49 protein-coding genes and 1 tRNA gene are annotated in these 57,671 nt (G+C 72.1%); 31 read left to right on the top strand and 19 right to left on the bottom strand.

Annotated elements, in window-relative coordinates:
* The first annotated feature begins 425 nt into the window (after window positions 1–425).
* The 4 genes from ACQP2P_RS44680 (at window position 426) to ACQP2P_RS44665 (ending at window position 5,738) form a co-directional block, all read left to right on the top strand.
* A complete protein-coding gene (locus tag ACQP2P_RS44680) occupies window positions 426–974 on the top strand; it encodes a hypothetical protein (RefSeq protein WP_433611576.1) in 549 nt (182 codons plus the stop codon).
* Between the two features lie 34 nt (window positions 975–1,008).
* A complete protein-coding gene (locus ACQP2P_RS44675) occupies window positions 1,009–1,443 on the top strand; it encodes a T3SS (YopN, CesT) and YbjN peptide-binding chaperone 1 (protein WP_433611574.1) in 435 nt (144 codons plus the stop codon).
* Between the two features lie 75 nt (window positions 1,444–1,518).
* Window positions 1,519–3,078 carry an aldehyde dehydrogenase family protein gene (locus tag ACQP2P_RS44670; protein WP_433611572.1) on the top strand — a complete coding sequence of 520 codons (1,560 nt, stop codon included), beginning with the start codon at window positions 1,519–1,521 and terminating at the stop codon, window positions 3,076–3,078.
* 77 nt (window positions 3,079–3,155) lie between these two features.
* Window positions 3,156–5,738 (top strand): hypothetical protein, encoded by a 2,583-nt coding sequence (locus ACQP2P_RS44665; RefSeq protein WP_433611570.1) that lies wholly within the window; start codon window positions 3,156–3,158, stop codon window positions 5,736–5,738.
* 59 nt (window positions 5,739–5,797) lie between these two features.
* Here ACQP2P_RS44665 and ACQP2P_RS44660 read toward each other — a convergent pair whose 3' ends face one another.
* A complete protein-coding gene (locus tag ACQP2P_RS44660) occupies window positions 5,798–7,123 on the bottom strand; it encodes an MFS transporter (RefSeq protein WP_433619537.1) in 1,326 nt (441 codons plus the stop codon).
* A 19-nt stretch (window positions 7,124–7,142) separates the two neighbouring features.
* Between ACQP2P_RS44660 and ACQP2P_RS44655 the strand changes: the two genes are divergently transcribed.
* Together ACQP2P_RS44655 and ggt are read left to right on the top strand one after the other, a co-directional pair.
* Window positions 7,143–8,129, top strand: coding sequence for a GlxA family transcriptional regulator (locus tag ACQP2P_RS44655; RefSeq protein WP_433611568.1), 987 nt, complete (start codon window positions 7,143–7,145; stop codon window positions 8,127–8,129).
* A 6-nt stretch (window positions 8,130–8,135) separates the two neighbouring features.
* Window positions 8,136–9,953: a gamma-glutamyltransferase gene (gene ggt, locus ACQP2P_RS44650; RefSeq protein WP_433611566.1), complete on the top strand. Its 1,818-nt coding sequence runs from the start codon at window positions 8,136–8,138 to the stop codon at window positions 9,951–9,953.
* Window positions 9,954–10,006: 53 nt separating this feature from the next.
* Here the strand turns inward: ggt and ACQP2P_RS44645 are convergent, their stop codons facing one another.
* A complete protein-coding gene (locus ACQP2P_RS44645; RefSeq protein ID WP_433611564.1) occupies window positions 10,007–10,381 on the bottom strand; it encodes an HAAS signaling domain-containing protein in 375 nt (124 codons plus the stop codon).
* Window positions 10,382–10,485: 104 nt separating this feature from the next.
* Between ACQP2P_RS44645 and ACQP2P_RS44640 the strand changes: the two genes are divergently transcribed.
* The 7 genes from ACQP2P_RS44640 (at window position 10,486) to ACQP2P_RS44610 (ending at window position 22,813) form a co-directional block, all read left to right on the top strand.
* Window positions 10,486–10,935, top strand: a complete 450-nt coding sequence (locus ACQP2P_RS44640; RefSeq protein ID WP_433611562.1) for a MarR family winged helix-turn-helix transcriptional regulator — start codon at window positions 10,486–10,488, stop codon at window positions 10,933–10,935.
* A 68-nt stretch (window positions 10,936–11,003) separates the two neighbouring features.
* Window positions 11,004–16,742: a pullulanase-type alpha-1,6-glucosidase gene (gene pulA / locus ACQP2P_RS44635; protein ID WP_433611560.1), complete on the top strand. Its 5,739-nt coding sequence runs from the start codon at window positions 11,004–11,006 to the stop codon at window positions 16,740–16,742.
* Between the two features lie 29 nt (window positions 16,743–16,771).
* Window positions 16,772–16,999 (top strand): hypothetical protein, encoded by a 228-nt coding sequence (locus ACQP2P_RS44630; protein WP_433081403.1) that lies wholly within the window; start codon window positions 16,772–16,774, stop codon window positions 16,997–16,999.
* Window positions 17,000–17,612: 613 nt separating this feature from the next.
* Window positions 17,613–20,378, top strand: a complete 2,766-nt coding sequence (locus ACQP2P_RS44625; protein ID WP_433611558.1) for a nitrate- and nitrite sensing domain-containing protein — start codon at window positions 17,613–17,615, stop codon at window positions 20,376–20,378.
* Entirely contained in the window at window positions 20,375–20,788 is a 414-nt protein-coding gene (locus ACQP2P_RS44620; protein WP_350620541.1) for a roadblock/LC7 domain-containing protein, read from the top strand. The genes ACQP2P_RS44625 and ACQP2P_RS44620 overlap by 4 nt, the downstream gene beginning before the upstream one ends.
* Window positions 20,789–20,806: 18 nt before the next feature.
* Window positions 20,807–21,778, top strand: a complete 972-nt coding sequence (locus ACQP2P_RS44615) for a TAXI family TRAP transporter solute-binding subunit (RefSeq protein ID WP_433611555.1) — start codon at window positions 20,807–20,809, stop codon at window positions 21,776–21,778.
* 78 nt (window positions 21,779–21,856) lie between these two features.
* Complete coding sequence (locus ACQP2P_RS44610; protein WP_433611553.1) at window positions 21,857–22,813, top strand: threonine ammonia-lyase; 957 nt, start codon at window positions 21,857–21,859, stop codon at window positions 22,811–22,813.
* A gap of 146 nt (window positions 22,814–22,959) precedes the next feature.
* On the opposite strand, the gene ACQP2P_RS44605 is transcribed toward ACQP2P_RS44610, so the two are convergent.
* A complete protein-coding gene (locus tag ACQP2P_RS44605; protein ID WP_433611551.1) occupies window positions 22,960–25,035 on the bottom strand; it encodes a S9 family peptidase in 2,076 nt (691 codons plus the stop codon).
* Between the two features lie 334 nt (window positions 25,036–25,369).
* Between ACQP2P_RS44605 and ACQP2P_RS44600 the strand changes: the two genes are divergently transcribed.
* A complete protein-coding gene (locus ACQP2P_RS44600) occupies window positions 25,370–26,176 on the top strand; it encodes a hypothetical protein (RefSeq protein ID WP_433611549.1) in 807 nt (268 codons plus the stop codon).
* A 191-nt stretch (window positions 26,177–26,367) separates the two neighbouring features.
* Entirely contained in the window at window positions 26,368–27,594 is a 1,227-nt protein-coding gene (locus ACQP2P_RS44595; protein ID WP_433611547.1) for an FAD-binding oxidoreductase, read from the top strand.
* A 3-nt stretch (window positions 27,595–27,597) separates the two neighbouring features.
* Here the strand turns inward: ACQP2P_RS44595 and ACQP2P_RS44590 are convergent, their stop codons facing one another.
* From ACQP2P_RS44590 to ACQP2P_RS44580, 3 genes are read right to left on the bottom strand one after another with little or no spacing between them, the layout of a single operon-like run.
* Complete coding sequence (locus tag ACQP2P_RS44590; RefSeq protein WP_433611545.1) at window positions 27,598–28,887, bottom strand: hypothetical protein; 1,290 nt, start codon at window positions 28,885–28,887, stop codon at window positions 27,598–27,600.
* 1 nt (window position 28,888) lies between these two features.
* Complete coding sequence (locus tag ACQP2P_RS44585) at window positions 28,889–29,383, bottom strand: SigE family RNA polymerase sigma factor (RefSeq protein ID WP_433611543.1); 495 nt, start codon at window positions 29,381–29,383, stop codon at window positions 28,889–28,891.
* Between the two features lie 48 nt (window positions 29,384–29,431).
* The gene (locus ACQP2P_RS44580) at window positions 29,432–29,932 is read right to left on the bottom strand and encodes a GNAT family N-acetyltransferase (RefSeq protein ID WP_433611541.1); all 501 of its coding nucleotides are present in this window, start codon (window positions 29,930–29,932) and stop codon (window positions 29,432–29,434) included.
* 90 nt (window positions 29,933–30,022) lie between these two features.
* Between ACQP2P_RS44580 and ACQP2P_RS44575 the strand changes: the two genes are divergently transcribed.
* Genes ACQP2P_RS44575 through ACQP2P_RS44550 form a run of 6 tightly spaced genes read left to right on the top strand, consistent with a single transcriptional unit; the run spans window position 30,023 to window position 35,568 of the window.
* A complete protein-coding gene (locus ACQP2P_RS44575) occupies window positions 30,023–30,268 on the top strand; it encodes an acyl carrier protein (protein WP_350620558.1) in 246 nt (81 codons plus the stop codon).
* Window positions 30,252–30,992, top strand: a complete 741-nt coding sequence (locus tag ACQP2P_RS44570) for an SDR family NAD(P)-dependent oxidoreductase (protein ID WP_433611539.1) — start codon at window positions 30,252–30,254, stop codon at window positions 30,990–30,992. The genes ACQP2P_RS44575 and ACQP2P_RS44570 overlap by 17 nt, the downstream gene beginning before the upstream one ends.
* The gene (locus tag ACQP2P_RS44565; RefSeq protein ID WP_433611537.1) at window positions 30,989–32,341 is read left to right on the top strand and encodes an AMP-binding protein; all 1,353 of its coding nucleotides are present in this window, start codon (window positions 30,989–30,991) and stop codon (window positions 32,339–32,341) included. The genes ACQP2P_RS44570 and ACQP2P_RS44565 overlap by 4 nt, the downstream gene beginning before the upstream one ends.
* On the top strand, window positions 32,338–33,387 hold the full coding sequence (locus tag ACQP2P_RS44560) for an acyl-protein synthetase (RefSeq protein ID WP_433611535.1): 1,050 nt from the start codon (window positions 32,338–32,340) through the stop codon (window positions 33,385–33,387). The genes ACQP2P_RS44565 and ACQP2P_RS44560 overlap by 4 nt, the downstream gene beginning before the upstream one ends.
* An 8-nt stretch (window positions 33,388–33,395) precedes the next feature.
* Window positions 33,396–34,619: an acyl-CoA reductase gene (locus tag ACQP2P_RS44555; RefSeq protein WP_433611533.1), complete on the top strand. Its 1,224-nt coding sequence runs from the start codon at window positions 33,396–33,398 to the stop codon at window positions 34,617–34,619.
* Between the two features lie 19 nt (window positions 34,620–34,638).
* Window positions 34,639–35,568 (top strand): glycosyltransferase family 2 protein, encoded by a 930-nt coding sequence (locus tag ACQP2P_RS44550; protein WP_433611531.1) that lies wholly within the window; start codon window positions 34,639–34,641, stop codon window positions 35,566–35,568.
* A 64-nt stretch (window positions 35,569–35,632) separates the two neighbouring features.
* On the opposite strand, the gene ACQP2P_RS44545 is transcribed toward ACQP2P_RS44550, so the two are convergent.
* From ACQP2P_RS44545 to ACQP2P_RS44515, 7 genes are all read right to left on the bottom strand, one after another.
* Entirely contained in the window at window positions 35,633–36,394 is a 762-nt protein-coding gene (locus tag ACQP2P_RS44545) for a 2-phosphosulfolactate phosphatase (protein WP_433611529.1), read from the bottom strand.
* Between the two features lie 6 nt (window positions 36,395–36,400).
* On the bottom strand, window positions 36,401–38,779 hold the full coding sequence (gene purL / locus ACQP2P_RS44540; RefSeq protein ID WP_433611527.1) for a phosphoribosylformylglycinamidine synthase subunit PurL: 2,379 nt from the start codon (window positions 38,777–38,779) through the stop codon (window positions 36,401–36,403).
* On the bottom strand, window positions 38,776–39,456 hold the full coding sequence (gene purQ, locus ACQP2P_RS44535) for a phosphoribosylformylglycinamidine synthase subunit PurQ (protein WP_433611525.1): 681 nt from the start codon (window positions 39,454–39,456) through the stop codon (window positions 38,776–38,778). Before purQ ends, purL begins: the two co-directional genes overlap by 4 nt.
* Window positions 39,453–39,719, bottom strand: a complete 267-nt coding sequence (gene purS, locus ACQP2P_RS44530) for a phosphoribosylformylglycinamidine synthase subunit PurS (protein ID WP_433611523.1) — start codon at window positions 39,717–39,719, stop codon at window positions 39,453–39,455. Before purS ends, purQ begins: the two co-directional genes overlap by 4 nt.
* A gap of 178 nt (window positions 39,720–39,897) precedes the next feature.
* Window positions 39,898–41,340 carry an adenylosuccinate lyase gene (gene purB, locus ACQP2P_RS44525; RefSeq protein ID WP_433611521.1) on the bottom strand — a complete coding sequence of 481 codons (1,443 nt, stop codon included), beginning with the start codon at window positions 41,338–41,340 and terminating at the stop codon, window positions 39,898–39,900.
* Window positions 41,341–41,353: 13 nt separating this feature from the next.
* Window positions 41,354–42,949, bottom strand: coding sequence for a hypothetical protein (locus ACQP2P_RS44520; RefSeq protein WP_433611519.1), 1,596 nt, complete (start codon window positions 42,947–42,949; stop codon window positions 41,354–41,356).
* Window positions 42,950–42,978: 29 nt separating this feature from the next.
* Entirely contained in the window at window positions 42,979–44,277 is a 1,299-nt protein-coding gene (locus ACQP2P_RS44515) for an acetyl-CoA C-acetyltransferase (RefSeq protein WP_433611517.1), read from the bottom strand.
* A 91-nt stretch (window positions 44,278–44,368) separates the two neighbouring features.
* Here ACQP2P_RS44515 and ACQP2P_RS44510 point away from each other — a divergent pair, with 91 nt between their 5' ends.
* Genes ACQP2P_RS44510 through ACQP2P_RS44490 form a run of 5 tightly spaced genes read left to right on the top strand, consistent with a single transcriptional unit; the run spans window position 44,369 to window position 50,358 of the window.
* On the top strand, window positions 44,369–45,682 hold the full coding sequence (locus tag ACQP2P_RS44510; protein ID WP_433611515.1) for a 3-oxoacyl-ACP reductase: 1,314 nt from the start codon (window positions 44,369–44,371) through the stop codon (window positions 45,680–45,682).
* The gene (locus ACQP2P_RS44505; protein WP_433611513.1) at window positions 45,682–46,539 is read left to right on the top strand and encodes a MaoC family dehydratase; all 858 of its coding nucleotides are present in this window, start codon (window positions 45,682–45,684) and stop codon (window positions 46,537–46,539) included. Before ACQP2P_RS44510 ends, ACQP2P_RS44505 begins: the two co-directional genes overlap by 1 nt.
* A gap of 4 nt (window positions 46,540–46,543) precedes the next feature.
* Window positions 46,544–48,760, top strand: a complete 2,217-nt coding sequence (locus ACQP2P_RS44500; RefSeq protein WP_433611511.1) for a hypothetical protein — start codon at window positions 46,544–46,546, stop codon at window positions 48,758–48,760.
* Window positions 48,761–48,775: 15 nt separating this feature from the next.
* A complete protein-coding gene (rffA, locus tag ACQP2P_RS44495) occupies window positions 48,776–49,960 on the top strand; it encodes a dTDP-4-amino-4,6-dideoxygalactose transaminase (RefSeq protein ID WP_433611509.1) in 1,185 nt (394 codons plus the stop codon).
* The gene (locus tag ACQP2P_RS44490; protein ID WP_433611507.1) at window positions 49,957–50,358 is read left to right on the top strand and encodes a GtrA family protein; all 402 of its coding nucleotides are present in this window, start codon (window positions 49,957–49,959) and stop codon (window positions 50,356–50,358) included. Before rffA ends, ACQP2P_RS44490 begins: the two co-directional genes overlap by 4 nt.
* Here ACQP2P_RS44490 and ACQP2P_RS44485 read toward each other — a convergent pair.
* Window positions 50,355–51,089, bottom strand: a complete 735-nt coding sequence (locus ACQP2P_RS44485; protein WP_433611505.1) for a hypothetical protein — start codon at window positions 51,087–51,089, stop codon at window positions 50,355–50,357. The two genes, ACQP2P_RS44490 and ACQP2P_RS44485, sit on opposite strands and share 4 nt — an antisense overlap.
* A 324-nt stretch (window positions 51,090–51,413) precedes the next feature.
* On the opposite strand from ACQP2P_RS44485, the gene ACQP2P_RS44480 reads away from it, so the two are divergent.
* Both ACQP2P_RS44480 and ACQP2P_RS44475 read left to right on the top strand, forming a co-directional pair.
* Complete coding sequence (locus tag ACQP2P_RS44480) at window positions 51,414–51,704, top strand: hypothetical protein (RefSeq protein ID WP_433611503.1); 291 nt, start codon at window positions 51,414–51,416, stop codon at window positions 51,702–51,704.
* Entirely contained in the window at window positions 51,701–51,997 is a 297-nt protein-coding gene (locus ACQP2P_RS44475) for a ribbon-helix-helix protein, CopG family (protein WP_433611501.1), read from the top strand. The genes ACQP2P_RS44480 and ACQP2P_RS44475 overlap by 4 nt, the downstream gene beginning before the upstream one ends.
* A gap of 342 nt (window positions 51,998–52,339) precedes the next feature.
* On the opposite strand, the gene ACQP2P_RS44470 is transcribed toward ACQP2P_RS44475, so the two are convergent.
* Window positions 52,340–52,430 (bottom strand) — tRNA-Ser (locus ACQP2P_RS44470).
* A gap of 181 nt (window positions 52,431–52,611) precedes the next feature.
* Between ACQP2P_RS44470 and ACQP2P_RS44465 the strand changes: the two genes are divergently transcribed.
* Both ACQP2P_RS44465 and ACQP2P_RS44460 read left to right on the top strand, forming a co-directional pair.
* Window positions 52,612–53,187, top strand: a complete 576-nt coding sequence (locus tag ACQP2P_RS44465; protein WP_433611499.1) for a hypothetical protein — start codon at window positions 52,612–52,614, stop codon at window positions 53,185–53,187.
* Window positions 53,188–53,194: 7 nt separating this feature from the next.
* Window positions 53,195–54,148 carry an NAD(P)H-quinone oxidoreductase gene (locus tag ACQP2P_RS44460; protein WP_433611497.1) on the top strand — a complete coding sequence of 318 codons (954 nt, stop codon included), beginning with the start codon at window positions 53,195–53,197 and terminating at the stop codon, window positions 54,146–54,148.
* Here ACQP2P_RS44460 and soxR read toward each other — a convergent pair.
* Both soxR and ACQP2P_RS44450 read right to left on the bottom strand, forming a co-directional pair.
* Window positions 54,145–54,537 (bottom strand): redox-sensitive transcriptional activator SoxR, encoded by a 393-nt coding sequence (gene soxR, locus ACQP2P_RS44455; protein ID WP_433611495.1) that lies wholly within the window; start codon window positions 54,535–54,537, stop codon window positions 54,145–54,147. The genes ACQP2P_RS44460 and soxR overlap by 4 nt on opposite strands.
* A gap of 29 nt (window positions 54,538–54,566) precedes the next feature.
* Complete coding sequence (locus ACQP2P_RS44450) at window positions 54,567–55,274, bottom strand: glycosyltransferase family 2 protein (protein ID WP_433611493.1); 708 nt, start codon at window positions 55,272–55,274, stop codon at window positions 54,567–54,569.
* Between the two features lie 102 nt (window positions 55,275–55,376).
* Here ACQP2P_RS44450 and ACQP2P_RS44445 point away from each other — a divergent pair, with 102 nt between their 5' ends.
* Window positions 55,377–55,754, top strand: a complete 378-nt coding sequence (locus ACQP2P_RS44445) for a PPOX class F420-dependent oxidoreductase (RefSeq protein ID WP_433611491.1) — start codon at window positions 55,377–55,379, stop codon at window positions 55,752–55,754.
* 108 nt (window positions 55,755–55,862) lie between these two features.
* Here ACQP2P_RS44445 and ACQP2P_RS44440 read toward each other — a convergent pair whose 3' ends face one another.
* Complete coding sequence (locus ACQP2P_RS44440) at window positions 55,863–56,072, bottom strand: BldC family transcriptional regulator (RefSeq protein WP_223099768.1); 210 nt, start codon at window positions 56,070–56,072, stop codon at window positions 55,863–55,865.
* 616 nt (window positions 56,073–56,688) lie between these two features.
* Window positions 56,689–57,528, bottom strand: a complete 840-nt coding sequence (locus tag ACQP2P_RS44435; protein ID WP_433611488.1) for a hypothetical protein — start codon at window positions 57,526–57,528, stop codon at window positions 56,689–56,691.
* Window positions 57,529–57,671 lie beyond the last annotated feature (143 nt).

The raw sequence follows: 57,671 nt of genomic DNA, 5'->3' as shown, positions 1-57,671 counted from the left end.
GTCGGGCCCGATGCCGTTGCCCGACGCGCGCCGGCACACCCTCGGCGAAGAGCGTCCCTCGCCGGCCTGCCCCCCTCGGCGCCGATGGCCGTCCCCCGCCCACGTCGGCGTCGATCGGCCGGGCCGATGAAGCGGTCGCGGGGCCCGGCGAGACCCCGCGACCGCGGCTCTGTGCCGACACCGCCGAGCGGAACGCGCCTGTACGCGTCCGCTCGGCGGCCACCGTCCGCATCGCCCCGTTCGTTCCCCCGTGATTTCGATGCGGACGAGCCACCGGCCTATCCAGCTGCGAGCTCAAGTGGTCCCAAGCACGCGACCGCCCCCCGGTTCTGAACGCCTTGTGGCAGGTGGGTCCGGATAAGCGTATCTAGACGTCTAGGTCAGCGCAATTGTTGATTTGCGGAATTGTGGACTAGCCTTGCGGCGTGCGGGGCCGCCTTTTTCCAGTCGCCGAGGACTGGTATGAATGGCGCCAGGACGAGCCGCCGCTGGCCGGGACGGTGCTGGTGCGCGTCGGGGTCGGCGAGGGCGGGCGGCTGGTGCTGACCGGCCTGCGCATCGACGGGACGCCGAGCGCGGAGCTGCTGCGCGCCATTCCGGTCGGGCGCATCGAGGCGGCGGCCAATGCGCAGTTGGCGGCGGAGGGGGCTGCTGGGAGTACGACTCCTGTGTTGAACCTTCGGGCTCGGCCGGCCGTCGCGCCGGTGGCCGAGGACGTCGGGTGGGAGATGGTCGAGCCGTCGCTCGCCGTCGTGCGCGCGGCCCCGGCTGAGTCCGTGCGGCTGCGCGGGCGGCCCGACATCTTCTATCGGGAGGTTGCCGACGTGTATCTCGAGTACGCGGCCGCGTCGCCCCGCCCCGCCTGTGACCTGGCCGATCGGCACGGGGTGCCGGTGAGCACCGCGCACCGCTGGGTGAAGGAGGCCCGCCGGCGCGGGTTCCTGCCGCCGGGGCGCCCGGGCAAGAGCGGCTGAAGGATCGCGTGCGCGTCACTTGTATCGTGAACGCGTGTCGATTGACGGCGCCTTGCGGGCGAGGGTGCACGGGCTCGTCACCGAGTATCTCGGGGGACAGGACATCCCGGCGGATCTCGTCGCCGAGCCGGTCGCGATCCGGTCCGGGACCGCGGTCGTGTACTTGCGCCTGATCGCCAGCGAGCCGCCGTTCGTGCGCGTGTTCTCGCCGTTGCTGCGGCGGCTGGAGTGCTCGCCGGAGCTGCTGGCCGAGCTCAACGAGCTCAACGGGCGGCTCAACTTCATCCGGCTGTTCTGGCGCGACGGGAGCGTGTTCGCGGCGGTCGAGACGCTGGCGTCCACGCTGGACCCGATCGAGCTCAGCAATGCCTGCGACTGGGTGGCCGACGCGGCGGACTACTACGACGAGCGGCTTCGCGACCAGTTCGGCGGGCAGCTGGCGTTCGACCCGACGGATTCGGAACGTTAGCGGTACGAAACCCGGAGTAATCACTCCCGAGGGCCTCTGGCGAAACTGTCACACCCCAGGTCCAAGATGAGACCCATGAAGCGCCTCATCGTCTCGACCGTCGGCGGCCAACCCGTCACCGCCACCGAGCACCGCGTCCCCTCCTTGAACCCCTCCCGGCTGGACGACGTCGTCGCCGAGGTCGCGCTCGCCGACGCCGACACCTTCGTCGCCGCGTGCCGCTCCGCGCGCCGGGCGCAGAAGGCCTGGGCCGACGTGCCGGCGCCGGTGCGCGGCCGGGTCGTGGCCAACCTCGGCCGCCTGGTCGAGGCCAACTTCGAGGCCCTTGCCGCGCTGGTCACCCGCGAGGTCGGCAAGACCCTGACCGAGGCCCGCGGCGAGGTGCAGGAGATCGTCGACACCTGCGACTTCTTCCTCGGCGAGGGGCGGCGGCTCTACGGGCAGACGGTGCCGAGCGAGATGCCCGACAAGCAGCTGTTCACGTTCCGGGTGCCGGTGGGTGTGGCGGCGATCGTGACGGCGGGCAACTTCCCGGTGGCGGTCCCGAGCTGGTATCTGGTGCCGGCCCTCCTGTGCGGCAACGCCGTCGTGTGGAAACCGGCCGAATACGCGGCCGCGTGTGCCGAGGCGTTCGCCGAGCTGATCCGGCGGGCTGGGGTGCCCGAGGGCGTGTTCGAGGTGGTGTATGCGGACGGCCCCACGACCTATGCCGGACTCGAGGCCGGGCTGCGCGAGCAGCTCATCGACAAGGTCGGGTTCACGGGCTCGTCCGAGGTCGGGGCGCGCATCGGCGAGCTGGCGGGGCGGCACCTGCAGAGCGCCTGCCTCGAGCTCGGCGGGAAGAACCCGATGGTCATCACCGAGGACGCCGACCTCGACCTGGCGGTGCACGGGGCGCTCTTCGCCGGCTTCGGCACCGCGGGGCAGCGCTGCACCTCGCTGGGGACGCTGATCGTCCACGACAGCGTGCTGGACGAGTTCACGCGGCGGCTCGAGGACGCGGTGCGAGGCGCGACCGTCGGCGACCCCGCGGACCCCTCGGTGCTCTACGGGCCGCTGATGAGCGAGCGGTTCGCGGAGCGGTACGAGGGCTATCTCGAGTGGATCGAGGACCATCACCGGGTCTCGGGCTCGTCCGGGGTCGGGCGGATCACGGCCGAGAATCCGCGGGACGGGTTCGTCGGTGATCCGGCGGCGGGGCTGTTCTACCACCCGGTGCTCGTGCACGGGGTGCGGCCCGAGGACAAGGTCTTCCAGCAGGAGACGTTCGGGCCGCTGGTGGGCGTGGCGCGGTATTCGGCGCTGGAGGAGGCGATCGAGCTCGCGGACGCGCCCGGCTACGGGTTGTCGGCCGCGATCTACACCACCGACCCGCGCAAGGCGTTCACGTTCCGGCGGGGCACCCGGGCGGGCATGGTCAGCGTCAACAACTCGACGTCGGGGGCGGAGGCGCACCTGCCGTTCGGGGGCAACGGGCGCTCGGGCAACGGCAGCCGGCAGTCGGGGGTGTGGGTGCTCGACCAGTTCACTCGCTGGCAGTCGATGAACTGGGACTACTCGGGGCGGCTCCAGCGCGCGCAGATGGACACGCTGACGATTTCGCCGGACCCGGATTATCGGCTCAGCACCGACTAAGTCGGACATTTGCCGTAAATTGCCCCTCGGGGTGGCTCGCGCTCGATTCGGCGCGGGCGCCCCGGACGGGGGGAGCAATGATGTTTCGGCAGAAGGGGGCACGGTCGACGCGCTGGGCCGCGGTGGCGGTGCTCGCCACGTGCGGCGCGCTGGCTGTGCCGCAGGCGGGCTTCGCGGCGGCGGCCGGGCCGGCTGGGAAGACGAGCGGCGCGCGGCCCGGGCTCGCCGACCGGGCCGACCAGACGGACCGCGCGGATCAGACGGACCGTGCGGACCAGACGGACCGGGCGGCTGGCATCGGCAAGGGCGGCAAGAGCGATCACGCCGTCGGTCTCGGCAAGGCCAGCAAGAGCGATCAGGCGGCCAACGCCGATCAGGCGGCCAACGCCGACCGGGCCGACAAGAGCGGCCAGGCTGGAAAGGGCAACCGGGCCGACAAGGACACCCGCACCAACAAGGACGACCGCCCCAGTAAGGACGACGGCACCAGCAAGGACAACGGCACCAGCAAGGGCGACCAGAGCGGCAAGGGCGTCCAGAGCGGCAAGGGCGTCCAGGGCGGCAAGAGCAATGCGGCCGGCCAGGGCGACCACGCCGGCCGGAAGGCGTCGGGCAAGAGCGCGGACGGGAAGACGGCCAGCAGCTCGGGGCAGGCGGGGGCGGCCGGGCTCGCGGGGGTCGTTGGTCGAGCGGCGGACGTCGCCGGCGGCAGCGGCGCGGACGCGGGAACCAGAGGCGTCGCGCGCCAGAACGCGGCCGGGGCGAGGCCGGGGACCGGGGCGCAGGTGTTCGCCTGTGCCGAGGCCAACGCCATCACGGTGGGGGCGGCCTGGGCCGATGCCACCGTCGAGGATCATCAGCCGACGCAGCTCGTCGTCACGATCAGTCGGCCGGATGGGTGTCTGGCGGCCACCGGGCTCGGGTTCACGATCACGCTGCCGGGCGGGGGAGCGCTCTGGCGGGCTCAGGGCAGCGACGTCTCGACCTGCAGCGGCTCCACCATCACGACCGACGTCGGCGATCCGGTGCTCGCCGTCTCCGACATCCAGATGGGCAACGGGATGGCGGACTGCACGGTCAAGTTCCCGGTCCTGGCGGACTCGTCCGGAAGCTACACGGTGGCGGCGGCGCAGTTCACGAGCGTCGCGGGGCTGTCGGTCGACCAGTCCGCGCAGACGCTGACCGTGACGACCGCCGAGCCGCGCGTCGGGGCCTACCTCTCGCCGTCGCACATCATGGTCATGGAGAGCAGCATGCTGCACGTGAGCCTGAGCCGTACCGATCAGCGGGCCGCGGCGGTCTCCAGCGGGCTCGGATTCCGGCTCAACCTGCCGAATGGCGTGACGATCGGCAGCGGCACCGCGGCGAACACGTGCGGGGGCACGGTCACGGCCGCGAGCGGGGCGGGGTTCTTCACGCTCGCCGGGGCGTCGCTCACCGGCTTCCCGGCCGACTGCGTGGTCTCGGTGCCGGTCACGAGCTCGGTCGGCGGCACGTACGACTTCGATGACACGTCCGTGGCCGACCCGGTCGGGGTGCGGTCCGCGATGACGAGCGGCTGCGCCGAGCGCGCGGGGGCCGCGTCGGGCCGTGGCGCGTCGGGCGGGCAAGCCGAGCGGACGCGGGCGGCGTCGGGCCGCGGTGCTTCGAGCGCGGGCAAGCGGACCGAGGGCGGGTGCCGGCCCTCGCTGCAGGTGAACCGCAAGCCGCAGGCGATCAGCTTCACGGCCCCGGCCGACTGGTCGGTCTCGAAGCACACCGTGCCGCTCGTGGCCACCGCCGAGTCGGGGCTCGTCGTCGCGTTCACGAGCTCGACGCCGGCGGTGTGCACCGTCTCCGGGAGCACCGCCACGCTGGTCGCGCCCGGGGCGTGCACCATCCTGGCGGACCAGGCGGGGAACACCACGTGGGACGCGGCGGAGCAGGTGTCGCGGACGTTCACGGTCGGTGCGCCGACGCCGGCCCCCACCGCCGTCACGGCCACCGGGGGCGTCTCGTCGCTCGCGGTCAGCTGGACCGCGCCGGGGGACGTGACGGGGGTGACCGGCTACACGGCGTACGCGAATCCGGGTCCGGCCACGTGCTCGACCGGCTCGGCGGCGGTGACGTCGTGCGTGATGGGCGGCACGGCGGGCGTGAACTACACGGTCACCGTCGTGGCCGGCAACGCGCTCGGCGACTCGGCGGCCTCGGGGCCGTCCAACCAGGCCACGCCGACCGCGCCGGTGGTTCCGGCCACGCCGCCCGACACCGATCTCACGCTCACGACCGACAAGGGGCTCATCAGCACGGCGGCGCCGGGGCAGGACATCGTGGTGATCGGGACGGGCTTCATGGCGTATTCGACCGCGACCATCGTCGTCTACTCGACGCCCGTCGAGCTCGGCACCGTCGTCACCGACGGGCAGGGCAACTTCAGCAAGCCGGTGCGGGTGCCGCCGGACCTCGCGGCCGGCGCGCATCAGCTCGTGGCCGCGGGGGTCGGGCCGAACGGGCAGCCGCACAGCCTGAAGATGGCGATCACCGTGCGGGCGGCCGGAGGCGGGCTCGCGGTGACCGGGGCGCCGATCGCGGCGATGCTGGAGCTGGGCCTGGCGACCATGTTCGGCGGCGGGGCGCTGCTGTTGGCGAGCCGCAGCCGTCGCCGGTGGCAGGCGTAGCGGCGGCAATGACGGAAGCGGCCGGTCCCGGGAAGGGGCCGGCCGCTTCCACGTGAGGATCAGGCGGGGGTGGCGGCCATGGCGGGAGCCGCGACCGGAGCGGCGCGACGGGTCTTGAACAGCAGCAGCGACAGCGCCGCGGCGCCGATCGACAGGCCGCCCGCGATGTACCACGCGAGGTCGTAGTTGCCCAGGCGGTCGCGGAGAAGGCCCGTGGCCGTGGCCGCGATCGCCGCGCCGAATTGGTGCGACGCGAAGACCCAGCCGAAGACCACCGGGCCGCTCGCGCCGAAGTGCTCGCGGCAGAGGGCCACGGTCGGCGGTACCGTCGCCACCCAGTCCAGGCCGTAGAACAGGATGAACACGAGCATGCTGGGGCGGACCGTGGCCGCGAACAGCATGGGCAGCACGAGCAGCGACAGCCCGCGCAGGGCGTAGTACCAGCCCAGGAGCACCCGGCTGTCCATGCGGTCGGTCAGCCAGCCCGAGGCGATCGTCCCCGCGATGTCGAACAGGCCGATGAGCGCCAGCAGCGAGGCCGCCGTCGGCTCGGCCATGCCGTGATCGTGCGCGGCGGGGATGAAGTGCGTGCCGATGAGCCCGTTCGTGGTCGCGCCGCAGATCGCGAAGCCGCCCGCCAGCAGCCAGAACGCGGGCTTTCCGGCGGCCGTGCGCAGGGCGCCGAGGGCGCGCCGGGCCGCGCCGCCGGTCGCGACGGGCGGCGGCACGACGTCGGCCGAACCGTAGGGCGCCACGTTCAGGTCGGCCGGGTGGTCCCGCAGGCGCCACATGACCAGCGGCACCACGGCCAGGGCCGCGCCCGCGACCGTCAGGGCGGCCGAGCGCCACCCGTGCGCCTCGGTCAGCAGCGCGAGCAGCGGCAGGAAGACGAGCTGGCCGGCCGCGCCGCCCGCGGTCAGCACGCCGGTGACCAGGCCGCGGCGCTTGACGAACCAGCGGCCGGTGACGGTCGCCACGAAGGCCAGCGCCATCGAGCCGGTGCCGAGGCCGACGAGCACGCCCCACAGCGCGATGAGCTCCCAGCTGTGCTTCATGAACACCGTCAGGCCGCTGCCGGCCGAGACGAGCAGCAGCGCGTACGCGACCACGCGCCGGATGCCGAAGCGCTCCATCAGCGCGGCGGCGAACGGGGCGGTCAGGCCGAAGAGCAGCAGGTTGATCGAGACCGCGAGGGAGATGGTCCCCAGCGACCAGCCGAACTCGTCGTGCAGCGGGTGGATCAGCACGCCCGGCGTCGCGCGGAAGCCCGCGGCGCCGACGAGGGCGACGAACGCGACGGCGGCGACGAGCCAGGCCGGGTGCAGTCTCTTCACGGGACCATTGCAGCCGATTCGGTACCGCCGGACGAGTGGCCCGACAGCCATCATGCGCAAGAATTGAGCCATGCACGAGCAGCACCTTGTGGCCATCGTCGTCATGGACGGCCTGGTCCCCTTCGACCTGGGCACACCGACCCAGATCTTCGGGGCCGCGCGGGACGAGAGCGGGCACCGGAAGTACAAAGTCCTCGTGTGCAGTCCCGACGCGCGCCCGGTGGAGGCCTCGGCAGGCTTCAAGGTCATGCCGGACCACGGCCTCGAACTGCTGGGGAGCGCCGACACCGTGGTCGTGGCCGGGGTCCACCGCGGCGATCCGGTCGAGCGGGGCACGGTTGATCCGCGAGTCAAGGACGCCCTGCAAGCGGCGCACAAGGCCGGGAAGCGTGTCATGTCCATCTGCACCGGGGCGTTCGTGCTCGCCGCGGCGGGGCTGCTGGACGAGCGGCCCGCGACCACGCACTGGTGGTGGGCCGAACGGTTCCGGGAGTTCTTCCCGCAGGTCAAGCTCGACGCCGACGTGCTGTTCGTGGACGACGGCGACGTGCTGACCAGCGCCGGCGTCGGGGCCGGGATCGACCTGTGCCTGCACGTCGTGCGCACCGACTTCGGCAGCGAGGTCGCCAACCGCGCGGCCCGGCGCAGCGTCGTGCCACCGTGGCGGGACGGCGGGCAGGCGCAGTACATCGAGCGTCCCCTGCCCCGCCCGGCCGACGCCACCCTCGCCGCCACCCGATCGTGGGCGGCCGAACGGCTGGATGCGCCGTTGTCCCTGCACGACCTGGCCGCGCACGCCAGCATGAGCGTGCGCACGTTCACCCGCCGGTTCCGCGAGGAGACCGGGGTGAGCCCGGCGCGCTGGCTGCTGCAGCGGCGCGTCGACCACGCCCGCGCCCTGCTGGAGAGCACCGACCTGCCGGTCGAGGTGGTGGCCCGCCGCTGCGGCCTGGGCACGGCCGCGGGGCTGCGTCAGCACCTGCAGAACACGATCGGGGTCGCCCCCAGTGCTTACCGCCGCACGTTCCGGGTTGTGCCCGAGGGCAGCGGCGGGTAGGCAGGTATGAGCGATCGCCGTCGATCTCTATGGGAGGCAACCGTGCGAAGGCTCATCCCCCTGCTGTTCGTCCCGATCCTGCTCGCTCCGGCCGCGCCCGCGTCCGCGTCCGTGGAGAGAACGAACGGCCCCACGGCGACCGGGTACGGCGGCGCGGTCGCGTCCGTCGACCCCACCGCCACCGCGGCCGGCCTCCGGGTCCTGCGCGACGGCGGCAACGCGGTCGACGCGGCGCTCGCGGTCGCGGCCACGCTGGGCGTGACCGAGCCGTTCTCGTCGGGCATCGGTGGCGGCGGATTCTTCGTCTACCACGACGCCCGCACCGGCCGCGTCTCGACCCTCGACGGCCGCGAGACCGCGCCGCGCTCGATGGGCGAGAACGCCTTCGTCGACCCGGCCACCGGCCAGCCGATGGCGTTCCAGGAGGCGCGCGTGAGCGGGCTCTCCGCGGGTGTGCCGGGATCCCTGGCGACCTGGCAGGAGGCGGCCCGGCGCTGGGGCACCCGCCCGCTGTCGTCCGCGCTGCGCCCCGCGGCCCAGGTCGCCCGCGACGGCTTCCTCGTCGACGCGACCTTCAACCAGCAGGTCAAGGACAACGCCGCCGCGTTCGCGCAGTTCGAGCCGACGGCGAAGCTGTTCCTGCCCGGTGGCGCGCCGCCGGCCGTCGGCACCACGCTGCGCAACCCGGACCTGGCCGCGACCTACGACCTCGTCGCGCGGCGCGGCACCGGCGTCTTCTACTCCGGCGAGGTGGGCCGGGACATCGTCTCCACCGTGCAGCACCCGCCGCTGGCCGCGAACCCGGGCCAGCCGTGGCAGTATCCGATCCGCCCCGGCGGCATGACGCTGAACGACCTGCGGGCCTACGACGTGCGCGACCCGGCGCCGACGAAGATCTCCTACCGCGGCTACGACGTCTACGGCATGGCCACCCCGTCGTCCGGCGGCTCCACCGTCGGCGAGGCGCTGAACATCCTCGAGCGCTCCGACCTGTCGAAACTCGACAAGACCCAGGCGCTGCACCGGTACCTCGAGGCAAGCGCCCTGGCCTTCGCCGACCGCAACCGCTACGTCGGCGACTACACGCCCCGGCCGCTGCTCGACGCGCTGCTGACCGACGGCTTCGCGGGCGAGCGCGCGTGCCGGATCGATCCGGCGAAGGCGCTCGCGAAGCCGGTCCCGCCGGGCGACCCCGACGGGCGCTACGACCGGCGCTGCGCCACGAGCACCGGCGGGGCGAGCCCGGACAAGGGCCAGTCCACGACCAACCTCACCGTCGCCGACAGGTGGGGCAACGTCGTGGAGTACACGCTGACCATCGAGCAGATCGGCGGCAACGCGATCGTCGTGCCGGGCCGCGGCTTCCTGCTCAACAACGAGCTGACCGACTTCAACTTCACCAACACGCAGGCCCCGGCGAAGGACCCGAACCTGCCCGGCCCCGGCAAGCGGCCGCGCAGCTCCATGGCCCCGACGATCGTCCTGCAGCACGGCAAGCCGTTGCTCGCGCTCGGCTCGCCGGGCGGCTCGACGATCATCACGACCGTCCTGCAGATCCTGGTCAACCGCCTCGACCTCGGCATGACGCTGCCGGAGGCGGTCGCGGCCCCGCGCGCGTCGCAGCGCAACACCGCGGCCGTCACCGCGGAGCCGGCGTTCATCGGCTCGGCCCAGGGCACGGCGCTGGGCGCGCTCGGCCACACGTACACGCCGACGGCCGAGATCGGCGCGGCCACGGCCATCGAGTTCCTGCCCCACGGCAAGCTCCTGGCCTGCGCCGAACCGGTACGGCGCGGGTCCGGATCCGCCGGCACCGTGCGGTAGGCGCAGTGCTCCCCGGCCGCCCCTCGCTGGAGGCGGCCGGGGAGCATCACCGCTCAGCGGTGGCCGACGACCAGCGCCAGGAAGCCGATGGCGATGCCGCCGAGGACGCACAGCGTGGCCACCGCGGCGATGGTGATCAGCACCCAGATGAGCGCGGCCGACTTCTTCTTCGGCTCGATCAGGATCGGTTCGTCGACCAGATCGTCGAGCCGGGCCTGCTCGGCCACCTCTTCGGGGTCGCCCAGCAGGTCGAGGATCGAGCGCACCTCGACCTCGGTCTCCTGGCCCGGGCGGATCTCGGCGCGCCTGGCCGAGATGTGCTGCGAAAGGCCGGCGAGCAGCTCGGCGCGCCGGTTCGCGGGAACGCCGTCCAAGGCCTGCTCGACGGCGCGGAGATAGTCGTTGACCAGGTCATCGTAGGTGTTCATGCGGCCCTCGTTCGCAGAATCCGGTCAACTGGTGAGCATCGGGGTCCAGCCTCCCCCGCCCGCGGTGAGCCGCAAAGCGTTTTCTGCCCGTGCAAAAATGAAGCATGACCCGCTGGCTCGACGAGGATGAGCAGGCCGCCTGGCGCGCCTTTTACAGCGCGACCACGCTGCTGATCGACCGGCTCGATCGCGAGCTGCAGCACGACGCCGGCATGCCGCACGCCTACTACGAGATCCTCGTCGTGCTCTCCGAGTCCCCGGACCGTTCGCTGCGGATGAGCGAGCTGGCGGTCCAGACGCGCTCGTCGCGCAGCCGCCTCTCGCACGCCGTCACCAAGCTCGAGTCCCGCGGCTGGGTCAAGCGCCGCGACTGCGACGACGACAGGCGCGGCCAGTTCGCCGACCTCACCGACGAGGGCTTCGCCGCGCTGGTGAGCGCCGCGCCCGGGCATGTCGAGACGGTCCGGACCCACCTCTTCGACCCGCTCACCTCGCAGCAGATCGAGCAGCTGAAGCAGATCAGCGAGGCGATCAACGGGACGCTCAAAGCCTGATTGTCAAGGCTTGTAAGGATCTCCACTGATCGATACGGTGCCCACCTCGCCAGAGAGGTAGGCCCGCCATGCCGTCCGCCAAGCAACTCTCCTTAGGGATCCTGACGACCCTCGCCGTGCTGGCCGCGCTGCCCGGCGACAACCCGCGCACCCCGGACGTCGCGCAGCACCCGACGAGCTACAGCGCCGAGGGCGTGCCGGAGTGGTCGAGCGAGCCGTCGATCGCGAGCCTGCTCGACAACACCAGGAAGGCCCCGGCGAAGCGCGCCGAGCAGTTCTACTTCGTGCTCGCCGACCGCTTCGCCGACGGCGACCCACGCAACAACACCGGCGGGCTCACGGGCGACCGGCTCAGCACCGGCTACGACCCCACCGACAAGGGCTTCTACCACGGCGGCGACCTCAGGGGCGTCATCGACAAGCTCGACTACATCCAGGGCCTCGGCACCACCGCGATCTGGCTCGCGCCAGTGTTCAAGAACCGCCCGGTGCAGGGCAGCGGGGCCGACGTCTCGGCCGGGTACCACGGCTACTGGATCACCGACTTCACCGCGATCGACCCGCATTTCGGCACCAAGGACGACCTGAAGGTCCTGACGAAGAAGGCGCACGACCGCGGGATCAAGATCTACCTCGACGTCATCACCAACCACACGGCCGACGTCATCCGCTACGCGCAGAACCAGACCACGTACCGCGACAAGACCGCCTACCCGTACCGCGACGCCGCCGGCAACAAGTTCGACGATCGCAACTACGCCGACGGCACGCACGGGTTCCCGCCGGTCAACGCGCAGTCGTTCCCGTACACGCCGGTGTTGCCGAGCGCGGCCGACCAGAACGCGAAGAAGCCGGCGTGGCTCAACGACCCGACGATGTACCACAACCGCGGCGACTCGACGTTCAGCGGGGAGAACGCGGAGTACGGCGACTTCTTCGGCCTCGACGACCTGTGGACCGAGCGGCCCGAGGTCGTCCAGGGGATGACGAAGATCTACTCGGACTGGGTCAGGGACAGCGGCATCGACGGCTACCGCATCGACACCGCCAAGCACGTCGACATGCCGTTCTGGCCGCAGTTCGTCCGGGGCGTCGACGCCGCGGCCGACAGGGCCGGGAAGCCGGACTTCTTCATGTTCGGCGAGGTGTACGACGCGAATCCGGCGTTCGACTCGCAGTACGTGCGCAAGGGCCGGCTGCCGGCGACGCTGGACTTCCCGTTCCAGCAGGCCGCATCCGACTTCGTGGCCAAGGGCGGCTCGGGCCAGGAGCTCGCCGACATGTACGCCCAGGACGACATGTACACGTCGGCCGGCACGAGCGCGCAGTACCTGCCGACCTTCCTCGGCAACCACGACATGGGCCGCATCGGGTACTTCGTCGCGACCGGCGGCACGGACCCGGCCACGCACCTGCGCCGCGACGAGCTCGGGCACGAGCTGATGTTCCTCACGCGCGGCCAGCCGGTCGTCTACTCCGGCGACGAGCAGGGCTTCACCGGCGCCGGCGGGGACAAGGACGCGCGGCAGGACATGTTCGCCACGAAGACCGCGGACTACCTCGACGACGACCTGCTCGGCACCGACACCACCCACGCCGTGTCGCACTACGACACCGGGCACCCGATCTACCGGACCATCGCGAGCCTCGCCGACCTGCGGGAGCACAACCCGGGGCTGCGCCAGGGCGCGCAGGTGACCCGGTACGCCGACCAGAACGTCTTCGCCTTCTCCCGCATCGACCCGGATCAGCGGGTCGAGTACGTGGTGGCGAGCAACAACGGGGCGGGCACGAAGACGGTCACGATCCCGACGTACATGGCGAGCACCACGTTCGACCAGATCTACCCGAGCACCGGCCCGATCGCCGCGACCGCGGGCAACGGCGCCCTGCAGGTGAGCATTCCGCCGCTGACCACGCTCGTGTTCAAGGCCCGCGGCCGGCTCGCGAAGCCGGCCGCCAGGCCGCAGGTCACGCTCGCCGTGGACCCTGCCCCGGCCGGCGTCGCGCAGGTCAGGGCGAGCGTCACCGGCGACCCGCTGTCGAGCGTCACGTTCGCGGCCCGGGTCGGCGACGGCGCCTGGCAGCTGCTCGGCACCGACCAGGCCGGCCCGTACTCGGCCTACCACGACCTTGACGGGCTCGCGGCGGGCACGAAGCTCGAGTACAAGGCGGTGGTTCGCGACGGCTCGGGCCGTACGGCCGAATCGAAGATCACCACCAAGGTCGGCACGCCGCCGAGCGCCGCCGCGCCCGACTACGCCGTCGTGCACTACCAGCGGCCGACCGGTGGCTACGACAACTGGGGCCTGTATGCCTGGGGTGACGTCCAGGACCCGATGACCTGGCCGGCCGGTGCCCCATTTGCGGGGGAGGACTCGTACGGACGCTTCGCATGGGTCAAGCTGAAGCCGGGGGCATCCACCATGGGCTTCCTGGTCGTCGACCACAACGGCGTGAAGGACGTCGAGACCGATCGATCGCTCGATCTCACGAAACATCCGGAGATCTGGCTCAAGCAGGGAGATGCGACCATTTACACCTCCGAGGCGGCGGCCACCGGCAGCGTTTCGATCCACTACGAGCGCGCGGACGGCGACTACACCGGCTGGGGTCTGCACCTGTGGGGCGACGGCCTTACCGCCGGCACCGCGACCGACTGGGCGAGCCCGCGCACCCCCGACGGCGTGGACGCGTTCGGCGCCTACTGGCACGTGCCGGTCGCCGACGCGAGCAAGCCCGTGAACTTCATCGTGCACAAGGGCGACACCAAGGACCCGGGCCCCGACCAGTCCGTGCTGCCCAGCGTCCAGGGCGAGGCCTGGGTGCGCTCCGGGGAGGCGACCGTGCATCCGACCCGCGCCGCGGCCGAGCACACGGCGGTGCTGCACTACCGCCGCCCGGCCGGCGACTACGACGGCTGGGGGCTGCACGTGTGGACGGGCGCGGCGACCGGCACCGACTGGGGCAGCCCGCTGCCGCCGTCCGGCACCGACGCCTTCGGCGTGACGTTCACCGTGCCGCTGGCGGACAACGCGCCGCTGCTCAACTACATCGTGCACAAGGGCGACACCAAGGACCTGCCCACCGACCAGGCGCTGGACCTCGTCACCGTCGGGCACGAGGTGTGGATCCTCTCGGGGCAGGAGCGGTACCTGCTGCCGATCCCGGCCCAGGGCACGCCCGACACCGACGTGACCAAGGCCAAGGCCGTCTGGATCGACCGGAGCACGGTCGCGTGGCGGGCCGGGCCGACCGACGGGCACAGCTACGAGCTGTGGTCCGCGCCGGCCGGCGGGCTCAAGGTCGTCGACGGGCAGGTCGTCGGCAACGGCACCAGGCTGGCGATGAGCGCCGTGCCGGGCAACCTCACCGAGAGCCAGCGGGCGAAGTTCCCGCACCTGTGGGCGTATCAGACCTTCCACCTCGACGGCGACCGCAACGCGTTCGCGACCGCCCTGCGCGGGCAGGTCGTGGCCGTCGAGCGCGACGCGTCCGGGCAGGTCACCGAGGCGACCGGGGTGCAGCTGGCCGGGGCGCTGGACGACCTCTACGGCGCCGCGCTCAGCGCCAGGCTCGGCCCGACGTTCGACGGCGGGCGGCCGGGCGTGAGCGTCTGGGCGCCGACCGCGCAGGCCGTGTCGCTGGAGCTGTACGGCGACCTCACCAAGGCGCCGCAGGTCGTGGCCATGCGCCGCGACGAGCGCACCGGCGTGTGGTCGGCGAGCGGCGACAAGAGCTGGAAGAACGTCTACTACAAGTTCCGGGTCACGGCCTACCAGCCGGCGATCCACGCGGTCACGACGGCGAGCGTCACCGACCCGTACTCGGTGTCGCTGTCCGCCAACGGCACCCACAGCCAGCTCACCGACCTGACGGACGCGGCCCTGCGCCCGTCCGGCTGGAACGACCTGCGCAAGCCGCCGGCCCCGGCGCGCCCGCAGATCACCGAGCTGTCGGTGCGCGACTTCTCCATCGCCGACACCACGGTGCCGGCCGCGCAGCGCGGGACCTATCTCGCCTTCGCCCAGCCGCAGTCGGCCGGCATGCGGCACCTGCGGGAGCTGGCCCAGGCCGGCACCTCGTACGTGCACCTGCTGCCGGTCTTCGACATCTCCACGATCCCCGAGGTGCGCGCCGAGCAGGCCCAGCCGCCCTGCGACCTCGCCGCGCTGCCGCCGGACTCCGCGCAGCAGCAGGCGTGCGTCGCGCAGGTGGCCGACCGGGACGGCTACAACTGGGGCTACGACCCGTTCCACTACAACGCGCCCGAGGGCTCCTACGCGACCGACCCGCAGGGCACCCCGCGGATCACGCAGTTCCGCCAGATGGTCGCCGGGCTGAACAACGCGGGCCTGCGCGTGGTCATGGACGTCGTCTACAACCACACGACCGCGGCCGGCACCGACCAGTACTCGGTGCTCGACCAGATCGTGCCGGGGTACTACCAGCGGCTGCTCGACGACGGCACCGTCGCCGACTCCACCTGCTGCGCCAACACCGCGCCCGAGAACGCGATGATGGGCAAGCTCGTGGTCGACTCGATCGTGCAGTGGGCCAAGCAGTACAAGGTCGACGGCTTCCGCTTCGACCTGATGGGGCACCACCCGAAGGCGAACATCCTCGCCGTCCGCGCCGCGCTCGACCAGCTGACGGTGGCCAGGGATGGGGTCGACGGCAAGAAGATCCTGCTGTACGGCGAGGGCTGGAACTTCGGCGAGGTCGCCGGCGACGCGAGGTTCGTGCAGGCCACCCAGGCCAACATGGCGGGCACGGGCGTGGGGACCTTCAACGACCGGCTCCGCGACGCGGTGCGCGGCGGCGGCCCGTTCGACGGCAACCCGCGGGTGCAGGGCTTCGCCACCGGCCTCTACACGGACCCCAACGGCGACCCGGTCAACGGCACCGCCGAGGAGCAGAAGGCGCGGCTGCTGCACTACCAGGACCTGATCCAGGTGGGCCTGACCGGGAACCTGGCGGCCTACGAGTTCACCGACTCGACCGGGCACCGGGTCACCGGCGCGCAGGTCGACTACAACGGCTCGCCCGCCGGGTACACGCGCTCGCCGAGCGAGGCGGTGACGTACGTCGACGCGCACGACAACGAGATCCTCTACGACGCGATGGCCTTCAAGCTGCCCACCGCCACGACCGCCGAGCAGCGCGCCCGGCTGCAGGTGCTCGCGCTGGCCACGACGATCCTCGGGCAGGGCACCGGCTTCGTCGCGACCGGCTCGGACCGGCTGCGCTCCAAGTCCCTGGACCGCAACTCGTTCAACTCCGGCGACTGGTTCAACCAGATCCGCTGGGACTGCGCCGACGGCAACGGCTTCGGGGCCGGGCTCCCGCCGGCCGCGGACAACCAGGACAAGTGGCCGTACGCGCAGCCGCTGCTGGCGAACCCGGCGCTGGTGCCGGACTGCGCCGCGGTCGGCCTCGCCTCCGCGCGCTTCCAGGAGCTGCAGCGCATCCGGGCCGGCTCGCCGGTGTTCTCCCTCGGCACCGCGGCGCAGGTCCAGCAGCGGCTGAGCTTCCCGCTCTCGGGCGCCCAGGCCACCCCGGGCGTGATCACCATGGTGCTCGACGCCCGGGGGCTGGACGGGCACTGGAAGTCCATCGTGGTCGTCTTCAACGCCGGCGCCGCGGCCACGACCCAGACCGTGCCGAGCTACCGCGACGCGCACGTCTCGCTGCACCCGGTCCAGGCCGCCTCGGCCGATCCGGTGGCCCGGCAGTCCACATTCGACGGTGTGCACGGATCGTTCACCGTCCCGGCACGCACGGTGGCGGTGTTCGTGGAGGAATGAGATCCGTGCGGGAGGGTATCCATCTGCGCATGAGTCGATACCGCAACCGCGTCCTGAAGGCGACGGCCGCAATGTGGCTGCTCGTCCTGCTCGCCGACGCCGGCTGGGTGGCGACCTCGCGCGCCGCCCTGACCGCGGCGACGGTCCTGGCCGTCTGCGTGGTCCTGTCCGCCGCGCTGTTCTACAAGTTCGTGCAGAACCTGCGGGACGACGAACCGGTCCCGGTGCGCGTCCCCGGTAACGACCGGCGCGGCTGATCTCGTAAAGCTTCCCTTAATCCTCGCAAAAGGCTCAACCCCGTCCCGCCGATGCCGTTGGGACGGTCGTGAAGTCGCTCGTGGCCGCGGTGCTGATCGGCGGCGCGGCCCTCGGGCCGACCCCGCTGCCCGGTCCGCCGCCGATCCTGGAGCCCCTCGGCCCCTCGGCGACCCTGCCGGGCCTCACCGCGCTGCCCACCGAGCCGGGGACGCTCCCGCCGGTAGCGACCCCTCAGGCGCCCTCCGGCCGACCGCCCGCGTCCCCGGCGGCGGCCTCCGCCGGTGCCCCCGGCGCGACCGTCGCGCCGAGCGCCGGCGCGGTCTCGCCGAGTCCCGCGTCCGTGGAAGCGCCATCGACCGGATCCGGCCGGTGGATCGTCGTCGGGATCGTCCTGGCGCTCGCCGCGACCGCTGCATGGTTCGTTGTGCGACGTCGTCGTCACGCACAGTCATAACTACTCGGCCGTTCGGCTAAGGACTCTTTAGGGATCCGACCTCTTCCAGTAGCGTGCCTGATCGTGTTCCGTAGTGGATCCCGCTTTGACGCCGTGGCGTTGGAGCGCTCTCCCCGGCACGCTCCGTCAAGGAGTCGCTACTTTTAGGAGGCCAGGCGGTGGCAGGCAGCGGCTCCTCGCGCGCCCCGGTGCCGCGTCACGGCGTCACCTCCGGCGGACCGACCCGCCGCGCGGCGGGCACGGACACCTCGGTGGCCGGGCACCGGCGGGGCGGCGGTCCCCGCGCGGGCCTGCTGCAGTCCGTCCGCGCCCAGCTCCTCGCGCCGATCGTGGTCGCGATGGTCGGCCTCGTCGCCCTGGGCGGCATCCAGGTCACCAACGCGGTGAACTCGGCCCGCGACGCCGGCAACGCCCGGACGCTGAGCATCACGGCCACCAGCGCCGTGCTCTTCGTCCACGAGATCGAGCGTGAGCTCGCCGAGACCGGCGCGCTGCGCCAGCGCGGCGGGCAGGCCGGCGCCGCCCTGGTCACCGCCCAGCGGGCGCGCACCGACCAGGCCGCCTCGCGCTTCTTCGCCGACGCCGCCAAGGCCGTCGACGCCGTGCCCGCCCTGTTCGACCGGGTGCGGGTGGCCGGCGAGAACTACGGCCAGCTGGGCTTCACCCGCGCCGCGATCGACAACGGCACCGCCACGATGGTGCTGGTCACCGACGTCGTCTACGGCGGTCTGGCCGACGCGCTGCTGGCCGTCGCCGACGCCGTCCCCGGCCAGATCGAGGACATCGAGCTCTCCAACGCCGCCCGCGCCCTGGCCGCCAGCGCCTTCGTCGAGCACTACGCCGCCGTCAAGCGCGACCTCCTGCGCACCATCTTCAGCCGCGGCAACCTCCAGCCCGGCGACCTGGGCAACCTGGCGCTGGTCGAGGGTGCGCGCGGGCAGCGCGAGGCCGAGTTCCGCCGGGTCGCCACCGGCGACCAGCTGGCCCTCTACACCAGCGAGGTCCGCGGCACCGACGTGGACAACGCCGACAGCATGAGCGCCAAGGTGCGCGACGCCGAGCGGGACCCGGCCGGGCTCAAGGTCGACGCCGACGCCTGGTTCGTCGCGCAGAGCGGCGTGATCCGGCGCGTCAGCATCGTCTCCGTCGAGATCGCCGACCGGCTCGACGCGCGCGCCGAGCAGATCGCGCTCAGCGCCTCCCGCCGGGCCTGGGCGACCGGTCTGCTGACCGTCCTGCTGGCCCTCGGCGCCCTGGCCATCGCCATCGTGCTGGCCATCCGCACCGCCCGCCGGCTCAACCAGCTGCGCGGCGCGGCCCTGCAGGTGGCCCGCCGCGACCTGCCCGACGCGATCAACTCGGTCTCCGCCGGCACCGCGGCCCCGGCCCCGTCGCTCATGGAGAACGGGCAGACCGCGGCCGAGGTCACGCGCGGCATCGCCGCCCTCAACGACGAGGTCGGCCAGGTGGCCGAGGCGTTCGGCACCGTGCACCGCACCGCCCTGCGCCTCGCCGGTGAGCAGGCCGAGCTGCGGGTCGACGTCGCCCGCATGGCCGAGGTGCTGGCCCGGCGCATCCGGACCCTCATCACCCGCCAGCTGCGGCTGCTCGACGAGTTCGAGCGCGACGAGACCGACCCGGACATGCTGGCCCGGCTCTTCGCCCTCGACCACCTCGCCGCCCGCCTGCGCCGCAACGGGGAGAACCTGCTGGTCCTCTCCGGCGGCGAGCCCGGCCGCCCGCAGACCGCCGCCGTCGGGCTCGGCGCGGTCATCACCGCCGCGGCGTCCGAGATCGAAGACTTCGCCCGGGTCGAGTTCCAGCCGGCCGACCTGGCCATCGCCGGCCCGGTCGTCGGTGACCTCGTGCACCTGCTGGCCGAGCTGCTCGAGAACGCGACCGCCTTCTCGCCGCCGACCGAGCCGGTCACCGTCGACGCCCGGTCCACCAGCAACGGCGCCATGCTCCGCGTGCACGACCAGGGCATCGGCATCCTCCCGGCCCGCCTCGCCGAGATCAACTCCCGGCTGGCCGTGCCGAGCGTCCTGAGCAGTGCCGCCGCCGGCACCATGGGCCTGCACGTGGTCTCCCACCTCGCGGCCCGCCACGGCATCCGCGTCCAGCTCTACGCCACCGGCAACGGCTCCGGCACGGTCGCCTACGTCGAGCTGCCGCACCGGCTGCTCGAGCAGGTCGCGGCCCTGCCGGTCGGCCGGGGCGCGCCGACCGAGACGATCCCGGCGGTCCAGCCGCCCGTGGCCCGGCCGGTGCAGGTGCCCTCCACCGTCGGCGCCCCGCTCGGCCGCCCCGAGCCGCCGGTCGCCGCCGAGGCGCCGCACGTCACGTCGGCGCACCGGCCCGAGCCGTCCGTCGCCCGGGCCGCGGCCTCGCACATCCCGCAGCAGCGCCGGCCCGAGCAGTCCGCCCCGCCGGCCCCCGCCGGCGCGGGTGCGGGTGGACCGGCGCCATGGTTCCGCCCCTATCTGAGCAGTGGCAACTCCGGCGCCGGCGGGTCCGTGACCCCGCCGCCGGCGCCGCCGCGGGTCCAGCCGGGCGGATACACCCCGCCGCGCGGCGTGGCCCAGGTGGCCGTCAACCCGTCCCCGGCCACCCCGCCGGTCCGGCCGCCGCAGTACACCGCACAAACCACCTGGGGTTCCCCCGGCACTTGGCCGCCACGTCCGGGGAGCCCGTCCAGTGCCGGAGGTGGCTCGATGCCGGAGCAGGATCAGGACAATCTTCCCCGTCGCCGTCCCGGCGCCCAGCTGGTGCCGGGATCCGTCGAACCACCTGCCGAGAGCCGCAGCGCCGCGGCGGTCGACCCGGAGCAGATCCGCTCCCGGTTGTCCGCGTTCGCCGAGGGCGTCTCGGCGGCCGCACGACGCACCAACAGCACAACCCCAGGAACAAAGGACTCGTCATGATGCCTCAGCAAACCCACGGCGCCGGACAGCTCGACTGGCTGATGGTGAGCTTCGCGCGCCAGGTCCCGGACGTGGCTCACGCCATCACCGTGTCCGGCGACGGGCTGCGCCTGGCCGCCTCGGCCGACCTCCCGATCGATCAGGCCGATCACCTCGCGGCCGTGATCAGCGGGCTGGCCAGCCTGGTGTTCGGGGCGGCCCGGGTCATGCAGGCCGGCAACGTGCGCCAGACCATCGTCGACATGGACGGCGGCGTCATGATCGTGATGGCCGTCGGCGACCGGGCGCTGCTCGGCGTCCTCGCGGCGCCGGGCTGCGATCTCGGCCAGGTCGGCTACGAGACCGCGATGCTGGTCCACCGCGTCGCCGACGCGCTCGACCCCCTGCCCCGTGACGCCCTGTCCCGCTGAGCCGGTGAGAAGGTCCGCTTGAAGAGACGGCATCTGGCGTTAGCGCTGGTGGCGGCGATCCTCGCCGTCGCCGGCTGCTCGAGCACGTCCGACCGCCCCGGCGCCGGGCTGTGGCACGGCGGGCGCCTGTTCATCGCCACCGGCAACACGACCGGTGTGTTCTACTCGCTCGGCGGCGGCTACGCCGACCTGATCACCAAGCACGTGAAGGGCTACGAGGCCCGTGCGGAGGCGACCGGCGCGTCCGGCGAGAACATCCAGCGGGTCGCGAGCGGCGACATGGACATCGCGCTGACGCTGGCCGACACCGCCGCCGACGCCTACGCGGGCAAGGGCGCCTTCGAGGGCAAGCCGCAGAAGGTCGTGGCCCTGGCCCGGGTCTACAAGAGCTACGAGCACCTGGTGGTGCGCCGGGCCGCGGGCATCACGAGGTTCTCGGACCTGCGCGGCAAGCGGGTCTCCACCGGCTCGCAGGGCTCGGGCGCGGACGTGCTGGCCGGGCGCATCCTCGCCGCCGGCGGGCTCAACCCCGACGCCGACGTGGTGCGCCAGCGCCTGTCGCTGCCGGAGACCACGAAGGGCATGCTGGCGGGCACCACCGACGCGCTGTTCTTCACCGGCGGCCTGCCCACGCCCGGCATCGCCGACCTGCTCAACACCCAGCCGAACGCGTTCGCGATCATCCCGCTCGGCGAGCTGCTGCAGCCGCTCACGCAGAAGTACGGGGCGGTCTACGGCGGCGCGAAGATCCCCAAGGCGGCGTACAACACCGTCGCCGACATCGACACGATCGCCGTGGGCAACTTCATCGTCGTCTCGCCCGACATGCCCGAGCAGCTCGCGCACGACCTGGCCAAGGTGCTGTTCGAGTATCAGCAGGAGCTGAGCCGGGTGCATCCGGAGGGCGGCAACTTCGACAAGGGCGCCGCCCCGCAGACCGAGCCCATCCCCCTGCATCCCGGGGCCGCGCGCTACTACAGCTCCGGCTAGCTGGCACGACGTTATGGATCTCTCATTCGGCACAAGGGACGAGGGCGATCCGGGCCGGGTGATGTCAGGATTGGCGCCGTGACCGCCCTCCAGCAAAACCTCGTTCACCTGGACGACATCCGCGACGCGGCCGCGCGGGTGTCCGGGCTCGTGGTGCGCACCCCGCTCCTGCCCAGCCCCTGGGCCGAGGAGCTGTGGCTCAAACCCGAGAGCCTGCAGCCCATCGGCGCGTTCAAACTCCGCGGCGCCACCAACGCGCTGCACCGTCTGGACCTCGAGCGCCGGCGCGCCGGCGTGGTCACGCACTCCTCCGGCAACCACGGGCAGGCCCTCGCCTACGCGGGCCGCGCGCTGGGGGTGCCGGTCACGGTCGTCATGCCCGACGTCTCGACCCCGCTGAAGATCGAGGCGACCCGCGGCTACGGCGCCGAGGTCATCCTGGTCTCGCAGGCGCAGCGCGAGATCGAGGCCAAGCGGCTGGTCGAGGAGCGGGGGCTGACGCTGATCCCGCCGTACGACCACCCCGACATCATCGCCGGCCAGGGCACCATCGGGCTGGAGATCTTCGAGGACCTCTCCAACGTCGACGTGGTCGTCGTGCCGGTCGGCGGCGGGGGACTCTCCTCCGGGGTCGCGACCGCGATCAAGTCGCTCGCCCCGCACGTGGCGGTCATCGGCGTGGAGCCCGCCGTCGCGGCCGACGCCGCTGAGAGCCTCGCCGCGGGCATGGTCCGGGTCTGGCCGGTCGAGCGGATGCTCGCCACCGTCGCCGACGGGCTGCGCACGCCGCTGTCCGAGCTGACGCTGGCCCACCTGTCGACCTACCTCGACGCGATCGTGACCGTCAGCGAGGAGGAGATCCTCGACACCGTCCGCACGCTCGCGCGCAAGGCCCGGCTCATCGTCGAGCCCAGCGGCGCGGTGGCCACGGCCGCGGTGCTGCACCGGCGCGACGAGCTGCCGGCCGGCCGGACGGTCGCGGTGATCAGCGGCGGCAACATCGCGCCCGAGCTCGCCGCGAAGCTGTTCGCTTGAGGTTGTCCACAGGCTGTGGGTAATGCCTGTGGGGATCCGCACAGTCACGCCGCGCTCGGGCGCTCGTTCCGACGGAGTTTTCCACAGGCTGGCGGCGGGTTGTCCACAGGTTGTTGTCCACAGCCTGTGGACAACCCGCCCGAGCGTCAGGCCAGGCCGACCCGATCGAGGAGCCAGGCCACGACGAAGGCCTCCTCGCGCCACGCGTCATAGCGCCCGCTCGGCCCGCCGTGCCCCGCGCCCATCTCGGTCTTGAGCAGCACGTGGGTCGACGGGGACGTCACCCGCAGCCGGGCCACCCACTTGGCCGGCTCGTGGAAGAGCACCCGGGTGTCGTTGAGGCTGGTGACCGCCAGGATCGCCGGGTACGGCACCGCCGCGAGATTCTCGTAGGGGGTGTACGACTTCATGTACGCGTACACCTCCGGATCCTGCAGCGGATTGCCCCACTCCTCCCACTCCGTGACGGTGAGCGGCAGCGACGGGTCCAGGATCGTGTTGAGCGCGTCGACGAACGGCACCTGCGCCACGATCCCGCCGAAGGCCCCGGGCGCCAGGTTGGCCACCGCGCCCATGAGCAGGCCGCCCGCCGAGCCGCCGCGGGCGATGAGCCGGTCCGGCGCCGTCCAGCCGGCCTTGACCAGGTGCTCGGCGCAGGCGATGAAGTCCGTGAACGTGTTCCTCTTGGCCAGCATCTTGCCTTCGTCGTACCAGCGCCGGCCCATCTCCCCGCCGCCGCGGATGTGCGCGATGGCGAAGACGACCCCGCGGTCGAGCAGCGACAGGCGGGGGATCGAGAACCACGGGTCCATGGAGGACTCGTAGGAGCCGTAGCCGTACAGCACCGCCGGCGTGGAGCCGTCCCGCGGCGTGCCCTTGCGCGCCACGATGGAGATCGGCACCCGCGTGCCGTCGCCGGAGATCGCCCACTCGCGGTGCTGCTCGTAGCGGGACGCGTCGAAGTCGCCGAGCACCGGCTTCTGCTTGCGCAGGGTCAGCTCGCCGCTGTCCAGGTTGCAGTCGTACACCGAGTCCGGGGTCACCATCGACACGTAGTGCAGGCGGAACGAGGTGGTGTCGTACTCCAGGTTCGCCTCCGGGCCGACCGAGTACAGCGGCTCGGGGAAGGCGATGTCGTAGTGCGCGGCCCCCTGCAGCGGCACCACCCGGAGGCCGGTCAGCCCGTCGCGGCGCAGCGAGACCACCAGGTGCCCGGAGAACGCGTCGACCTGCAGCAGCCGGGTGCCGGGCTCGTGCTCGATGAGCGTGGTCCAGTCGCCCGGGTTGTCCACCGAGGTGTAGGCGAGCGCGAAGTCCTCGGCGCCGTCGTTGTGCAGGATCAGGAAGCGGTGGCCGTGGTGCTCGACCGAGTACTCCACGCCCTGCCGCCGGGGCGCGATCGAGCGCGGCGGAGTCAGCGGCGCGTCGGCCGGGATCACCAGCACCTCGCTGGTGACCTTGCTGTTGACGTCGATGAGCAGGAACCGCTCCGAGCGCGTGAGCTCGATGCCGACCCAGAAGCGCTCGTCGGGCTCCTCGAAGACGATCGCGTCCTCGCCGGTCGTCCCCATCGTGTGACGCCACACGCGGTTGGGCCGCCAGGCCTCGTCGACCGTCACGTAGAACAGCGTCGAGCCGTCGGCGGACCACGCCGAGCCGTAGAACGCGTTCTCGATGACGTCGGGCCGGTCCTCGCCCGTGCGCAGGTCCTTGACCCGCAGCGTGAAGCGCTCGTCGCCGGAGAAGTCGGTGCTGTACGCCAGCAGCTGCCCGTCCACGCTCAGGTCGAACGTGCCGAGGGCGAAGTACTCGGAGTCGCCCGCGAGCGCGTTGCCGTCGAGGAGCACCTCCTCGCCGGGCAGCGGGGTGCCGTCGCCGATCTCGGGCGGCGCGTCGCGACCCTCCGCCGCGGGCACCCGGCAGTGGATGCCGTACTGCTTGCCCTCCTCGGTGCGGGTGTAGTACCAGTACCCGCCCTTGCGGGTCGGCACCGAGAGGTCGGTCTCCTTGGTGCGCGACTTGATCTCATTGAACAGCGTCTCGCGCAGCGGCTCGAGATGGGCCGTCGCCGCGTTGGTGAACGCGTTCTCGGCCTCCAGGTAGGCGATCGTGTCGGGGTCGTCGCGGTTCTGGAGCCAGAAATACTCGTCGACCACGGTGTCGCCGTGGTGGACCCGCTCGTGCGGGATCCGCTTCGCGGTGGGCGGCTGCTCGGTCGTCACACGGCCAAACGTTACCCCCGGCCCCGGCAAAACCCGCGCGCGGATATGCAACCGAGCGCGTCGTTGGGCGGTCTGTCCATCAGGAGAGAGCGACGCCGGTACCGTCAAGGTCTCGTAGTTCGGGCGAGACCACGGAGGGATGACGGTGCGGCGTCGCGGGGTGTTGCACATCGGGGTGACCGGACTGGCAGCAATGCTGGTCCAAGCGTGCTCCGAGGGTTCGTCGTCGACACCGGGCACGGGGAGCGGGTCCCCGGCGGGCGGTTCCGCCTCGCCGAGCTCCGCGTCCCAGGCGGCGTCGACGTTCGATCCCTCGGGGTACGTCCCACCCGCGGTGGCGATCGCGGAGCTCAAGAAGCTCTACAACTACGACAAGGGCTCCACGCTCAACGCGCAGCTCACCGACCGGCGCACCGGCGACGGGGTCATTCTCGAGGACATCACGTATTCCGACACGCGCGGCAACGACGAGATCCCCGCGTACGTCGTGAGCGCCGACATCCCCGGCGACACCCTGCGGATGCCCGCCATCGTCTTCGGCACCGGCCCCGACGGCGACCGGGACAAGCTTCTCGCCGAGGCCACCGCCATCGCCAAGATGAAGGCGCTGGTCATGATCACCAGCCTGCCGATGAAGCCGACCGGCGACCCGGCCGCCGACGCGAAGATGGTCGCCGCCGCCGTGGTCGCCCAGCGCCGCGCCTTCGACCTGCTCATCCGGCGCAGCGACTGTGACGGCTCGCGGGTCGGCTACGCCGGGCACCACTCCGGCGCCGCCCTCGGCGCGGTGCTGCTCGGCCTCGAGTCCCGCATCAACGGCGCCGTGCTCGCCGGCGGGACCAGCCGCTTCTCCCGCTGGATGGTGAAGCAGAAGGTGCCGGCCGACTGGCACGGCTACCTCGACTCCCTGGCGCGCTTCGACGCCGGCCCCTACGTCGCCGTCGGGGGCAAGCGCTCCGTCCTGCTGCAGTTCGGCACCCAGGACACCGTCGTGCCCGAGGCCGAGCGGGCCGAGCTCGCCGCCGCGGTCGCCGGCGCCAAGCAGCGCAAGGACTACGACACTGGTCATGACCTGGCCGGGTTCGCCGCGGCCGCCACCGACCGGGCGGCCTTCCTCAAGCAGGTCTTGCGGCTGTCCTAGCGACCCAATACGCTTTCGAACGTATGTTCGGTGTCGGTTGATGCACCATGTGCATTCGATCGAGGTCCGGATGTAGTCGAGCGTGTCATTGGGAATGTCTGGATCATGTCGTCATCCGGGCAGCCGCGAATCCCAGCGACCGATCTTCCCCACGTCCACGGCGGGTGACACCAGGGAAGCGGGAGTGTGCGGTGACGGTGATCGAGGCGTTGGCCGAGGCCTGTGGGGCGGACCACGCGTGGGAGGCGGGGCCGGGCGACACCGTCGACGGTGTGCCGGTCGGCTGGGTGGCCGAGCCCGGGGACGCCGCGGCGGTGGCGGCGGTGCTGCGGTTCACGGCGACCGAGGGCCTCTCCGTCGTCGCGTCCGGCGCGGGGACGAAGCTCGACTGGGGCAGCCCGCCGAGCCACGCCGACGTGCTGCTCGACGTCGGGCGCCTGACCGGCGTGCTGGACCTCGCGCCCGACCGGAGCGCCGCGACCGTCGCGGCCGGGACGCCGCTGCGGGCGCTGCGCGCGATGCTGCTCAAGCAGGGGCGCCGCCTGCCGCTCGACGTCGGCTCCCCGGGCGCGACCCTCGGCGGGGTGCTGGCCACCAACGAGGCCGGCCCGCTGCGGCACCGCTTCGGCGCCCCGCGCGACCTCGTGTCCGGCGTGCGGGTCGCGCTCGACGAGGGCAGCCTCGAGCGCTCGGTCGAGGGGCGGGATCTGACGCCGTACGTCTGCGGCTCCTACGGCACCCTCGGCGTGATCACGGAGGCGACCGTGCGGCTGGAGCCGATCCCGGCCGCGCGCGCCTGGGTCGTGCGCCCGGTGTCGACCCCGCGGGAGGTCCAGCAGCTCACCGAGGCCCTGGTCGCCTCGCCGCTGGAGCCGGCCGCGATCGAGGCCGACCTGCCCGGCGGCGCCGGGGTCCGCCCGGCCGAGCTCGCCGCGCTCTTCGAGGGCGACGAGGCGTTCGTCGCGCACCGGGCCGAGTCGGCCGCGAAGCTGCTCGGCGGCGGGGCGAGCGTCGAGCCGCTCCCGCCCGCCTGGTGGGGCCGCTACCCGTTCGCGGCCGAGGACGTCGGCCTCAAGATCTGGGGACGCTCCAGCGAGCTCTTCGCCGTCGTGTACGCGCTGCGGGACGCGGCCGGCGTCCCGGTGCCGGTGCGCGGGTCGGTGGGCCTGGGCGTCGCGCACGTCGCGCTGCCCGACACCGTCACCCCGGAGCGGCTGGACGGCATGCTGACCGCCGCCCGCACCGTGCTGCTGGCCCGCGGGGGCGGCGGCTGCACCCTGCTGCGGGCCCCGCTCGACCTGCGCGAGCTGGTGGAGAGCTACGGCCCCGAGCCGCTGCCGGGCGCGGCGGCCTGGCTCAAGCTGGCCCTCGACCCCGAGGACCGGCTCGCGCCGGGCCGCATGCCCGATCTCTCCTAGCGGCTAGTGGCAGTTCCAGACCACGGCCTGGAAGGTGTTGCTGTCCCTCCAGGCCTGGCCGGCGATGGTGCGGCCGTCGTCGCTGATGGTCGCCGGCGTGTTGGGCCGGTCCTTGCCGGGGTTCAGGATCGCCGGGAGGACGATGCGCTGGTCCTCGGCCAGCAGCACGCCCCGGCCGGCCGCGGTGTTCCCGATCGTGAAGCCCATGCCGTTGACCGCCGTGGCCCTGTCGAGGCCGGTCAGCACCTCGACCGTGTTCGTCAGCATGTTCCAGCGGACCGGCCGGGGGGTCGGGGAGTACAGCCCCGTGATGCCGACCGCCCAGCCCGCCCGGGCGTCGTAGACGATCGAGCTCGGCCCGGGCTTCGGGCCGCCGCTCGGTGAGGTCGGCGTGCCCGGTGGCAGCGGCAGCTGCCGGCCCGTGCCGTCCGGCGCCCAGGTGTAGGGCAGCTCCCGGGTGCCGAAGGTCACCGAGCCGAAGACGCTGCCCCAGTCGTCCATGGCCCGAACCTGGCCGCCCGTCGCCCCCGCCGGCAGTGGCAGGTCCACGGGGGGCGCCCCGGTGTCGCGCCACACCGTCGGGCGGCCGCCCGGGCCGTCCGAGCCGCGGCTGCCGGCCACCTCGCCGACGCCGTTGATCGCGACGGCGTGCGCGTGCTCGCCGCCGGGCAGCCGCTTCACCTGGTCGTCGGCGCCGAGCAACCAGGCGGTCTCCGTGCCGTTGACCAGAGAGTCGCCGACCGCCTCGCCGTTGTTGTTGACCGACTGGATCCGGGGCTCGTCGCCCTCGAACGCGAGGAGGGCGGGCTGGCCGGCGCGCCAGCGCACCACCTGCTTCTCGCCGTCGGCGCGGTAGAGCAGCCCGAAATGCACCTTGCCGTTCGGCGAGCCGGCGGTCACCAGCGTCGACTCCCCGCCCGACGACGGAGACGGCAGCTCGTGGGCCGTGCAGCTGGTGGGCGGCTCGGCGAACGGCGGCGCCTCCAGCGAGCGCCTGGCCGTCGGGCCCGGGGTGCCGGTGTTCGGGTTGACCGGATGTTCGCTCGCGACCGCCGTCGGGTCGAGGCCGGGCGGCGCGCTCTCGTTCCGGGTCAGGGCCAGCGCGGCCGGCACCGCGACCGCCATCGCGGCGGCGACGGCGATTCCGCCCACGAGCGCGGCCCGGCGGGCCGCGCGCCGGCGGCGGCCGTCGCGCATGGCGATCGCGACGTCGACGCGGGGCGGGCGCGGGGGCTCGGGGGACAGGCCGGCCCGGAACAGGTCGCCGGCGTTGTGCTCGTTCAGTTCCACCATGTCAGCGCTCCTCGGTCAGGGCGGCGACCGTCTGCTCGCCGAGCAGTTTGCGCAGGGCCGTCAGGCCGTGTGAGGTCTGGCTCTTCACCGTGCCTTCGCGGACGCCGAGGATCTCGGCCACCTCGGCGACGGGCAGGTCGTAGAAGAACCGCAGCACCAGCACCGCCTGCTGGCGGCGGGGCACGCGGGCGAGAGCCTGACGCACGGCCGTCCGCTCGTCCCGGTCGTCCTCGGGCGAGATGCGTTCGGGAGGCGCCGCGAACAGCCGCACCCGAGACCAGGCCAGTCGGCGCTCGTCGATGAACGTGTTGACGAGCATGCTGCGGACGTAGCGATCCAGGTGCTCCGCCCGCCGCACCTTCGACCACTTCACGTAGAGCGTGGTGATGGTCTGCTGCACCAGGTCGTCGGCGCGGTGCGCGTCGCCGCTGAGCACGAAGGCGAGGCGGTGCAGGGCCGGCAGCCGGGCCGTGACGTACTCGACGTAGTCGTCCATCCCTACCTCCCAGGAATTTGTCCTCCCTGAGACGGGTGCGGACGACGGTCAGGTTGTACGCGACTTCTCCGTCCACACGACGAGCTGCTCGGTGCCGTCGATCTCGGTGGTGTACCGCCGCGACGGCACCTCCACGAAGCCGAAGCGCTTGTGCAGCGCGATGACCGGCTTGTTCCACGCGAGCGTACGGCCGCCGAACGCGCGCAGGTCCATCTCCCCGAACGCGTAGGCGACCGCCGCCTTCTCCAGCTCCATCCAGGCCGGCAGCAGCTCACCGCGCGCCTCGAGGCCGTCGACGTCGAGGAAGAAGCCCCATTCGGCGGTACCGGCGGCCGGATCGTGATCGTTGAAGGTCACGACGCCGCAGTCCCGCCCCCGATAGGAGAAGATCAGCACGCGCCGGGCCGGGTCCGAGCACACGTTGCCCCACCACTGGGCGTGCCCCTCGGGCGTGATGAACGCCGTGTGGATGCTCGCACCCCTGGTCTTCGGGTGGTTTCGCCAGCTCCGGATCGTCTCCACGTCGGACTCGCGGGCCTCGCGCAGCACCTTCGGGACCTCCTGGGTCGTTGAACCGCATGACGATCCGTACAACTCGCGCACCACCCTCAGGGATGCGCCGACCCCGAAGGACCGCCGATGAGCAACCTCGACCGTCTCCGCGCCGCGTTCCGCACGGCGCTCGGGCTGCCGGAGGACCTCGACGTCGACCGGCTGGAGTACCGCGGCATCGAGCAGTGGGACTCGCTGGCGCACCTGACGCTGATCGCCGAGATCGAGGACGCCTTCGACGTCATGATCGACACCGACGAGGTCATCGACCTGAGCTCCTTCGACAAGGCCGTCGAGATCCTGGGGAAGCACGACGTTGCGCTCGCCGGCTGACCACACGCGGGTCGCCCTGGTCACCGGCTCGTCCCGCGGGATCGGCCGGGCGGTCGCCGCGGCCCTGGCCGCCGAGGGCTACCAGCTCGCGCTGCACGGGCGCGAGGAGGGCTCGGCCAAGGCCACGGCCGAGGCGATCCCGGGCGAGCACCTGCTCGTGCACGGCGACGTGAGCCGCCCCGGCGACGTGGCCGACATGGTCCGCGCCGTCTTCGAGCGCCACCGCCGCCTCGACGCGCTGGTCGTCAACGCGGGCGTGCACGAGGCTGGGCTGCTCGGGATGATGGGCGCCGAGGCCGTCGACCGGCTCTTCGCCGTGAACGCGGCCGGCGCCGCGCACACGCTGCAGGCGGCGGTGAAGCTGCTGCGGCGCGGTACGGCGCCCGCCGTCGTGCTCCTCGCATCCGTCATGGGCACGTCCGGCGCCGCGGGCCAGGCGGTCTACGGCGCCTCCAAGGCCGCCGTCGCCGGGCTCGCGCGGGCCGCGGCCAAGGAGCTCGGGCCCGCGGGCATCCGCGTCAACGCGGTCGCGCCCGGGTTCGTCGAGACCGACATGCTCGCCTCGCTCGACGAGACCGGGCGGGCCGAGCGGATCGCGGCGACCCCGCTGCGCCGCCTGGGCCGGCCCGAGGAGGTCGCCGACGTGGTCGCGTTCCTGCTCTCGCCGAAGGCCCGGTTCGTCACCGGCCAGGTGATCGGCGTCGACGGAGGGGTGGTCGTATGACGACCCTGCGCCACCCGAACGCGCGGATCATCGACGCGGCGACCGGGGACGTCGTGCGGGAGCTGGTGCGGCCGGGGCTCTTCGACGGCGTCCCGCCCGGCGTGGTGCTCCTGCGCATGCCGACCACGGTGGAGGCCGTGGTCCGGTACGTGACCGCCTTCGAGACCGGGCGCCCCGTCGCGCTGCTCGACCCCGGGCTGCCGGACGAGACCCTGCTTGAGTTCGTCGACCGCTTCGAGCCGGCCGCCGTCTTCGGGCCCGTCGCCGAGGAGCTGCCGAAGTCGTACCAGGCCGTCGCCGACGGCTGGGTGCGCGAGACGCCCCCGGAGACCGCGCCCCACCCGGACCTCGCGGTGCTGCTGGCCACGTCCGGCTCGACGGGCGACCCGAAGCTGGTGCGGCTGTCGCGCCGCGCGGTCCTGGCCAACGCCGACTCGATCATCGAGGCGCTCGGGATCACCGGGGCCGAGGTCGCGATCAGCGCGCTGCCGTTCTACTACAGCTACGGCATGTCCGTGCTCAACACCCACCTGGCCGCCGGGGCCACGCTGGTCGTCGAGCCCGAGGGGCTGCTCGGCCGCGGGTTCTGGCCCGCCGTCGACGGCCTCGGGGTGACCTCGCTGGCGTTGGTGCCGTCGCAGTACGAGATGCTGGTCCGCCTGCGCTTCGACCCCGCCCGGCACCCGGCGCTGCGCACGCTCACCCAGGCCGGCGGCCGGCTGCGCCCGGAGCTCGTCCGCGACTTCCACGAGCGGATGGCCTCGGTCGGCGGGCGGCTGTTCGTCATGTACGGCCAGACGGAGGCCGCCCCGCGCCTCACCACGCTCCCGGCCGGCCGCCTCGGCGAGAAGCTCGGCTCGGTCGGCCCCGCGGTCCCCGGCGGGCGGCTGAGCATCCGGCTCGAGGACGGCACCGAGACCACCGCGCCGGACGTGCGCGGCGAGGTGCTCTACCGCGGCCCCAACGTGATGCTCGGCTACGCCGAGACCGCGGCCGACCTCGCGCGCGGGGACGACCACGGCGGCCTGCTCGTGACCGGCGACCTGGGGCGGCTCGACGCGGACGGGTACCTCTGGATCGACGGGCGCCGCAGGCGCTTCGGCAAGGTCTTCGGGGTGCGGCTCAACCTCGACGACGTCGAGCGGATGCTGCCCGTGCCGGCCGCGGCCGTCTCCGGCGACGACAAGCTGGTCGTCTTCGTCACCGACGGGGAGCCGCCGCACCTGCGCCGGACCCTGGCCGACCGGCTCAAGCTGCACTGGACCGGCTTCGACGTGCGCCCGATCGAGGCCCTGCCGCTGCTGAGCAACGGCAAGGTCGACTACCGCGCGCTGGAGGGTCTGCGATGACCGTCTTCACGCTGCCGGAGCTCGAGAAGGAGGCGCGGCTGCTGCCGCGGCTCATCGAGCTGACCGAGCGGCACCGGGCGCGGGGCTCCGCGTACGCCAACATCCTCGCCGCGACCGGGCACCCCACCGGCCGCGTGTACCGCGACACCGCCGAGCTGCCCTGGCTGCCGGTCCGGCTGTTCAAGACCCACGCGCTCAAGAGCATCCCCGACGACGAGGTGTTCAAGGTCCTCACCTCCAGCGGGACCACCGGCGACGTGAGCCGGATCTACCTCGACAAGGCGGCCGCCGCCGCGCAGACCCGGATGCTCGGCGAGACCCTGCAGACCGTGCTGGGCCCGCGCCGGCTGCCGATGCTCGTGGTCGACACCAAGTCGGTGATCAAGGACCGGCGCTCGTTCAGCGCCCGGGGCGCGGGCGTGCTGGGCATGGCCACGTTCGGCCGGGACCACGTCTGGGCCCTGGACGAGGCCGGGCGCCCCGACGCCGACGCGGTCCGCGGTTTCCTGGCGGCGCACGGGGACGGGCCGTTCCTGGTGTTCGGCTTCACCTTCATGGTGTGGCAGTACCTCTACGAGCTCGCCCGCGACCACCGGCTGGACCTGGCCAACGGGATCCTCGTGCACTCGGGCGGGTGGAAGAAGCTCGCCGATCGCCGGGTCGGCAACGCCGAGTTCCGCCGCGCCTTCCGCACCGACACGGGCCTGACGCGCATCCACAACTTCTACGGGATGGTGGAGCAGATCGGGGTCGTCTACCTCGAGGGGCCCGACGGCGACTCGCTGTACTGCCCCGACTTCGCCGACGTCGTGATCCGCGACCCCGACACCTGGGAGCCGCTGCCGCCCGGCCGCCCCGGGCTGGTCGAGGTGCTCTCGACGCTGCCGGAGTCGTACCCCGGCCACGTCCTGCTCACCGAGGACCTCGGCGTGGTCCACGGCATCGACGACGGGGCCTGGCCCGGGAAGCGGTTCTCGATCCTGGGCCGCCTGCCCCGGGCCGAGGCTCGGGGCTGCAGCGACACGTTCGTGGGGGCAGTCGTTTGAGCCAGTTCATGGTGAAATTTCCGCATTTTTCGGCCGGCGTCGGCCTGGACACGCTCCTGACCGACGTCAACGCCGAGCCGCCGGGCGGGCGCCTGGTCGTCGGCGACGAGCGCATCCGCGACTTCCTCGTCGCGTTCTCCCGCCGCCTGCTGCGCCCCGACGTGGCGCGACGCCACCCGGAGCTGGGCTCGCTCGGCTTCTTCCTGCGCAAGGGCGAGCTGGCGCGGGCGGTGGCCCGCCTCGGCGACGGCGTGGCCGGCCAGCGCCGGGCCCCCCGCGGCCTCGTGCTGCACTTCCCGCCGGCGAACGTGGACACGATCTTCGTGTACAGCTGGGCGCTCTCCGCGCTGGCCGGCAACCACAACGTGGTGCGCATCTCCAGCCGCTCGGCCGGCGCGGCCGACGCGGTGCTGGAGGCGCTCAACGACGTGCTCGCCGATGCCGATCCGGCCGTGGCGCAGACGCAGCGGATGGTGACGTACGAGCGCGACGACACCCTGACCGCGGCCCTCAGCGCGGCGTGTGACCTGCGGGTGCTCTGGGGCGGGGACGCCTCGGTGACCGCGCTGCGCCGCCACCCGATCCGCCCGCTGGCGCGCGAGCTGGCCTTCCCGGACCGCAGCTCGTTCGCGGCGATCTCGGTCGCCGGCTGGCGCGCGGCCACGGCACAGCAGCGGCGCGCGGCGGTCGCCGGGTTCGCCAACGACCTTTACTGGTTCGACCAGGCCGCGTGCTCCTCGCCGCGGGACCTGTGCTGGGTGGGCGAGCCCGCGGACGCCGAAGACGCCCGCGCCGAGTTCACGGGCCTGCTGGCCGAGGAGATCTCGCTGCGCAAGTGGACGGTCGATCCGGCCATGGCGGTGGAGAAGTACGTGGCCACCTACGGGCTGGCCGCCGAGGGCGCCGCGACCCGGGTCACGTTCGCCGGCAACGCGCTGGCCGAGGTGGAGCTGGCCGGCCTGGAGGAGCTGCAGCGCGGCTGGCTCGGCGCCGGCACGGTCTGCCACGTCACCGTCGGCTCGCTCGCCGAGCTCGCCCCGGCGATCCGGCGCAAGGACCAGACCCTCGCGCACTTCGGCTTCACGCTCGCCGAGCTCGACGACTTCGTCACCCTCGTGGCCGGGCGCGGCCTGGACCGGATCGTGCCGTTCGGCCAGGCGCTGACCTTCGCCGGCGTCTGGGACGGCCTCGACCTGCTGCACGAGTTCACCCGCATCATCACGGTCGCTTGATTTCTTTTTGGAGCTCCGCGTGTCCGTCTCCGTCGTCGTCCCCTGCTACCGCTCGGCGAGCATCCTGCCGCGGCTCGTCCAGCGGCTGGACGCGGTCCTGCCGGCGATCGACCCGGTGCACGAGATCATCCTCGTGGTCGACAGCACCGACGCCACCTGGGACGTCGCCCGCGACCTGGCCGCCGAGCACCCCCACGTGCAGGCGATCCGGATGGCCCGCAACTACGGCCAGCACAACGCGCTCATCGCCGGCATCCGGGCCGCGTCCTGCGAGCGGATCATCACCATGGACGACGACCTGCAGCACCCGCCGGAGGAGCTGCCCAAGCTCGTCGCCGCGCTGACCGACGACCTCGACGTGGTCTACGCGGTCTCCGAGGCCGAGGAGCACGGGATGCTGCGCAACCTCAGCTCGTGGGGCGCCAAGAACCTGGTGATGGGCCGCACCATGGGCATCCCGAACGCGGACGTGCTCGGGGCGCTGCGCATCTTCCGCACCTTCCTGCGGTCCGGCTTCGACCAGGTGAGCGGCCCGCACGTGTCCGTGGACATCGTGCTGTCGTGGACCACCACCCGGGTCGGCTCGGTCGTGGTACGCATGGACCAGCGCACCGAGGGGCGGTCGGGCTTCACGTTCCGGTCGCTCATGAAGCACGCGATCAACATGATCCTCGGCTACTCGACGAAGCCGCTGCGGCTCGTGACGTACCTGGGCTTCCTCATCGGCGTCTGCGGGGTGCTGCTCACCGCGCGCCTGGTGTGGCTCTACTTCACCGGGGACACGAAGGTCGCCGGGTTCACGACGCTCGCCTCGCTGATCACGATCTTCTCGTCGGCGCAGATGATCGGGATCGGGGTGCTGGGGGAGTACCTCGGGCGCGTACACGCCCACGGCATGGGCCGCCCCACGTACGTGGTCCGCGAACACTTCCTGAAGAGCGAGGGTTAGGCGCTCGACGGCCGTCCTGGCGGCCACCGGCGGGCTTGAGCGGCCTTGCTGCTGCGGAACAGCGCTAAGAGGCGGGGGCGAAGGACTCGCCGTCGGTCATGATGGGGATGGTGTCGGAGACGCCGGACTGGGAGGCCAGGCGGACGTCCGCGGCGAAGCCTCGCTGGATGAGCTCCTGGCCGCTCACGCAGCGGCGGACGGCCGCGGGCACGTTGCGGACCGACGCGAGGGCCGCTAGGGACACGGCGGCCTCGACGGAGAGCGGGGCGCCGAGCATCGACAGGCCGTCCAGGACCGCGGCGGCGCCGAGGAGGTCCTCCACGCAGGGGCGCAGGGTGCCGTCCGGCCAGAGTTCGCCGGCCGCGATGACGCCGACGGCGCTGGTTGGGGTGCCGTGGCCGTGGGCGTGCAGCCAGCGGGCGACGGCGGGGGCGTTGCGCAGGCACGCGGCCACCACGGGGACGCCCGTCGAGGCGGCGGCGGAGCAGATGGTGGCGCCGTTGGGAGAGGGCAGCACGAGTTGGTCGACCAGCGGCGCGGTCTGCAAGGTCGCGGGCGAGAGGCTCCACGGCTGTTCGGCGGTGGTCTGCTGGCGGCCGACGGCGACGGCGGCGCCCAAGCGGGTCGCGTACGCGTGGGCCTGGTCGCTCCAGGGGAACGGGTGGACGCGGATGCCCCGGCTCACCGCGACGTCCACCGCGGTCGAGAAGGACAGCACGTCCACCACCACCAGGACCGAGCAGACGCGGGACAGCTCGGCCGCGCCCGCTGGGCCCCAGTCGAAACGGGCGCCCGAGCCGGGCTGGCTGTGGACGCCCTCCGCCATTCGAGGTCAGGTTTCGTCGGTGTCTAGCGGGGCGTGCGGCACCTCGGGCGCCTCGACCTTCTCGAAGACGCTGTCGAACTCCGGCGCCGGGGCGCGGTAGGCCGGGGCCTCCGTCGACACCTCGCCGAACAGCGACGGCAGGGTGCCCATCCAGGCGGAGCGCAGCTCGTCGAGGGCGATCGTGAACTGGCCGCGGATGTCCAGCGTGCGGCTGCGGCCGTCGACCGAGCCGATCACCGTGGCCGGGAGGCCGTGCTGCGCGCACAGGGCGGTGAACGCCTTCTCGTGGCCGCGGGGCACGGACACCAGGGCCCGGGCCGTCGACTCCGAGAAGAGGGCGACGAACGGGTTCAGGCCCTCGGGCAGGTTGATGTTCGCGCCGCAGTCGTAGCGCAGGGTGGCCTCGACCAGGGCCTGAGCCAGGCCGCCGTCGGAGAGGTCGTGCGCGCTGGACAGGTGGCCGCGCTCGCCGGCCTCGGTCAGGACCGAGGCCAGGATGCGCTCGCGGGTCAGGTTCACGCGCGGGGGCAGGCCGCCGAGGTGCTCGTGGGTCACCCACGCCCACTCGGAGCCCGAGAGCTCCTCCGTGGTCTCGCCCAGCAGCACGATCAGGTCGCTGTCGCCGCCGAAGCCCATCGGGATGCGGCTGCCGACGTTGCCCAGGATGCCCAGGACGCCCACGACCGGGGTCGGGTGGATGGCCTGCGCGCCGGTGGAGTTGTAGAAGGAGACGTTGCCGCCGGTGACCGGGATGCCCAGCTCCGCGCAGCCGTCGGCCAGGCCGCGAACGGCCTCGGCGAACTGCCACATGACCTGCGGGTCCTCCGGCGAGCCGAAGTTGAGGCAGTTGGTCACGGCGAGCGGGGTGGCGCCGGACGCGGCCACGTTGCGGTAGGCCTCGGCGAGCGCCAGCTTGGCCCCGTTGTAGGGGTCGAGGCGGGCGAAGCGCGCGTTGCCGTCCACGGACAGGGCGACGCCGAGGCCGCTCTGCTCGTCGATGCGGATCACGCCGGCGTTCTCGGGCTGGGCGAGGATCGTGTTGCCCTGCACGTATCGGTCGTACTGCTCCGTCACCCAGCTCTTGTCGCACAGGTTCGGGCTGGCGGCCAGCCGCAGGAGGGTCTCGCGCAGCTCGACACCGGTGCGCGGGCGGGGCAGCGTCTCGGCGCGGTCGGCCTGCAGCAGGATGAGGTCCGCGGGCTCGCGCATCGGCCGGGCGTACACCGGGCCGTCGTCGACCAGCGACCCCGGCGGCACGTCGACGACGGTCTCGCCCTTCCAGGTGATGACCAGCCGGCCGGTGTCGGTGACGGTCCCGATCGCGGTGGCGATGACGCCCCAGCGCTCGGCGACGCGCAGCACCTCCTCGAGCTTGGCCGGGTCGACGATGAGCAGCATGCGCTCCTGCGACTCGCTGGCCAGCACCTCCTGCGGGTCCATCGAGGCCTCGCGCAGCGGCACCGTGTCGAGGTTGATGTCCATGCCGGTGCCGGCGGAGGCGCTGGTCTCGGTCAGGGCGCAGGTCAGACCCGCGCCGCCGAGGTCCTGCACGCCGACGATCAGGTCCCGCTCGTACAGCTCCAGGCAGCTCTCGATGAGCAGCTTCTCGATGAACGGGTCGCCGACCTGCACCGAGGGGCGCCGGGCCGGGCCGTCGGCGTTGAAGGTCGCGCTGGCCAGCACCGACACGCCGCCGATGCCGTCGCGCCCGGTCTTCGCGCCCAGGAGCACGACGATGTTGCCGGGGCCGTGCGCCTCCTTGTTCTGCAGGCGGTTGACCGGCAGCACGCCCACGCAGAGCGCGTTGACCAGCGGGTTGCCCTGGTAGCAGGGGTCGAAGACGACCTCGCCGCCGATGTTGGGCAGGCCGAGGCAGTTGCCGTAGCCCCCGACGCCGGCCACGACCCCGGGCAGGACGCGCTTGGTGTCCTCGTGGTCGGCGGCGCCGAAGCGCAGCGGGTCCATCACCGCGACCGGGCGGGCGCCCATGGCGAGGATGTCCCGGACGATGCCGCCGACGCCCGTGGCCGCGCCCTGGTACGGCTCGACGAAGCTCGGGTGGTTGTGCGACTCGACCTTGAAGGTGACCGCGATCTCGTCGGAGATGCGGATCACGCCCGCGTTCTCGCCGATGCCCGCGAGCATCAGGTCGGACTTGGGGGCCTTCTCGCTGAACTGGCGCAGGTGGACCTTGCTGCTCTTGTACGAGCAGTGCTCACTCCACATGATCGAGTACATCGCCAGCTCCGACGTGGTCGGGCGGCGGCTCAGGATCGAGCGGATGCGCTGGTACTCGTCCTCGCGCAGACCCAGCTCCTCGTAGGGCTGCTCGGTGTCCGGAGTCTTGGCGGCCTCATCGACGGTGTCGAACGTTTCCGCGGTCATACACGGGCTCCAAGGTGAGCGAGCACGGACGTGAAGATGCCCAGCCCGTCGATCGAGGGACCGGTCAGCACCTCCACCGCGTGCTCCGGGTGGGGCATGATCCCGACGACGTTGCCGGCTGCGTTGCTGATCGCCGCGATGTCGTGCAGCGAACCGTTGGGGTTTCCGCGGACGTACCGCGCGACGACCCGCCCCTCCGCCTCGAGCTCGTCCAGGGTCCGCGTGTCGGCCATGTAGCAGCCCTCACCGTTCTTGACCGGGATGACGATCTCCTGGCGCGGCTGGAAGCCGACCGTCCACGCGGTCGTGTTGTTCTCGATCCGCAGGCCCTGGTCGCGGTTGCGGAAGTGCAGGTGCTGGTTGCGCGTGAGCGCGCCCGGCAGCAGGTGGGCCTCGCAGAGCACCTGGAAGCCGTTGCAGATGCCGAGCACGGGCAGCCCCTCGCCGGCCGCCTTCACGATCGAGTCCATGACCGCGGAGAAGCGGGCGATGGCGCCGGCGCGCAGGTAGTCCCCGTAGGAGAAGCCGCCTGGCAGGATGACGGCGTCCACGCCGTAGAGGTCGCCGTCGGCGTGCCACAGCGGGATGGCCGCGGCGCCGGCGAGGTGCACGGCCCGGGCGGCGTCGCGGTCGTCGAGCGAACCGGGGAACGTGACGACCCCAATGCGGGCGGTCACTGCTCCTCGACCTCCGCCGGCTCGGGCTGCTCCTCGACCCGCAGGGTGAAGTCCTCGATCACGGGGTTGGCGAGCAGCTTGTCGGCGATGTCACGGGCGCGGTCGAGGTCCGCGGCGCCCGCGAACTCGATCTCGATCCGCTTGCCGATGCGCACGGAGGCGACATCGTCCACGCCGAGACGCGGAAGCGCGTTCGCGACAGCCTGACCCTGCGGGTCGAGGATCTCCGGTTTGAGCATGACGTCCACCACGACGCGGGCCACGGGGCACTCCTGACGTTGAGTCGGGCGCTCGAGGGCGAGCGACACGAGCCTACCGGGCGGGGCTCCGCCGCAGATCACCGCCCGTGTCACACGGGTTCGGACGACCGCGCGGCGAAGCCCTAGAGAACATCGCCCGACTCGCATCTTACCGATCCGCCGAGATGCCCAAGATCGACGCTCAGAGGATGGGAGGTGGCACGTAGGCGCCCGCCGAGGGGTTGGCCGCCACGATCGCCGAGACCTGCTCGACAATGGCCGCCACCTGGGCCGATGCCGCTCCGACGAACGCCGACGGGTCGGCCACGAGGGCTTGCACTTCGCCCGTGGACAGCCGCAGCCGCTCGTCGCCGGCCAGCCGGTTGAGGAGGTCATTGTCCTGGATGCCCTTTTCGCGCATGGCGAGCGCCACGGCGACGGCGTGCTCCTTGATGGCTTCGTGAGCATCCTCACGGCCGACGCCGCGACCGACGGCGGCGACGAGGACCCGGGTGGTGGCCAGGAAGGGCAGGTACCGATCCAGCTCCCGCGCCACGACCGCCGGATATGCGCCGAACTCGTCCAGTACCGTCAAAAACGTCGCAAACAACCCGTCGACCGCGAAGAACGCGTCCGGCAGCGCCACCCGCCGCACGACCGAGCACGACACGTCGCCCTCGTTCCACTGGTCGCCGGCCAGCTCGCCGACCATCGACAGGTAGCCGCGCACGATCACCGCGAGGCCGTTGACCCGCTCGCAGGAGCGCGTGTTCATCTTGTGCGGCATCGCCGACGAGCCGACCTGGCCCGCCTTGAAGCCCTCGGTGACCAGCTCGTAGCCGGCCATCAGGCGGATCGTGGTGGCCAGGCTCGACGGGCCGGCGACGGCCTGGGCCAGCGCGGACACCACGTCGAAGTCCAGCGAGCGCGGGTACACCTGGCCGACGCTGGTCAGCACGCTGCGGAAGCCCAGGTGCTCGGCCACCTTGCGCTCCAGCTCGGCGACTTTTCCGGCGGCACTGCCCGCGTCGCCGCCGAAGAGGTCGAGCTGGTCGGCCGCGGTGCCGACCGGGCCCTTGATGCCGCGCAGCGGATAGCGCTCGATCAGCTCGTCCAGGCGGCGGTACGCGATGAGCAGCTCCTCGGCCGCGGAGGCGAAGCGCTTGCCGAGCGTCGTGGCCTGCGCGGGCACGTTGTGCGAGCGGCCGACCATGACCAGCTCGTCGTACTGCTTCGCCCGCGCCGCGAGCCGGGCCAGCGTCGCCACCATCCGGTCCCGGACCAGCTCCAGGGAGATGCGGATCTGCAGCTGCTCGACGTTCTCGGTGAGGTCGCGGGAGGTCATGCCCTTGTGGATGTGCTCGTGCCCGGCCAGCTCGGAGAACTCCTCGATGCGGGCCTTCACGTCGTGCCGGGTGACCCGCTCGCGCTCGGCGATCGAGACCAGGTCGACGTCGTCGAGGACCCGCTCGTAGGCCTCGACGACCCCGTCCGGCACCGCCACGCCGAGGTCGCGCTGGCCCTTGAGCACGGCGAGCCAGAGCCGGCGCTCGAGCCGGAGCTTCTCCTCGGGCGACCAGACCTCGACCAGCTCGGGCGAGGCGTAACGGGCGGCGAGCACATCGGGAATCCGCGCTTTCTTCACGCCTCCATTGTGACTACGTCCGCGGGGGGTGATCACGCTCGGGCCGACCGTAGTGCAGGGCGACACGGTCGGCGTACAGCAACTGGGCCGCCAGCCCGAGCACCAGCAACAGCAGCAGCATGGGCAGCGGCAGGAGCCGGGCCAGCGGCAGCTCGTCCAGGTGGCGGCCGTACTGCTGCATCGTGACCATCACCGCGTAGATCCCGGTCGGATGGGTCCTGGTGCCGTTGACGTACGGCCACAGGGCGTCCTGCGCCTGCACGAACCAGGTCACCAGGTAGGCGATCCCGAGCATCGGCAGCCCGGGCCAGATCACCGACCACCACGAGGCCGGCCGCCCCTCCTGGTGCAGCACCTCGCGGCGCAGCGCCTGGCCGCGGAACAGCATCGCCAGCAGGATGAGCGCCGGGATGGTCACCCGCGACGGCGGGACGAGGGCGAGGAAGGTGTTGAGCCGGCCCGCGGTCGCCCCCGCGGCGTACTCGCGCAGCACGAGCGGCCCGGCCCCGACGAACAGGAACAGGCCGAACGGGAGCAGGAGCAGCTCGCTGTAGCGGCCGAGGGGGCGCAGGCCGCTGATGCCGAACGCGGCCAGCCCGGCCACGCTCACCCCGATGAGCGTGGCGATCAGCGGCGGCAGCCACGTGTTGGCGAAGGTCGCCGGGAGCTTGTCGTTGTCGTCGGTGATGCGGCTCAGCCAGGGCCAGATCCCGAGCAGCGTGACGACGAGCACGATGAGCAGCAGGCCGCCCAGCGGGCCCCAGCCCCAGGCGCGCCCCTCGCGGGCGGTCGCCGTGACTTGACCGGTGACTTGGCCGGTGGCTTGGCCGGTGACTTGGAAGCGCAGGTTGGTCACGATGATCAGGACGGTCGCGGCGACGCCCAGCAGCATCAGGGGCACCAGCAGCACCGACGAGATCGCGGTGGCGACGCCGAAGTTGAAGTTGACGAAGCCATACCGCGTCATCTGCAGAACCGGCGTGGCCTCCTGGAAGACCTGCGCGAACGCGAACTCTTGCAGGACCAGGCCGAGCACGGTCAGCACGGCCAGCAGCCCGCCGACGATCACCCCGGGCCACGGGCTGCGACCGCTGCGGAAAGCGGCCAGGTAGAGCAGGGCGGCGGCCGCCGTGACCACGCCGAAGGTGCCCAGCCAGAAGGCCGAGAGCTGGGAGTGCCCGTCGGCGAAGTGCGCGACCGCGATGCCGAACGGCGTGAACGCCACGAGCGGGAAGGTCAGCAGACCGCGGGCGACCCAGCGGCCGGTGCGGCCGGTGTTCTCGGCGGCCCAGGCCACGGCCGGGGCGACGAGGAGCACGGCCAGCAGCGGCAGGAGCGCGAGCAGCAGCGTGGTGCCGATCGCGCCGCCCAGCCCGTTCTCGAAGGCCTTGCGGTAGTTGTCGAACCCGACGGATTCGCCCGTCGCGCCGCCGGCGAGCGTGCGCAGGCCGCTGAACCGGTTGAACGAGCTCTTGAAGGTCCAGAACACGGGCTCGACGTAGGAGGTGATGAGCAGCACCAGCGCCGGGAGCACCAGCACGAGGCCGACGACCACCTGCCAGGCGGGTCGGGGGGTGGCCGGGCGCAGCATCGTCGGCTGGACGGTCATGCCGACGATGCTATGGGCCCGGAGCACTTTCAGCGCGTCAAGATGGCCGTGACCCCCTGGCCGCCGGCCGCGCAGATGGAGATCAGGCCGCGTCCGGAGCCCCGTTCGGCCAGCAGTTTCGCGAGCGTGGCCACGAGCCGGCCGCCGGTCGCGGCGAAGGGGTGCCCGGCCGCCAGGGACGAGCCGTTCACGTTGAGCTTCGCGCGGTCGATCGCGCCCAGCGGCTCGTCGAGGCCGAGGCGCTCGGCGCAGAACCGCGGGTCCTCCCAGGCCTTGAGGGTCGCCAGCACCTGCGAGGCGAAGGCCTCGTGGATCTCGTAGAAGTCGAAGTCCCGCAGCGTCAGGCCGGTGCGGGCCAGGAGCCGGGGCACCGCGTACGCCGGGGCCATGAGCAGCCCGTCCTGCCCGCTCACGAAGTCCACGGCGGCCGTCTCGGTGGCCTCGAAGTACGCCAGCACCGGCAGTTTGCGCGCCTTCGCCCACGCCTGCGAGGCCAGCAGCACCACGGCGGCGCCGTCGGTGAGCGGGGTGGAGTTGCCGGCCGTCATGGTCGCGCCGGGGCCGCGCCCGTAGACCGGCTTGAGCGCGGCCAGCTTCGGCAGCGACGTGTCCGGGCGCAGGTTCTGGTCGCGGGAGAGGCCGAGGTAGGGCGTGACGAGGTCGTCGAAGAACCCGCGCTCGTAGGCGGCGGCGAGCCGCTGGTGCGAGGCCAGCGCCAGCTCGTCCTGCTCCTCGCGGCCGATGCCGAACTCGGCCGCGGTCAGCGCCGCGTGCTCGCCCATCGACAGCCCGGTGCGCGCCTCGGCGTTGCGCGGGATGTCCGGTTTGAGCTGCGCCGGGCGGAACCGGCTCACCGCGCGCAGCCGGGCGCCGAGCGAGCGGGACCGGTTGAGCTCCATCATGATCCGCCGGGCGTCCTCGTTGACGCCGAGCGGCGCGTCCGAGGTGGTGTCGACGCCGCCGGCGATGCCCACCTCGATCTGTCCGAGGGCGATTTTGTTGGCGACCAGGATCGCCGCCTCGAGCCCGGTTCCGCAGGCCTGCTGCACGTCGTAGGCCGGGGTCCGCGGGTCGAGCCGCGAGCCGAGCACGGATTCGCGTGTCAGGTTGAAGTCGCGGCTGTGCTTGAGCACCGCACCGGCGGCGACCTCACCCAGTCGCTCACCCGCGAGGCCGAAGCGGGCCACGAGCCCGTCTATGGCGGCGGTCAGCATGTCCTGGTTTGATGCAGTGGCGTAGGCGCTGCCCGAGCGGGCGAAGGGGATGCGGTTGCCGCCGACGATCGCGACCCGGACGGGGGGTTCCGAGGGGGTATTCGAGGGGGCCATCGGAGTCTCCTTCTCGACGGGGCAGGGCATTCTGGCGTTACCCTACTCGTGAGTAGGTTAGCGCGCGGAGTTGTGACTGGGGAGGCACGCAATGACCGATCGCTACGCGACCTTCGCCCACTCGGGCGCCGGGAAGTTCCTGGTCAGGCGCCTCGGCCTGCCGGATCCGCCGCCACTTCGCCGCTTCCGGGCCGGGGAGGGGTTCGGGCCGGTCACCCTCGGCGGTGACGGGCGCCTGGCCGAGCCGACCCGGCACATCCTCGACAAGCTGCCGACCGTCCTCGGCGACGGCGAGCGGCCCGCCGCGCTCATCTTCGACGCCACGGGCATCACCGGCAGCGCCGGACTGCGCGCGTTGTTCGACTTCTTCCACCCGGTGATCCGCTCCCTGCGCCCGTCGGGGCGGGTGATCGTGCTGGGCAGCCCGCCCGAGCTGTGCACGAGCGCCCGGGAGGCCACCGCGCAGCGGGCGCTCGAGGGGTTCGTGCGCTCGCTCGGCAAGGAGATCGGCCGCGGGTCGACGGCCCAGCTGGTCTACGTGGCGCCGGGCGCCGAGGAGGCGACCGAGTCCACCCTGCGCTTCCTGCTGTCGGGGCGCTCGGCCTACGTCTCCGGCCAGGTCATCCGCATCGGCCCCGCCACCGTGGACGTGCCCGACGACTGGGACCAGCCGCTCGTGGGCCGCACCGCGGTGGTCACCGGGGCCGCCCGCGGCATCGGCGCGGCCATCGCCGAGGTGCTCACCCGCGAGGGCGCGCACGTGGTCTGCCTCGACGTGCCCGCGGCCGGCGAGGAGCTGTCGCGGGTCGCCAACGAGCTGAAGGGCACCGCGCTACAGCTGGACCTGACCGCCGAGGACGCCCCGCGCCGGCTCGCCGACTTCATCGCCACGCGGCACGTGCACGCGGACATCTTCGTGCACAACGCCGGGATCACCCGGGACAAGACCCTCGGGCGCATGGATGAGGGGCAGTGGGCCTCCGTGATCGACGTGAACCTCGCCGGCCAGGAGCGCATCAACGACGTGCTGCTCGCCGAGAACCTGCTCGGCGGCAACGGCCGGATCGTCTCGGTCTCCTCGGTCTCCGGCATCGCCGGCAACCGCGGCCAGACGAACTACGCCACATCGAAGGCCGGCGTGATCGGGCTGGTGCAGGCCAGCGCGGGCGCGGTCGCCGAGCGCGGGCTCACGATCAACGCGGTCGCGCCCGGCTTCATCGAGACCAGGATGACCGCGGCCATGCCGCTGTTCGTGCGCGAGGGCGGCCGGCGGCTCAACAGCATGTCCCAGGGCGGCCTGCCGGTCGACGTGGCCGAGACGATCGCCTGGCTGGCCCACCCGGCGTCCGGCGGGCTCAACGGCAACGTCGTGCGGGTGTGCGGGCAGAGCCTCCTGGGGGCCTGATGGAGACCACGGTCCTCGCGGCGCCGCCCCGGCTCGGCCCGCTCTACCGCGCCGCCGCCCTGCGCCGGCCCAGCGGCGGCACGCTTCCCGAGCGGGAGCTGCGCCTCGACGAGGTGCGCGTGGACCTCGCGCACCTCGCGGAGTACGACCGGGTGTGCGGGTTCCGGCTGCGCGACGAGCTGCCGGCGACCTACCCGCACGTGCTCGCGTTCCCGCTCGCGCTCGCGCTCATGACGGCCGCGGACTTCCCGTTCCCGGTGCTGGGCGTGGTGCACGTGGCCAACGCGATCGAGGTCCTCCGCCCGCTGACGTCCTCGGACGCGTTCTCCCTGTCGGTACGCGCCGAAGACCTGCGCCCCCACGAGCGCGGCACGCAGTTCGACATGGTCGCGACCGCCGCGATCGCCGGCGAGCCGGTCTGGCGCGGGCGGTCGACGTATCTGCGCCGTGACGGCGGCGGGTCACCGCGCAAGGACGCGGCCGATCCCCCGCAGCCCCCGAAGCCCACCGCGGTCTGGCGCGTGCCGAGGCGGACGGGGACCGACTACGCGGCCGCGTCCGGGGACCGCAACCCGATCCACACGAGCCGCATCCTCGCCCGCGCGTTCGGCTTCCGCTCCACCATCGCGCACGGGATGTGGACCAAGGCCCGGTGCCTGGCCGCGCTCGAGGGCCGCCTGCCGGCGGCCTACGCGGTCTCGGTCCAGTTCAAGCGCCCGATCCTGCTGCCCGCGACCGTGGCGTTCTCGGCGGGCGACGGGCACATCGCCGTCCACGATCGGGGGACAGGGGCACCGCACCTCACCGGCACGATCGTTGAACCCCGCTGTGCAGACGCTGACGAGGGCGCCCGCTGAGCCCGTGAGCGCGGCGCCCAAGGGTGCGCTCTCCGTGCGGCTCACCGGCCCGGCCCTGCTGCTCGCGGCCGCGGTCGCGGTGCTGTGGTTCTACCGCGTGCCGCCCCTGAGCACCGCGCTGTTCGGGCTGTACGTCGCGCTCGGCATCGCGCTGCCGGGAACCCTCTGGTGGCGGCTGCTGCGCGGCGGGCCGTCCTGGTTCGGCGGGGACGTGGCCGCGGGGCTTGTCGTGGGGTACATCGGCGAGGTCTTCTGCTATGTCCTCGCCCGGCTCGCCGGGGCCCCGCTGCTGGTGCTGGTCTTCCCGCTGGGCACCGTCGCGCTCTTCGCCGCCGCGCCGGGCCTGCGGCGGCACCTGCGCCGCGACCCGCACGCCGAGCGCCCGCCCGCCCTGTGGGTGTGGGCGATGACCGCGCTCTCGGGGATCACGCTGGTCTGGAGCGTCAAGTTCTTCCGGGTGTACGGCCTGAGCTACCCCGCCAACGCCTCACCCGACACCGACAGCCCGTTCCACCTCGCGCTGGTGGGCGAGGCCAAGCACCACATGCCGATGACGATTCCGTGGATCCAGGGCGAGCCGCTGCTGTACCACTGGTTCGTCTACCCCGAGATGGCCGCGACGAGCTGGGTGACCGGCATCGAGCCCAACGTGCTGCTGCTGCGCCTGTCGATGCTGCCCATGCTCATGGCGTTCCCGGTGCTCGTCGCGCTGCTCGCCCGCCGGGTCATCGGCGGCTGGTGGCCCGGCGTCGCCGCGAGCGCCATGACGCTGCTCGTGCTCGCCCCCAACCCGTACCAGTGGCAGCTCAACGCCTTCTACCGCGACCTCGCCTTCAGCGGCTTCGACGACGGCGCCTACCTGCGCCAGACCGCGTGGACGGGCCCGACCCAGACCTTCGGCGCCCTGCTGTTCGTCCCGGTGCTGCTCGTGCTCGCCGATCTGCTCCAGGGCGCGGGCGGGCGGCGGCAGTGGGTGCTCTTCGCCGTGCTGCTCGCGGGCGTGACCGGCGGCAAGGCGACCTATCTGCCCCTGCTCGCCGCCGGCCTCGCCCTGCTCGTGCTGGTCAAACGGTTCCGCCACCGCGCGGCGCTGGTCGCGCTCGGCGTCACCGTCGCCGCGATCGTGGCCGCCCAGGTGCTGCTCTTCGGCTCCAGCAGCCAGGGCACGCGGCTGGCGCCGCTGACCGACGTGGCCACCGGGGGCATCGGGGTGACGACGGGCTTCAGCGCCGGCCGGGTTCCGTGGAAGCTGCTGGTGCTCGCCGGCCTGACGGTGCTGTGCTGGGCCGCGATGTGGGCGGGCATCGGACGGCTGCGCCACCCGTCGCCGGCCCTGATCGTGATGCTCGGCATCGGCATCGCGGGCGCGGCCGCGACGATGCTGCTGGGCCAGGACGGCGACTCCCAGCGCTACTTCCTCGAGTCGGCGCGGCCCTACCTGTGCATCGCCGCGGTCGCGGGCCTCTCCCGCTGGCGGGTGCTGACGGTCTCGGCCGTGGCCGGGGTGATCATCATCCAGGTCGTGCAGTCGCTCGGGCGGGACAGCATCCCCCGCAACGGCTCCGTCCGGGATCTGGTGCTGCCGTATGCGGCCCTGGCTCTGGTGCTCGCAGTCGCGTACGGGGTGACGAAATGTCGGCCGCTCCGCAACCGACATTTCGGACATTTCGTGGTATTAGGGCTGCTGCTGGGATTCGGGGTGAACACCAGCGTGCAGCACTTCGTGCTCATCGCGGCGGAGTCGCGGCAGAGCGGCCTGCGGGATGTGGTGCGCAGCCCGCGGTACATCAGCCAAGGCACGTTGGAAGCGGGTCGCTGGCTGCGGGACCACTCCAGCCCCGCGGACCTGGTCGCGACCAACGCGCACTGCCTGCCGTTCGACGGGCGGTGCAGCAATCTCCACTTCTCGATGACGGCGTACTCCGAACGCAGGATGCTCGTCGAGGGCTGGGGCTTCTCCACGACCGCGCACGAGCGCGCCGACGAGCTGGGCCTTTGGTCCGGCGCCGTGCCGTACTGGAAGCCCGAGGTGCTCGCCGCCAACGACGCCGTGTTCGCGGATCCGAACCCCGAAAATGTGGACGTTCTTCGCAATCGCTACCGAGTCCGGTGGCTGTTCGTTGATGAAACGCAGAGCAGCGTTTCGCCGCGACTTGCGACCTTTGCGAAGTTCCGCTTCCGGTCCGGGGTCTGCGTGGTGTACGAGCTGCCCCGTTCCTGACGTTAGGTAGGCGCTTTGAAGGCAACGAAGCAACTCGCCGTCCCGTTCAACAAGGGGTACCTGACCGGAGCCGAGCCCGCGTACCTCCAGCAGGCCATGGCGAACGGCCCGATGACCGGCGACGGCCCCTTCACCAAGCGCGCGAACCAGCTGCTGAACCAGATCATCGGCGCCCGCCACACCCTGCTGACGACCTCGTGCACGCACGCCCTGGACATGACCGCGCTGCTGCTCGACCTCGGCCCCGGCGACGAGGTCATCCTGCCCTCGTTCACCTTCTGCTCGACCGCGAACGCGTACGCCCTGCGCGGCGCCCGCCCGGTCTTCGTCGACTGCCGGGCCGACACCCTGAACATCGACGAGCGCCTGATCGAGGCGGCCGTCACGGACCGCACGCGGGCGATCGTCGTCGTGCACTACGCGGGCGTGGCGGCGGAGATGGACGCCATCATGGCCGTGGCCCGCCGCCACGACCTGGTGGTCATCGAGGACAACGCCCACGGCCTCGGCGGCACCTACCGCGGGCGCAACCTGGGCTCGATCGGCGAACTGGCTACGCAGAGCTTCCACGAGACCAAGAACGTCCACTGCGGCGAGGGCGGCGCGCTGATCCTGAACGACGACCGCTTCTATGACCGCGCCGAGATCATCAGGGAGAAGGGCACCAACCGCGGCCAGTTCTTCCGGGGCATGGTGGACAAGTACCGCTGGATGGACCTCGGCAGCTCCTACCTCCCCTCGGACCTGCTGGCCGCGTTCCTGACGGCCCAGCTGGAGCACTTCCCGCAGATCCAGCGCCGCCGCATGCACGTGTGGAACAGCTACCACAATCGCCTGGCCACGTGGGCCGTCGAGCACGGCGTGATCCAGCCGACGGTCCCGTCGGACAGGACCCACCCCGCGCACCTGTACTACCTGCTGCTGCCCGACCTGCAGAGCCGCTCGGCGATGCTGGGCCACCTGCTCGAGCAGGGCGTGCTCGGGACCTTCCACTACCAGCCCCTGCACCTGGCGCCCGCCGGCCAGAAGTACGGCCGCACCGACGGCTGCCCGGTGACGGAGGACGTGGCGGATCGCCTGCTGCGCCTGCCGCTCTACGCCGGCATGGACGACGACGACATCGACCTCGTCATCAGAGCGGTCGAGTCGTACCGCCCGGTGCGCCGAACCCCGCACCCGGCCGCGGCCTGCCCCAAGTGACCACGACGGTAGAACGAGTCCTGACCGACCGCCGCGTGCGATACGTGGCGGTCGGCGCGGTCTCCTCGGCGGTGTACTACGCCCTGTTCACCGCGATCTACCTGACCACCCGCGACCACCTGCACTACTTGGTCATCCCGGTCCTGGCCAACTTCGGCTGCGCCCTGGCGACCTATCCGCTGCAGCGCCGCTGGGTCTTCCAGTCGAAGGGCCCGGTGGTCGCGGGCTTCCTGAAGTTCTACGTGATCTGCCTGTGGGCCCTGCTCTTCACGTACGCGGGCCTGCCGCTGCTGGTGGAGCTGGTGCACATCCCGGTCCTGGTGGCGCAGGCCATCCTGATCGTGACGGCCCCTCTGATCAACTACCAGCTCAGCAAGTGGTGGGCCTTCCGCCGCTAGCCGACGTCGCAGTAGACCGCGATCTGCGTTCTGCGCGCCTCGATGCCGTCCGGCACGTGCCGCCCCGCGACCCGATCCCCGGCGTGGGTGCCGGCGCAGTACTCACCGTTGTAGGCAACGGCCTCGCCCCCGACGATGGCCCCGCCGGCATCGCGGTACACGATCGCGCCCCCGGAGGCCGAAAGCCCCCGACACGGCACCATTGCGAGGTTGGCGGGCAGCAGGAAGTCGGGCGGACCCGGCCCGTCGGACTCGGCGAGCACGTCGTAGCGGTGGAACAACGGGTTGTACCGCTCGACCTTCACCCAACGCCCACCCTGAACCACAGCGTCGACCCGCGCGACCGCGGCACCTTGCTCGGGCCGCACGTCGATCACCGCCCCGACCGGCAACCCAGCTCCGGGCAGCACGACGGGCACCGACCGCGGCGCGAGGGCGGCGACCTCCCGCCCACCGGCGTCGACGAGCCTGAAGCTCACCGTCGCCCGGTACGCGGCCGGCCCGGTCGCACGATTCGCCACGATCGCGCCGACGCTGAACGTCCACGGCCCGACCTTGCTCAGCCCCTGCTCCGCGACGACCAACGAGTTCACCGGCGGCGCGCCGGCGTCCCTCGGGGCCGAGGCGGAGCACCCGGCGGCCGTTGCCGACCGGGACCACCAGAACCAGACCGCACCACCGATCACCAGCGCGACGGCCATCATCGCGGCCCCGAAACGCCCCCGTGTCATGGCGTCCAGGCTTCGCCTCGCCGAGGCGCCGGACAAGGCCCAATTCGCGCCTGTGGATAACTCCGCGGATTGCCGCGCAAACGGCGCAAGTGATGTCCGCGGGCGCGGAGACGAGTTCGCAGCTCGGCGGTGGGCGCTCGCTCCTCGCGGCGGCGTCCGGTCTGCGCAGGCGGTACAGCTGGTGAGCTGCCCTGATGGCCCTGACGAGAGCATCGGTGACACTCCTCGGGCACGGGCACGGATGTCGCCCCTCCCGGGGGTGGACGGTGCAAATCTCCCCGATCGTGTGGCCATCGGAGTATTACCGGTAATACGATGCTGGTCGTGCGCGAGTTGCAGTGGCGGATGCCGCAGCCGGATGAGAGTCCGCAGGCGACCTTGAGGGATGGGCTGACCGTAGCGGACGTCGCCGAGGCCCTGGACCGCGACGAGCGGCTGCAGCTCCGGGAGCACAGCGACCTGTTGCTGCTCGTGGTGGCCGAGACGGACGCCCTTGTGCTCGTTCGGGTGTTGCTGGTGCGCAACGACGACTCGTTCGTCTGGCGGGTGCACAACGCGCGCGTGGCCAGCGCTGCCGACGGTAAGCAGTGGAAGCAGAGGGGAGATCAGCGATGACCGGGACGCCGGATTTCGAGCGGATGAGCAGGGACGAGATCGCAAACTGGCTGCTGGAGGCCGACGACATCACTCCGTGGCGCGAGTGGGCGAAGCCCTCAAGCCCGTCCGGGACTTTCGTCCAGGTCGACCCGTCCGGCGAGGCCGTCGAGCGGGTCGTGACGGTGAAGATGCCAAGCGACATGGTTGCGCGGCTGGACAGCGCCGCCGGCCGCGATCGAGCCGGCCGATCCGGCATCATCCGGGCCGCAGTCGAGGAGTACCTGGAACGGCACCAGGGGGAAGCTGCATAAGCCAAGCGATTGCTGCTGTCTGTAGCGCCCGCCGGTTTTGTCCAACCAGCCCTCGGCGACGGGCACCGTTGTACAACCCGCACGCCGTATGCCGTGACGTCTGGTCGGCTACGGCGTACAGCTCCTGCCTAGCCGTTGGGCCGGCGTGTAGCGGCTTCGCCCCTCTTTCTCTGCCGAAGACCGCCGCTGCGATCCGGCCAAGGCGCCCGGTACGAGAGCATGGCACGGGCACAACCGGTGAGCCGCAACGGTTACTGGTGAGACTGGGGGAGACGGCAGCCGGTCAACCGTAATGCTCGTTCGGCGGAGTCGGTACTGGTCAGCCAGATCTCGGCTGAGCTTTGGCGGAGGGCGTGGGATTCGAACCCACGGAGACGCGGAACGCCTCACCGGTTTTCAAGACCGGCGCCATCGGCCACTAGGCGAGCCCTCCAGCGCAACGACGCTAAGTGTGCCAGATCCCCGCCCACCCGCGACACGTCACCCACGTGAGGGACGTCGTTCGGGCGAACGCGTGCCGGTGAACCCCCGAACACGGCCGGGCAAATGCCGTCCATGCGGGCCTGAGCTGCGCAGACTCGAAAGGCAGGTTGCTGCGACGGGGGGATTTGACCGTGCACCTCTTCTTCAACGATCCGCGGGACGGGTACGTCACTCGGCACCGCCGCATCGTCCGGCCCTCGCTCGCCGCGCTCGTCGTCGGGGGAGTCGGGGTCGCCGCGCTCGGGGTTGTCATCGGGTCGGCCGGGTATGACGCCAAGGGCAGCGGCGGGCCGCCTCGGGCCGAGGGTGGGGGGTTTGCCGTGCCGGCCGCGACCGGCAGTGCGCGCGGGGTGAACGCGAGTGGGCCGCTGGGGATGAGTACCGTTCCCGCCGCCCCCGTTCCGATTCTTGATCTCGGGGTCACGCCCAGCCCAGCGGCTCCGGCGCCGGTGCAGACGCAGAGCGGGAAGAAGGCCGCCGTGCGGGTCGAGCGGACCACGCCGCGGCCGAAGGCGCCGGCTACCACGGCGGCGGCTCCGGCGGCTCCGCCGGTGGTGGTCGTGACCGAGGAGCCCGTTGTCGCGGAGCCCGAGCCGGCCGACGAGCCCACCGAGGAGCCGGTCGACGTCGGCGAGCGTCAGGGGCGGCACCGCTGGCATCAGTGGGGTGACGGCCACCGGTGGCGGCCGTGGTGGGAGCAGCGATGATGGAAGGGTGCATGCGATCACGATCGAGCGGCCCGGTGGACCCGAGGTGCTGCGCTGGAGCGAGGTTCCTGATCCCGTCGCGGCCGCCGGCGAGGTGCTGATCGAGGTGGTGGCGGCCGGCGTCAACCGCGCCGACGCGCTGCAGCGGCAGGGGAACTATCCGCCGCCCAAGGACGCTCCTCCCTATCCGGGGCTCGAGGTCTCGGGGCGGATCAAGGCCGTCGGCGACGGGGTGCACGGGTGGCAGGTCGGGCAGGAGGTCTGCGCGCTGCTCGGGGGTGGCGGCTACGCGGAGCTCGTGGCCGCCCCCGCGGCTCAGGTGCTGCCGGTGCCCAAGGGGGTGGACCTGGTCGACGCGGCGGGGCTGCCCGAGGCGGCCGCGACCGTCTTCTCCAACGTGGTGGACCTGGCCCGGCTCAAGCCGGGGGAGACGCTGCTGGTGCACGGCGGCGGGAGCGGGATCGGGACGTTCGCGATCCAGCTGGGCAAGGCGCTCGGCGCCGGGGTCGTGACGACGGCGCGGGCGGCGAAGCGGGATCGGCTGCTGGAGCTGGGCGCGGACCGGGTGATCGACTACCGGACGACCGACTTCTCCAAGGAGGTCCAGGCCGACGTGGTGCTCGACATCATCGGCGGGCCATACCTGCAGCAGAACGTCGACTCGCTCAAGGTCGGCGGGCGGCTCGTGGTGATCGGGCTGCAGGGCGGGCGCCGCGGGGAGCTCGACCTGGGGCAGTTGCTCACCAAGCGGGCTCTCGTCGCCGGGACCACGCTGCGGGCGCGCTCGGCCGCCGAGAAGGCCGCCATCGTCCGCGGGGTGCGCGAGGAGGTCTGGCCGCTGGTGGACGAGGGCTTGATCCGGCCGGTGATCTCCCGGCGGTTCCCGATGACCGAGGCGGCCGAGGCCCACCGGCTGCTCGAGTCCAACGAGCACATCGGGAAGATCCTGCTGACGATTTAGGGCCGGATGAGCACGACCGGGCCCGTGCCGTTCGCCGCCAGGCGGTCGTCGGTGTTGACCAGCGCGCACGTCTTCAGCGACAGGCAGCCGCAGCCGATGCACCCGGTGAGCGTGTCCCGCAGCCGTTCGAGCAGCTGGATCTGCTCGTCGAGGTGGGAGCGCCACCCGGCGGAGAGCCGGGCCCAGTCCGCCTTGGTGGGCGTGCGGTTGGCCGGCAGCGAGGCGAGCGCCTTCTTGATCGTCTCCAGTGGCACGCCGACCTGGGCGGAGATGCGGATGAAGGAGACGCGGCGCAGCTGGGAGCGCTCGTACCGGCGCTGGTTGCCGCCGGTGCGAGTCGCGTGGATGAGGCCGAGTTTCTCGTAGAAGCGCAGCGCGGACGGTGCCACGCCGCTGCGTGCGGAGAGCTCGCCGATGCTCAGGAGGTCCCGATGCTCCGGGACGGCTTGCGCATGCGTTCGCGGGACAGAATCCACAGGGCCTCGACCCCGTCCTTCCAGGTGATCTTCTTGCCCTCTTCACGGGTGCGGGCGCGGTAGCTGATCGGCACCTCGAAGGGCCGGTGCCGGTTGCGCAGCAGCTTGCCGGTCACCTCGGCCTCCATGCCGAAGCCGGCCGAGCGCACCTGGAGCGAGCGGTACAGCGAGACGGGCATCAGCTTGAAGCACGTCTCCAGATCGCCGAGGTAGCAGTTGTAGAGCATGTTCGCGGCGGTCGTGACGGCCTTGTTTCCCATCACGTACCAGAACGAGAAGGAGCTGTGCGAGCCGAAGGTCCGGTTGCCGTAGACGACGGTCGCGCGCCCGTCGAGCACCGGCTCGAGCAGCTTCGGGATGTCCTGCGGGTCGTATTCGAGGTCGGCGTCCAGGATGACCATGTAGTCGCCGGTCGCGTTCTCGACCGCGGTCTTGATCGCCGCGCCCTTGCCCCGGTTGCGCGGGTGCACGACGACGCGCAGCCGCTCGTCGGTGAGCCCGTGGAGGATCTCGGCCGTCCGGTCGCGGCTGCCGTCGTCGACGATCACCAGCTCGATCTCGGTCGGGTAGTCCACGTCGAGCGCCTGTTTCACTGCGTCGGCAACGCGGACTTCCTCGTTGTAGACGGGCATCAGGATCGACAGCTTCATCACGAACTCCGGGGGCGTTTTGGCTGAACCATCAGACTAGCGGCCCGTCACCCGGGCGTGTGACCCTCCCGAAGAGGAGGGCCGGCTCGTACCTTGTCCTGTATGACGACGGTGGAACGGTTGGGCGAGGAACAGTATCTCCTGGTGACGACGTTCCGCCGGGACGGTACACCAGTGCCGACTCCGGTGTGGGCCGCGCGCGACGGGGACGCGCTCATGGTGTGGACCGTGCGGGACTCGGGCAAGGTCAAGCGCATCCGCCGCGACGGCAAGGTCACCGTCGCGCCGTGCACGGTGCGGGGCAAGGCGACGGGCCCGGCGGTTGCGGCGCACGCGACGCTGCTCGGCCCGGAGGGGGGCGCGGCCGTACGCGAGCTCATCAAGCGCAAGTACGGCCTGAAGGGTCGGCTGTTCGTCTGGGCGAGCATCCGCCGCCGGGGCGCCGACGCGACCGTCGGGGTCCGGATAACACTGTCCTGAAGGCTGAAAAGCAACGCGCTCGGATCACCGGGGGGTGACGATCCGAGCGCGTTGCGGTAATAAGCCGTGTTGGTTGGCGCAGGAGGACGACGCGAGGTACTGTCTGCGTCAGTCGCCCGTGCGTTGCGTGGGAATTTGGCCCTGGAGTAGGGCCCGCACCTCCGACTCCCGGTAGCGACGGTGGCCACCAAGCGTTCGAATCGCGCTCAGCTTGCCCGCCTTCGCCCAACGGGTGACGGTCTTCGGGTCGACGCGGAACATCGACGCGACCTCAGCCGGCGTGAGCAACGGCTCAGGTTCATGCGTACGAGATGGCATCGGTCACTCCTCCACAGGTACCCAGGAACGCCGGCCGGGGTCCCGCCGGTCGACGCGTTTCCTATGGTCCGGGTAGTCCCCGATGTCCGACATGGGCCGAACGGCTGAAGGTCCCTGTATGGACGGATGATGAATAAGTGAATTTTCCGATTTTGACACCGCAAAACCGGATAAATTCGGACTCATTTTGACGGAGGGTGAGCGATCAACCACGAATCTAGCTCACTCTCCGGGGTGATGGGTAGCCCACAAACACCCTTGTAGTAGGCATAACGGACACGAGCGGGGTGCGATTCGGTTGCGAAGGGTGACACCCGATCGAGTGGTGGACGAAGCGGACATTTAGCTTCGTCAACATCATGGCTCGGGTCCGCGTCAGTCACAGACCGTCGCTCCCGCCAGACAAAGGGCGGCCCCGAGGGCCTTCGGCCGGAGGGGGCCGCCCAGCCAGGTCCGCGGTGGCAAGAACGAAGAGCCGGTCGCCCGCAGGCCGGTCGATCACGGGGTGAGGGCGACCACCCGCGAACCTGGCAGCGTAGGCGCGCAGCGCCCAGCGATGTCTGGCGGGAGCGACGGTCCGCACCCCGACGGACCCGAGTCATGGACGGGAAAAGCCCTAGTTGCAGCGCTCCAGCAGCTGCACGGAGCGCCAGCGCTCGACGAGCTTCTCGTAGACCTCGGTGGCCTCGTCGGCGTCGCCGCGGGCCACGTTCGACAGGCCGGCCGACACCAGCCCCGGCGAGTCGTCGGCCGCCAGCGCGTCGTCCGACATGAGGTTGACCAGGCCGCCGTAGTCCAGCTCCACGATCGAGCGCGAGTGGAACTCCTCCAGCCAGCGGGCCGTCTCCTCGACGGCAACGGTGATCGGGGCGTCGCCCATCGCGCGCCGCAGCACCGCATAGGCGCGATGCGCGCGGCGGCGGGCCTTCGAGATCTCGGTGCGGTAGCGCAGGACCCGGCGGCCGGGGCGCAGGGACAGCTCGCGCTCCTCCAGGTCGACGAAGACGAACCAGCGCAGCGGCACGCCCCAGGTGGCCACCTGCTCGTGGACCCGCGGCAGGCCGCGCTCGAGGACGTGGTCGCCGCTGCGCCAGTCGTCCACGATCGTCTGGGCGAGGCCGGCCAGCACGGGCGGCACGAACGCGTCCGCGATGACGCTCGGCACCCCGTCGCGCGCCGTCAGCGCCGCCTCGGCGACCCGGATGCGCAGGTTCCACGGACAGACGAGCAGCGTGTCGTCGGCCTCGAGGACGTAGGCCTCGTCGGGCAGGGCCGGCAGGCGGGTCCACCCGGCCCCCAGCGCCTCCAGGACCGCAGTGCGCTGGCGGACGGGGCCGTCGGACAGCGCGACGGCGCGGCCCTCCTTGACGTAGCGACGCCAGTACAGCTGGTGGTCGCGGTCGAAGGCGGCCAGCGGCTCATACACCCGCAGGTATGACGCGAAGAGCGACGGCACGGGCCGATCGTCGCACGAAACGGCCGAAAGACGCGAAGGTGCCCTCGAACCGAAGGCCAGGTGTCGGCGTTAGGGTCGAGTCACCGCACTGTCGTGAACGGCCCCGTCTCACGAGGACGGGCCGCGATTGCCTCCGGGAGCAT

The organism is Dactylosporangium sp. CA-139114 (genome assembly GCF_050955725.1).
Lineage (GTDB): Bacteria > Actinomycetota > Actinomycetes > Mycobacteriales > Micromonosporaceae > Dactylosporangium.
The sequence above is the reverse complement of the archived record's forward strand: the minus strand, read 5'-3'. Positions and strand labels throughout refer to the sequence as shown.

Bases quoted from the DNA above. Each gene is read 5' to 3' on its own strand.
- ACQP2P_RS44670 (WP_433611572.1), top strand. From the start codon at position 1,519: ATGAAGCGCCTCATCGTCTCGACCGTCGGCGGCCAACCCGTCACCGCC.
- ACQP2P_RS44665 (WP_433611570.1), top strand. From the start codon at position 3,156: ATGATGTTTCGGCAGAAGGGGGCACGGTCGACGCGCTGGGCCGCGGTG.
- ACQP2P_RS44660 (WP_433619537.1), bottom strand. From the start codon at position 7,123: ATGGCTGTCGGGCCACTCGTCCGGCGGTACCGAATCGGCTGCAATGGT.
- ACQP2P_RS44655 (WP_433611568.1), top strand. From the start codon at position 7,143: ATGCACGAGCAGCACCTTGTGGCCATCGTCGTCATGGACGGCCTGGTC.
- ggt (WP_433611566.1), top strand. From the start codon at position 8,136: ATGAGCGATCGCCGTCGATCTCTATGGGAGGCAACCGTGCGAAGGCTC.
- ACQP2P_RS44645 (WP_433611564.1), bottom strand. From the start codon at position 10,381: ATGAACACCTACGATGACCTGGTCAACGACTATCTCCGCGCCGTCGAG.
- ACQP2P_RS44640 (WP_433611562.1), top strand. From the start codon at position 10,486: ATGACCCGCTGGCTCGACGAGGATGAGCAGGCCGCCTGGCGCGCCTTT.
- pulA (WP_433611560.1), top strand. From the start codon at position 11,004: ATGCCGTCCGCCAAGCAACTCTCCTTAGGGATCCTGACGACCCTCGCC.
- ACQP2P_RS44630 (WP_433081403.1), top strand. From the start codon at position 16,772: ATGAGTCGATACCGCAACCGCGTCCTGAAGGCGACGGCCGCAATGTGG.
- ACQP2P_RS44620 (WP_350620541.1), top strand. From the start codon at position 20,375: ATGATGCCTCAGCAAACCCACGGCGCCGGACAGCTCGACTGGCTGATG.
- ACQP2P_RS44590 (WP_433611545.1), bottom strand. From the start codon at position 28,887: ATGGTGGAACTGAACGAGCACAACGCCGGCGACCTGTTCCGGGCCGGC.
- ACQP2P_RS44585 (WP_433611543.1), bottom strand. From the start codon at position 29,383: ATGGACGACTACGTCGAGTACGTCACGGCCCGGCTGCCGGCCCTGCAC.
- ACQP2P_RS44575 (WP_350620558.1), top strand. From the start codon at position 30,023: ATGAGCAACCTCGACCGTCTCCGCGCCGCGTTCCGCACGGCGCTCGGG.
- ACQP2P_RS44565 (WP_433611537.1), top strand. From the start codon at position 30,989: ATGACGACCCTGCGCCACCCGAACGCGCGGATCATCGACGCGGCGACC.
- ACQP2P_RS44560 (WP_433611535.1), top strand. From the start codon at position 32,338: ATGACCGTCTTCACGCTGCCGGAGCTCGAGAAGGAGGCGCGGCTGCTG.
- ACQP2P_RS44555 (WP_433611533.1), top strand. From the start codon at position 33,396: ATGGTGAAATTTCCGCATTTTTCGGCCGGCGTCGGCCTGGACACGCTC.
- ACQP2P_RS44545 (WP_433611529.1), bottom strand. From the start codon at position 36,394: ATGGCGGAGGGCGTCCACAGCCAGCCCGGCTCGGGCGCCCGTTTCGAC.
- purL (WP_433611527.1), bottom strand. From the start codon at position 38,779: ATGACCGCGGAAACGTTCGACACCGTCGATGAGGCCGCCAAGACTCCG.
- ACQP2P_RS44520 (WP_433611519.1), bottom strand. From the start codon at position 42,949: ATGACCGTCCAGCCGACGATGCTGCGCCCGGCCACCCCCCGACCCGCC.
- ACQP2P_RS44515 (WP_433611517.1), bottom strand. From the start codon at position 44,277: ATGGCCCCCTCGAATACCCCCTCGGAACCCCCCGTCCGGGTCGCGATC.
- ACQP2P_RS44510 (WP_433611515.1), top strand. From the start codon at position 44,369: ATGACCGATCGCTACGCGACCTTCGCCCACTCGGGCGCCGGGAAGTTC.
- ACQP2P_RS44505 (WP_433611513.1), top strand. From the start codon at position 45,682: ATGGAGACCACGGTCCTCGCGGCGCCGCCCCGGCTCGGCCCGCTCTAC.
- ACQP2P_RS44485 (WP_433611505.1), bottom strand. From the start codon at position 51,089: ATGACACGGGGGCGTTTCGGGGCCGCGATGATGGCCGTCGCGCTGGTG.
- ACQP2P_RS44475 (WP_433611501.1), top strand. From the start codon at position 51,701: ATGACCGGGACGCCGGATTTCGAGCGGATGAGCAGGGACGAGATCGCA.
- ACQP2P_RS44450 (WP_433611493.1), bottom strand. From the start codon at position 55,274: ATGAAGCTGTCGATCCTGATGCCCGTCTACAACGAGGAAGTCCGCGTT.
- ACQP2P_RS44445 (WP_433611491.1), top strand. From the start codon at position 55,377: ATGACGACGGTGGAACGGTTGGGCGAGGAACAGTATCTCCTGGTGACG.
- ACQP2P_RS44440 (WP_223099768.1), bottom strand. From the start codon at position 56,072: ATGCCATCTCGTACGCATGAACCTGAGCCGTTGCTCACGCCGGCTGAG.